The sequence below is a fragment of the Massilia sp. YIM B02763 genome (genome assembly GCF_030412015.1).
In the GTDB taxonomy this organism is placed as follows: domain Bacteria; phylum Pseudomonadota; class Gammaproteobacteria; order Burkholderiales; family Burkholderiaceae_D; genus Telluria.
In genome coordinates, this window is record NZ_JASNRD010000007.1 from 170,994 (window position 1) to 211,942 (window position 40,949).

The 40,949-nt window shown below is 65.0% G+C and carries 42 protein-coding genes, 2 tRNA genes and 1 pseudogene (1 of these 45 only partly in view); 13 read left to right on the top strand and 32 right to left on the bottom strand.

Features of this window, described 5'->3' with window-relative positions; translation table 11 throughout:
* The 6 genes in view from QPK32_RS12035 to QPK32_RS12060 are tightly spaced (at most 44 nt apart) and all read right to left on the bottom strand, a layout consistent with a single transcriptional unit that may run on beyond the window.
* Positions 1–220, bottom strand: the 5' portion of a protein-coding gene (locus QPK32_RS12035) for an MAPEG family protein (RefSeq protein WP_290413052.1). It extends 164 nt beyond the left edge of the window; the window shows 220 of its 384 coding nt (coding positions 1–220); the start codon lies at positions 218–220; the stop codon falls past the left edge of the window.
* Positions 221–264: 44 nt separating this feature from the next.
* Positions 265–1,095 carry a Rossmann-like and DUF2520 domain-containing protein gene (locus tag QPK32_RS12040; protein WP_290413053.1) on the bottom strand — a complete coding sequence of 277 codons (831 nt, stop codon included), beginning with the start codon at positions 1,093–1,095 and terminating at the stop codon, positions 265–267.
* Positions 1,095–1,673: a DUF924 family protein gene (locus QPK32_RS12045; protein ID WP_290413054.1), complete on the bottom strand. Its 579-nt coding sequence runs from the start codon at positions 1,671–1,673 to the stop codon at positions 1,095–1,097. Before QPK32_RS12045 ends, QPK32_RS12040 begins: the two co-directional genes overlap by 1 nt.
* A 13-nt stretch (positions 1,674–1,686) precedes the next feature.
* Positions 1,687–2,445, bottom strand: coding sequence for an MgtC/SapB family protein (locus QPK32_RS12050; RefSeq protein ID WP_290413055.1), 759 nt, complete (start codon positions 2,443–2,445; stop codon positions 1,687–1,689).
* Entirely contained in the window at positions 2,442–2,702 is a 261-nt protein-coding gene (locus tag QPK32_RS12055; protein ID WP_290413056.1) for a hypothetical protein, read from the bottom strand. Before QPK32_RS12055 ends, QPK32_RS12050 begins: the two co-directional genes overlap by 4 nt.
* A 1-nt stretch (position 2,703) precedes the next feature.
* The gene (locus tag QPK32_RS12060) at positions 2,704–4,521 is read right to left on the bottom strand and encodes an aminopeptidase P family protein (protein ID WP_290413057.1); all 1,818 of its coding nucleotides are present in this window, start codon (positions 4,519–4,521) and stop codon (positions 2,704–2,706) included.
* Positions 4,522–4,692: 171 nt separating this feature from the next.
* On the opposite strand from QPK32_RS12060, the gene QPK32_RS12065 reads away from it, so the two are divergent.
* Positions 4,693–5,292: a hypoxanthine-guanine phosphoribosyltransferase gene (locus tag QPK32_RS12065; RefSeq protein WP_290413058.1), complete on the top strand. Its 600-nt coding sequence runs from the start codon at positions 4,693–4,695 to the stop codon at positions 5,290–5,292.
* A 130-nt stretch (positions 5,293–5,422) separates the two neighbouring features.
* Here QPK32_RS12065 and QPK32_RS12070 read toward each other — a convergent pair whose 3' ends face one another.
* Positions 5,423–6,376, bottom strand: a complete 954-nt coding sequence (locus QPK32_RS12070; protein WP_290413059.1) for a nitronate monooxygenase family protein — start codon at positions 6,374–6,376, stop codon at positions 5,423–5,425.
* A gap of 135 nt (positions 6,377–6,511) precedes the next feature.
* On the opposite strand from QPK32_RS12070, the gene QPK32_RS12075 reads away from it, so the two are divergent.
* Complete coding sequence (locus QPK32_RS12075) at positions 6,512–7,519, top strand: alpha/beta hydrolase (protein WP_290413060.1); 1,008 nt, start codon at positions 6,512–6,514, stop codon at positions 7,517–7,519.
* Here the strand turns inward: QPK32_RS12075 and QPK32_RS12080 are convergent.
* A complete protein-coding gene (locus QPK32_RS12080; protein WP_290413061.1) occupies positions 7,501–7,710 on the bottom strand; it encodes a DUF1289 domain-containing protein in 210 nt (69 codons plus the stop codon). The genes QPK32_RS12075 and QPK32_RS12080 overlap by 19 nt on opposite strands.
* A gap of 162 nt (positions 7,711–7,872) precedes the next feature.
* On the opposite strand from QPK32_RS12080, the gene QPK32_RS12085 reads away from it, so the two are divergent.
* Positions 7,873–9,048, top strand: coding sequence for a PHB depolymerase family esterase (locus QPK32_RS12085; RefSeq protein WP_290413062.1), 1,176 nt, complete (start codon positions 7,873–7,875; stop codon positions 9,046–9,048).
* Between the two features lie 4 nt (positions 9,049–9,052).
* Here the strand turns inward: QPK32_RS12085 and QPK32_RS12090 are convergent, their stop codons facing one another.
* A complete protein-coding gene (locus QPK32_RS12090; RefSeq protein WP_290413063.1) occupies positions 9,053–9,259 on the bottom strand; it encodes a cysteine-rich CWC family protein in 207 nt (68 codons plus the stop codon).
* 177 nt (positions 9,260–9,436) lie between these two features.
* Here QPK32_RS12090 and argB point away from each other — a divergent pair, with 177 nt between their 5' ends.
* From argB to pabB, 6 genes are all read left to right on the top strand, one after another.
* On the top strand, positions 9,437–10,366 hold the full coding sequence (argB, locus tag QPK32_RS12095; protein WP_290413064.1) for an acetylglutamate kinase: 930 nt from the start codon (positions 9,437–9,439) through the stop codon (positions 10,364–10,366).
* A 40-nt stretch (positions 10,367–10,406) separates the two neighbouring features.
* Positions 10,407–10,481: transfer RNA gene (locus QPK32_RS12100), tRNA-Thr, on the top strand.
* A 3-nt stretch (positions 10,482–10,484) separates the two neighbouring features.
* A tRNA-Asp gene (locus tag QPK32_RS12105) sits at positions 10,485–10,561 on the top strand.
* A 448-nt stretch (positions 10,562–11,009) separates the two neighbouring features.
* Positions 11,010–11,732, top strand: coding sequence for an HAD-IA family hydrolase (locus QPK32_RS12110; RefSeq protein ID WP_290413065.1), 723 nt, complete (start codon positions 11,010–11,012; stop codon positions 11,730–11,732).
* A gap of 41 nt (positions 11,733–11,773) precedes the next feature.
* Positions 11,774–12,352, top strand: coding sequence for a nucleoid occlusion factor SlmA (gene slmA, locus QPK32_RS12115; protein ID WP_290413066.1), 579 nt, complete (start codon positions 11,774–11,776; stop codon positions 12,350–12,352).
* 16 nt (positions 12,353–12,368) lie between these two features.
* Complete coding sequence (gene pabB / locus QPK32_RS12120; RefSeq protein ID WP_290413067.1) at positions 12,369–14,246, top strand: aminodeoxychorismate synthase component I; 1,878 nt, start codon at positions 12,369–12,371, stop codon at positions 14,244–14,246.
* Between the two features lie 76 nt (positions 14,247–14,322).
* Here pabB and QPK32_RS12125 read toward each other — a convergent pair whose 3' ends face one another.
* The 4 genes from QPK32_RS12125 to QPK32_RS12140 form a co-directional block, all read right to left on the bottom strand.
* Complete coding sequence (locus QPK32_RS12125; protein WP_290413068.1) at positions 14,323–14,940, bottom strand: OmpW family protein; 618 nt, start codon at positions 14,938–14,940, stop codon at positions 14,323–14,325.
* A gap of 256 nt (positions 14,941–15,196) precedes the next feature.
* Entirely contained in the window at positions 15,197–15,802 is a 606-nt protein-coding gene (locus tag QPK32_RS12130) for a glutathione peroxidase (protein ID WP_290413069.1), read from the bottom strand.
* Positions 15,803–15,888: 86 nt separating this feature from the next.
* The gene (locus tag QPK32_RS12135) at positions 15,889–16,740 is read right to left on the bottom strand and encodes a PPK2 family polyphosphate kinase (protein ID WP_290413070.1); all 852 of its coding nucleotides are present in this window, start codon (positions 16,738–16,740) and stop codon (positions 15,889–15,891) included.
* Positions 16,737–17,165, bottom strand: a complete 429-nt coding sequence (locus QPK32_RS12140) for a CoA-binding protein (RefSeq protein WP_290413071.1) — start codon at positions 17,163–17,165, stop codon at positions 16,737–16,739. The genes QPK32_RS12135 and QPK32_RS12140 overlap by 4 nt, the downstream gene beginning before the upstream one ends.
* A gap of 126 nt (positions 17,166–17,291) precedes the next feature.
* Here QPK32_RS12140 and QPK32_RS12145 point away from each other — a divergent pair, with 126 nt between their 5' ends.
* On the top strand, positions 17,292–17,918 hold the full coding sequence (locus QPK32_RS12145) for a peptidoglycan recognition family protein (RefSeq protein ID WP_290413072.1): 627 nt from the start codon (positions 17,292–17,294) through the stop codon (positions 17,916–17,918).
* Positions 17,919–18,078: 160 nt separating this feature from the next.
* Here QPK32_RS12145 and QPK32_RS12150 read toward each other — a convergent pair whose 3' ends face one another.
* The 13 genes from QPK32_RS12150 to mnmG all read right to left on the bottom strand — a co-directional run bounded on the left by QPK32_RS12150 (position 18,079) and on the right by mnmG (position 29,993).
* On the bottom strand, positions 18,079–18,504 hold the full coding sequence (locus QPK32_RS12150) for a F0F1 ATP synthase subunit epsilon (protein WP_290413073.1): 426 nt from the start codon (positions 18,502–18,504) through the stop codon (positions 18,079–18,081).
* Positions 18,505–18,528: 24 nt separating this feature from the next.
* Positions 18,529–19,935: a F0F1 ATP synthase subunit beta gene (atpD, locus tag QPK32_RS12155; protein WP_290413074.1), complete on the bottom strand. Its 1,407-nt coding sequence runs from the start codon at positions 19,933–19,935 to the stop codon at positions 18,529–18,531.
* A gap of 63 nt (positions 19,936–19,998) precedes the next feature.
* Entirely contained in the window at positions 19,999–20,880 is an 882-nt protein-coding gene (gene atpG / locus QPK32_RS12160; RefSeq protein WP_290413075.1) for a F0F1 ATP synthase subunit gamma, read from the bottom strand.
* Positions 20,881–20,944: 64 nt separating this feature from the next.
* Positions 20,945–22,480 (bottom strand): F0F1 ATP synthase subunit alpha, encoded by a 1,536-nt coding sequence (atpA, locus tag QPK32_RS12165; RefSeq protein ID WP_290413076.1) that lies wholly within the window; start codon positions 22,478–22,480, stop codon positions 20,945–20,947.
* Between the two features lie 68 nt (positions 22,481–22,548).
* The gene (locus QPK32_RS12170; RefSeq protein ID WP_290413077.1) at positions 22,549–23,082 is read right to left on the bottom strand and encodes a F0F1 ATP synthase subunit delta; all 534 of its coding nucleotides are present in this window, start codon (positions 23,080–23,082) and stop codon (positions 22,549–22,551) included.
* Between the two features lie 2 nt (positions 23,083–23,084).
* Positions 23,085–23,555 (bottom strand): F0F1 ATP synthase subunit B, encoded by a 471-nt coding sequence (locus QPK32_RS12175; protein ID WP_290413095.1) that lies wholly within the window; start codon positions 23,553–23,555, stop codon positions 23,085–23,087.
* Positions 23,556–23,635: 80 nt separating this feature from the next.
* Positions 23,636–23,878, bottom strand: a complete 243-nt coding sequence (gene atpE / locus QPK32_RS12180; protein ID WP_141836424.1) for a F0F1 ATP synthase subunit C — start codon at positions 23,876–23,878, stop codon at positions 23,636–23,638.
* 88 nt (positions 23,879–23,966) lie between these two features.
* Positions 23,967–24,800, bottom strand: a complete 834-nt coding sequence (atpB, locus tag QPK32_RS12185) for a F0F1 ATP synthase subunit A (RefSeq protein ID WP_290413078.1) — start codon at positions 24,798–24,800, stop codon at positions 23,967–23,969.
* 2 nt (positions 24,801–24,802) lie between these two features.
* Complete coding sequence (locus QPK32_RS12190; RefSeq protein WP_290413079.1) at positions 24,803–25,141, bottom strand: ATP synthase subunit I; 339 nt, start codon at positions 25,139–25,141, stop codon at positions 24,803–24,805.
* A 430-nt stretch (positions 25,142–25,571) separates the two neighbouring features.
* Entirely contained in the window at positions 25,572–26,450 is an 879-nt protein-coding gene (locus QPK32_RS12195; RefSeq protein ID WP_290413080.1) for a ParB/RepB/Spo0J family partition protein, read from the bottom strand.
* 18 nt (positions 26,451–26,468) lie between these two features.
* On the bottom strand, positions 26,469–27,239 hold the full coding sequence (locus QPK32_RS12200; protein ID WP_290413081.1) for a ParA family protein: 771 nt from the start codon (positions 27,237–27,239) through the stop codon (positions 26,469–26,471).
* Between the two features lie 145 nt (positions 27,240–27,384).
* Entirely contained in the window at positions 27,385–28,038 is a 654-nt protein-coding gene (gene rsmG, locus QPK32_RS12205) for a 16S rRNA (guanine(527)-N(7))-methyltransferase RsmG (RefSeq protein ID WP_290413082.1), read from the bottom strand.
* Entirely contained in the window at positions 28,035–29,993 is a 1,959-nt protein-coding gene (gene mnmG / locus QPK32_RS12210; RefSeq protein ID WP_290413083.1) for a tRNA uridine-5-carboxymethylaminomethyl(34) synthesis enzyme MnmG, read from the bottom strand. Before mnmG ends, rsmG begins: the two co-directional genes overlap by 4 nt.
* Before the next feature lie 164 nt (positions 29,994–30,157).
* Here mnmG and QPK32_RS12215 point away from each other — a divergent pair, with 164 nt between their 5' ends.
* The gene (locus QPK32_RS12215) at positions 30,158–31,210 is read left to right on the top strand and encodes a DUF1176 domain-containing protein (RefSeq protein WP_290413084.1); all 1,053 of its coding nucleotides are present in this window, start codon (positions 30,158–30,160) and stop codon (positions 31,208–31,210) included.
* On the opposite strand, the gene QPK32_RS12220 is transcribed toward QPK32_RS12215, so the two are convergent.
* The 5 genes and pseudogenes from QPK32_RS12220 to QPK32_RS12235 form a co-directional block, all read right to left on the bottom strand.
* Entirely contained in the window at positions 31,189–32,004 is an 816-nt protein-coding gene (locus tag QPK32_RS12220) for a TSUP family transporter (protein WP_290413085.1), read from the bottom strand. The two genes, QPK32_RS12215 and QPK32_RS12220, sit on opposite strands and share 22 nt — an antisense overlap.
* A 76-nt stretch (positions 32,005–32,080) precedes the next feature.
* A complete protein-coding gene (locus tag QPK32_RS12225; RefSeq protein WP_290413086.1) occupies positions 32,081–32,914 on the bottom strand; it encodes an alpha/beta fold hydrolase in 834 nt (277 codons plus the stop codon).
* Positions 32,915–32,996: 82 nt separating this feature from the next.
* Positions 32,997–33,602, bottom strand: coding sequence for a GMC family oxidoreductase (locus QPK32_RS26670; protein ID WP_374046735.1), 606 nt, complete (start codon positions 33,600–33,602; stop codon positions 32,997–32,999).
* A gap of 152 nt (positions 33,603–33,754) precedes the next feature.
* A pseudogene (locus QPK32_RS26675) lies at positions 33,755–34,386 on the bottom strand (GMC family oxidoreductase N-terminal domain-containing protein); the annotation flags it as partial.
* 674 nt (positions 34,387–35,060) lie between these two features.
* On the bottom strand, positions 35,061–35,591 hold the full coding sequence (locus QPK32_RS12235) for a hypothetical protein (protein WP_290413087.1): 531 nt from the start codon (positions 35,589–35,591) through the stop codon (positions 35,061–35,063).
* A 129-nt stretch (positions 35,592–35,720) separates the two neighbouring features.
* Between QPK32_RS12235 and QPK32_RS12240 the strand changes: the two genes are divergently transcribed.
* The gene (locus QPK32_RS12240; protein ID WP_290413088.1) at positions 35,721–36,491 is read left to right on the top strand and encodes a 5'-methylthioadenosine/adenosylhomocysteine nucleosidase; all 771 of its coding nucleotides are present in this window, start codon (positions 35,721–35,723) and stop codon (positions 36,489–36,491) included.
* A gap of 67 nt (positions 36,492–36,558) precedes the next feature.
* Here the strand turns inward: QPK32_RS12240 and putA are convergent, their stop codons facing one another.
* Positions 36,559–40,218 (bottom strand): trifunctional transcriptional regulator/proline dehydrogenase/L-glutamate gamma-semialdehyde dehydrogenase, encoded by a 3,660-nt coding sequence (gene putA / locus QPK32_RS12245; protein ID WP_290413089.1) that lies wholly within the window; start codon positions 40,216–40,218, stop codon positions 36,559–36,561.
* 212 nt (positions 40,219–40,430) lie between these two features.
* On the opposite strand from putA, the gene QPK32_RS12250 reads away from it, so the two are divergent.
* Positions 40,431–40,886 (top strand): Lrp/AsnC ligand binding domain-containing protein, encoded by a 456-nt coding sequence (locus tag QPK32_RS12250; protein ID WP_036171419.1) that lies wholly within the window; start codon positions 40,431–40,433, stop codon positions 40,884–40,886.
* Positions 40,887–40,949 lie beyond the last annotated feature (63 nt).

The following is a 40,949-nucleotide window of genomic DNA, read 5'->3' on the forward strand; positions in this document are numbered from 1 at the left end:
ACGCATCGCCAAGGAAGTGGCCGCACAGCCACAGGGGCGCCAGCACCAGCGGCAATTGTTCGAGCGTGTTCGCCTGTACCCGCTGGGCGCTCTGGAACGGCAGCGGTCCCTCCATCGACGGTGCCGGCACCTTGTACTTGACGCGGGCCCACCCCGCCATCACGCCAGTCCAGAAATAGACCCCGAGGACGGCCAGGGTGGCCCAAGCGGTTAGTTGCATTCTCTCTCCAATCCATTCCGTTCGTGCGCGGATGCGCGGTTCACTCAAGCGCGGTCGTGCTTGCGCCGCGCCAGGTCCCAGGTTGCCGTCGCCAGCGCGTCGTACAAGTTGCCGGTCGGCGCATCCCAGGCGCCGACGGCCGCCTGCTGGCGCGCCACGGTCGCCGCGTCGCCCCGCGCGATGGGACCGGACAGCGCCGTCTCCGGCCCCAGCCGGAACACGTTCGCCAGCGATTCGCCCGCCAGCGGACGCGCCAGTTCCATGGCCACGTCGCGCGGGATGCCGGCCGCCTGGTAGGCGCGCAGCGCGGCGTCCAGCACTGTCACCAGGTAGTTCGACGCGAACACGGAGGCCGCGTGGTAGACGGTCTTGGCGGCCGCGTCGATGCGCACCGGGCGCGCGCCGATCGCCGCGAAGGCCGGCAGCAGCAGCGCCAGGGCCGCCGCGTCCCCTTCGACGCCGCAGAAGGTGCCGTCGAAGTGCGCGGCCACGGTGGCCGGGTCGGCAAAGCTGCGCACCGGATGCACGCTGGCGACGTGGGCGCCGGCCGCGCGCATGGCCGCGAGTTCGCTCGACGCCTTGGCGCCGCTGCAGTGGAACACGACGGCGCCCTGCAGCGGCACGCTGGCCGCCAGCGTGGCGGCGACCTCGCCGATGCGGTCGTCCGCCACGGCCAGCATCCACACGGCGGCCGGCCGCAGCGCGCCGGCCCCGTCGACGGCCTGCCCGGCGCCGATGAAGGCGGCGGCGGCGCGCGCGCTGTCGATGCCGCGGGTGAGCACGTCCTGCACGGCGAACACCCCGCGCGCCGCGAACAGGCGTCCCAGCGCGCGGCCCACGTGGCCGGCGCCGACGATGTTCAATGGCGCCGCCATCAGAAACGCGACCCCGGCTGGCGCAGGAATACGTCTTCTTCCGGCGTCGACGCCCTGCCGAGGATGGCATTGCGGTGCGGGAAGCGGCCGAAGCGCGCGATCACGCCACGGTGGCGGTGCGCGTAGTCGAGCGTCTCGTCGAAGCCCGGGTGTTCGGCCGCCAGCACCGAGAACAGCCCGACGGCGCGCTCCTGCATAGTGGCGTCTTCCGCATGCTCGAACGGCATGTAGGCGAAGGAACGCTGCCACGGCCCCAGCGCCTTGTCGTGGCCGCCGTCGACGAGTTGCCGCGCGGCGGCCAGCGCCAGCGCGTCGCCCGCGAACGCGCGCGGGGTGTTGCGCCAGGCGTTGCGGGTGAACTGGTCGAGCACGAGGATCCGTGCCAGCACGCCGTGCGGCCCTTGTTCGTCCCAGTCGCGCAGGCCGCCGGCCAATGCCGCGTCGATGACGGCGCCGAAGCGCTCGCGCACGATGGCGTCGAACGCGTCCTTCTTGACGAACCATTCGCGGCGCGGCTGGCCGAAGGTGGCGCTGCCGGGCGCGCCGAACCAGAAGTCGAGTACGTCCTGGGCGTTCATTGTCTTTCCCGTATCAGTTACGCGCGTGCGACAGCTCGAAGCCGTCCACGCCCTTCAAGTCCGACAGCTCGCCGGCCAGCGTGGACAGCGGCGCGCCGCCGGCCCCCGCCAGCGCGACGAAGCGCCATTCCTGCACGTTGCCGCTGCTGCCGATGGTGAGCGAGGAAGCGGCGATCTCGTAGCCGCGTTCGACCGCGGCGCGGCGCAGCTCGTCCTCGCTGGGCCGCACGCCCGGCTTGAAGCGCAGCGTGACGGCCACCGCGTGGCGCGACGGCAGCTTGCTGACGGCCCGGTTCAAATAGATCATGATCATCGTGGAAAAGAACGCGAGGCCCATCGCCGCCATGTAGAAGCCCACGCCCACCATGATGCCGATGACGGACGACGCCCAGATCGACGCCGCCGTCGTCAAGCCGCTGATGGTGAAGCCCGAGCGCATGATGACGCCGGCGCCGAGGAAGCCGATGCCCGTCACCACGCCCTGGATCACGCGGGTCGGATCGGTCAGCGCCACCGCCGCGCCATGGCCGCCGTACCAGGAACCCGGATAGCCCGAGATCACGGTCAGCGCGCACGAGGCCATGCACACGAGGCCATAGGTGCGCATCCCGGCCGCGCGGCCGTGGTAGGAGCGCTCGTAGCCGACCATCAGGCCGAGCAGCAGCGCGCCCGCCAGGTGCAGCAGGATCAGGCCGTTGGTGGCCAGCTCCGGCTGCGACCAGTAGGCGTCGAACAGCTCGGCCCAGGTCGGCACCACCGCGCGTGGGTTCAAGTCTTTTTCCTGACCAGCTGTTTCTCGAACGCGATGTCGTTCTTGGTCATGCGTTTTTCCGGCTGCGGCCCGAGGCCGTCGACGAAGGTCACGAAGTCGTCCAGTTCGAGCGGCGCGCACAGCGGCGGCGCGCCCGGTTTCTCGGACAGGAAGAAGTGGCCGGCGCCGGTGCGCGCCATCGAATACGTGGTGATGCCGGTACGCCGCTTGAGCCGCTCGACGGCGGCGCTGGCCCGGGTGGAACGTGCGCCCGCCATGTCAGATCTCCCTGGTGCGCAGTTCGAGCCAGTCGCGCGCGGTGCCGTCGACGAGCGGCAGCAGGCGCGCGCGCACCTCGCGGTGGTAGGCGTTCAGCCACGCGACCTCGTCGCCGCGCATCAGCGACAAATCGATGCAGCGGGTGTCGATCGGGCACAGCGTCAGCGTCTCGAAGCCGAGGAATTCGCCGAACTCGGTCGTGTCGACGACCCGCGCCAGGATCAGGTTCTCGATGCGGATGCCCCAGTGGCCGGGGCGGTAGATGCCCGGTTCGTTCGACGTGATCATGCCCGGTTCGATCGCCGTGTGCGGTTCCGGCAGCGCCGCCGGGGAAATCACCTGCGGACCTTCGTGCACGTTCAGGAAATAGCCGACGCCGTGGCCGGTGCCGTGGCCGTAGTCGATGCCGGCGGCCCAGATCGGTGCGCGCGCCAGCGCGTCCAGCATCGGTCCCTTGGTACCGCGCGGGAAGCGCGCCACGGACAGGTTGATCATGCCCTTCAATACCAGCGTGAAGTCGCGCTTGTGCGCGGCGGTCGGCTCGCCCACCGGCACCACGCGCGTGATATCGGTGGTGCCGCCCAGGTACTGGCCGCCGGAATCGATCAGGAGCAGGCCGTCGCCTTCGATGACGGCGTGGGCCTCCTCGGTGGCGCGGTAGTGCATGATGGCGCCGTTGGCGTTGAAGCCGGCGATGGTGCCGAAGCTGGGCGACACGAAGTGCGGGCGGCGCGCCCGCGCGGCCGTGATGTGGGTGTCGATGTCGACTTCGGTCAGCGGCGTGCGGCGCGGGTCGGCCAGGCGCGGCTCCAGCCACGAGAAGAATTCGCACAGCGCGGCGCCGTCCTGTTCCATCGTGGCGCGCACGTGGTCCATCTCGGCATCGAGCTTGCGCGACTTGGCGAAGGTGGTCGGGTTGATCGCCTCGACCACGCGCACGCCGTCCGGCACGGCGGCGCGCATGCCGGCGGTGACGCGGCGCGGGTCGAGCAGCAGCGAACTGCCGGCCGGCAGCGCGGCCAGCGCGGACGCGGCCTGGTCGTAGGCGGCTACGCGCACGCCATCCTGCTCGAGGCGGGTGCGCAGGGCGGCGTCGACCTTGCCGTCGGCGACGAACAGCGTGGCGCGGCCCGGTTCGACCAGCGCGTGCGACACGAACACGGGGTTGTAGCTGACGTCGGCGCCGCGCAGGTTGAACAGGTAGGCGATGTCGTCCAGCGTCGAGATGAAGTGGCGCTCGGCGCCCAGCTTCGCCATCGCGTTGCGGGTGGCGTGCAGCTTGTCGGCGCGGGTGGCGACGGCGAACGGCGCCGCGTGCTCGAACACGGCGTCCGCCGGCAGGCCGGGACGGTCGCTCCAGACGTCGTCGAGGAGGTCGATATCCGTGCGCAGCGCGATGCCGCGCGCCTGCAGCGCATCGCCCAGCAGGCGCGCCACGGCCAGGCCCAGCACGCGGGCATCGATGGCGACGGTCTGTCCCGCTTCGAGCGCGTTGGCCAGCCAGTCGATGTGCAGCAGGCTGGCGGCGGCCGGGATCTTCATCAGCTGGATGTCCGTGCCGGCCAGCTCCTGCTCGGCCTGGGTGTAATAGCGGCCGTCGGTCCAGACGCCGGCGAAGTCCTTCGTCGCGATGAAGGTGCCGACCGAGCCGGTGAAGCCCGACAGCCACTCGCGGCCTTTCCAGCGGCCGGGCAGGTATTCGGACAGGTGCGGATCGGCGGACGGCACGATGAAGGCGTCGACCTGGTGGCGCGCCATGGCGGCGCGCAGCCGGGCGAGGCGTTCGGCGCGCAGGGCGTTGGTATCGAGTGCTGGCATGGTACGGGCTCGGCTTGTTCGTTTCTCAAGCCCCTATCATACTCCGCGCCGATACCCCGTGCGCCGGGCGCGGCCACAGCCGTGATACGTCGACCGGCATTCTGGCGGATAATCGCGCCAGGGACCGTTTCGACCCAGCATTTTTCGACCAAGTTTTTTACCAAGATCGCCATGCAAGACTTTCACTACACCCGCGCCCGCGAACTGATGACCCACGCCGAGGAAATCGTCAGCGCCGACGAGGTCCAGGCCGCCGTCACCAAGGTCGCCGCGGTGCTCAACGAGCGCTTCGACAACGATGAGACCGGCGCATTCCCCCTCGTGCTGGGCGTGATGGGCGGCGCCGTCGTCTTCACCGGCAGCCTGCTGCCGCAACTGAGCTTCCCGCTCGAATTCGACTACATCCACGTGACCCGCTACGGCAACCTGGACAAGGGCGGCGAAGTGGTCTGGAAAGTGGTGCCGCGCCAGAGCGTCGAGGGCCGCATCATCATCGTCGTCGACGACATCCTCGACGAAGGCGAAACGCTGGCCCACGTGAAACAGCGCCTGCTCGACATGGGCGCGGCCGAAGTGATCCTGGCCGTGTTCGCGGACAAGGACCTTGGCAAGGAAAAACCGGTGGCGGCGGACATCGTCGGCCTGACGATCCCGAACCAGTTCGTGGTGGGATTCGGCATGGATGCGCACGGGTACTGGCGCAACCTGCCGGGCTTGTGGGTGATCCGGGACGAGGACAAGCAGGTGGAAGCGGACACGCCAGCACCCTGATCGGACCTGCCCCGTAAGCGACGTCATCCCCGCGCAGGCGGGGATCCATGCCGCGCTTCAGAATTCGACCACGTCGATGTACCGACTTCGGAACGTCGGCATGGGTCCCTGCCTTCGCAGGGACGACGGTTTACAGCGCCAGCCGCTTGCGCGCCGCCTCGTACTGTTCCTTCAAGCGCTCCACCATCTCCGCCACCGTCGGCACGTCGTCCATCAGGCCCACGCCCTGGCCCGCGCCCCAGATGTCGCGCCAGGCCTTGGCGCTGCCGGAACCGAAGCTCATCTTGCTCTTGTCCGACACCGGCAGGTTGTCCGGATCCAGTCCCGCCGCCACGATCGATTTCTTCAGGTAGTTGCCGTGCACGCCCGTAAACAGGTTCGTGTACACGACGTCGGCCGCCGTGGATTCGACGATCGCGTCGCGGTAGGCGTCGCTGACGTTCGCTTCCTTCGTGGCCAGCCAGCGCGAGCCGATGTAGGCGAAGTCGGCGCCCATCGCCTGCGCCGCCAGGATGGCGTCGCCCGTGGCGATCGAGCCGGACAGCGCGATCGGACCGTCGAAGAACTTGCGCACTTCGCCCACCAGCGCGAACGGCGACAGCGCGCCCGCATGGCCGCCGGCGCCGGCCGCCACCAGGATCAGGCCGTCCACGCCCGCCTCCAGCGCCTTTTCGGCGTGGCGGATCGAGACCACGTCGTGCAGCACGATGCCGCCGTAGGCGTGCACGGCATCGAGCATTTCCTGCGGCGGCGCCCGCAGCGAGGAGATGATGATCGGCACCTGGTGCTTCACGCACACCTCGACGTCGTGCGCGAGGCGGTCGTTCGACTGGTGCACGATCTGGTTGACGGCGATCGGCCCCACCCGCTTGCCCGGATTGGCCTGCTGGAAGTCCTTCAACTCGGCCTGCAGGTCGGTCAGCCAGGTGTCGAGCAGCTCGGCCGGGCGCGCATTGAGCGCCGGGAACGAGCCGACGATGCCGGCCTTGCACTGCGCGGCCACCAGCGCGGGGCCGCTGGCGATGAACATCGGCGAGGCGATGACGGGTAAGGAAAGGTCTTGCAGGACGGTGGGCAGCGCCATGGGTGTGCTCGCGGGTTGGTTGATCGGATGCTACCCAGTCGATTATGGCGCAAAAAAGCACGACCGTGCTAGATACCGGGCTCTAAATTCCTTGCCGTTCGGGTAAGCTTGCCGGCTGACGACAGGAGACACTTCATGAGCGACGACCAGCAAGGCGGCGTCAAGCTGCCCCAGCGCCTGCTGCCCATCCCGGCATCCATCAGCCCGCAAGCGCAGGCCGCCCTGCGCCGCATGGTGAATGCGGACGGCGTCCCCGTGAACGCCCTGCACGCGATGCCGGCGCCGGACGACCTGGACGGCTGGCAGCGCGTGAAGGCCGGCGCCGACGCCTGGTATGCCGAGTCGCTGGGCGAGGGCCTGGCCGCCGTGCGCGCCGGCGTGCAGACGATCGCGGCCGGCAGCGCCACCATTTATGTCGCCCACCCCGCGCAGCCGATCTCCGCCGATTGCGCGCTGGTCGACCTGCACGGCGGCGCCCTCGTGTTCGGCGGCGGCGATGCCTGCCGCGCATCGACCCGGCTGCAGGCCGACCAGTACGGCCTGGCGTGCTACGGGGTCGACTACCGCATGCCGCCCGAGCATCCGTATCCGGCGGCGCTGGACGATTGCCTGGCCGCCTACCGCCACGTGCTGGCGCACCATGCGCCGGAACGCATCGCCGTTGCCGGGCGCTCCGCCGGCGGCAACCTGGCGGCGGCCTTGCTGCTGCGCGCCCGCGACGAAGGCTTGCCGCTGCCGGCGGCCGTCGTGCTGCTCTCGCCGGAAGCGGACCTGACGGAATCGGGCGACAGCTTCGCGCTGAACCAGCTGGCCGACGTCGTGCTACCCGGCTCCCTGATGGCGAACAACCTGCTGTACGCGGGCGGCGCCGACCTCGCCCACCCGTATCTGTCGCCGCTGTTCGGCGATTTCGCGCCGGGCTTCCCGCCCACCTTGTTGCAATCCGGCACGCGCGACTTGTTCCTGTCGAATACCGTGCGCATGCACCGCGCCTTGCGCGGCGCCGGCATCGAGGCCGAACTGCACGTGTTCGAAGCGATGCCGCACGGCGGCTTCATGGGCGCGCCGGAAGACGAGGAGCTGGTGCGCGAGGTCGCGCGCTTCCTGCGCACGCGCCTCGGGATTCAGTCGAAACCGAGCTGAGCTTCGCGGCGGCGGATCTCCGCCCAGACGGCGCGCTTGGCGTGGTCGTCGGCCGTGCTCCAGGCGCAGATCTCGTCAATGGTGCGCAGGCAACCTTCGCACAGCCCCGTCTCGGGCGACATCTTGCACAGGCTGATGCAGGGAGAGGGAACCGGGGTTTGTCGTTCCGGAGGCAGGTGTGGGTCATTCATGGCGGGCAGCTTACCCTAGACGGACGGCAAGCGCGCGTTTCGCTTTACATCAAGGTAGACTACGCTCTAGCAATTCGAAACCTTGATCCGTAAGGTTGACGCAAGCTTGGCAACCAAGACTGGGATGCGGCCGATGTCCGGTCTCGCCGAAAAGGAGTCTCGATGAGCATCAGCAGCAAATTCCTCGCGCAGATGCGCGCGGCGACCCGGTCGATGATGCGCCGTGGCCCGTCGGTGGCGCGCAGCGTCATCCGCGAATCGGTCAAGAACGCCACCGCCATGCAAGCCGCGGCCGCCAGGGCAACGCCACCCGCGCCCGCGCCGGCTCCCCCTCCCGTGCCGCCTTCCGCGCCGGCCTCGAACCAGCCGGCCTACGATCCCGTCTCCGACATGCTGGCCACGCTGAGCCGCTTCGGCCAGCCGGGCGGCAATCCGTTCAACGTGCCGCCGCTGTCCAGCGGGGCGGCCGCGATCGGCCTGCCCGGCCATTTCATCGATGCCAGCTACAGCAACGACGCGGGCACGCGCGAGTACAAGCTGTACGTGCCCAGCACCTACGCGGGACAAGCAAGGGGAGAAGCGGCAGGCCGGGCGGCGCCCCTGCTGGTGATGCTGCACGGCTGCAAGCAGAATCCGGACGATTTCGCGCTCGGCACCGGCATGAACCTGGTGGCCGAGGAACAGGGCTGCCTGGTCGCCTATCCGGCGCAGTCGCAGCAGGCCAATCCCTCGCGCTGCTGGAACTGGTTCAATGCCGTCGACCAGCAGCGCGGCCAGGGAGAACCGGCGCTGATCGCCGGCATCACGCGCGACATCATGGCGCGCTACGCCGTCGATCCGGACCAGGTCTACGTGGCGGGCCTGTCGGCCGGCGGCGCGATGGCAGCCATCATGGGCACGCTGTATCCGGACCTGTACGCGGCCGTCGGCGTGCATTCCGGCCTGCCGTTCGCCGCCGCCCACGACCTGCCGACGGCGATGGCGGCGATGAAGGGCGACTTCCGCACGCGTCACACGGAAGGCAAGGCGCTGCCCATCATCGTGTTCCACGGCGACCGCGACACCACCGTGCATCCGGTCAACGGCGACGCGCTGATCGCGGCGCGGCGGCGCGACCCGGCCGACATCGTCGTGGTGGAACCGGGCACGAAGCCGGACGGCCACGCCTTCACGCGCACCGTGCACCGCCTGCCGGACGGCGCCGTCCACGCCGAGCACTGGGTCGTGCATGGCTCGGGCCACGCCTGGTCGGGCGGCGACGCGCGCGGCAGCTATACGGACGGCAAGGGCCCCGATGCCAGCCGCGAAATGATGCGCTTCTTCCGCACCGCGCGCTGACGCCCTACGCAGGTGTCCGAGGCGCCGTCCCGCCCTGAAGCGCGATATGCTGTTCCAGGCAGGCCGGGCACCAGCAGCCGGAACGCTGGCCCGGCTCCGGCAAGGGGACGACGGCCGGCAACCGGGTGCACCAGCACGGTTCGCCGCCGGCCCCGTCCGGATCGGCCATTCCGCAGCCGAACGTTGCGCCACAACGCGCGCAAGTACTCATGCGGACGTCCTCGGGCCGCCAGCGGCGCGCCGCCGATGGGCGAAAAATGGGAGGGTTGTATCCATATGTAATCCACCTTAACGTCGGCGGCCGGAAAATACAACATGGAACATCCCATAAAACCCCAGCCGGCGCCGTGTTGCCGTAAAATCTCGCAAATTCTTTTTTTGACCCCCAATGAACGCTATGCTGACCAATCTGAAGGGCGACGACCAGAACAATGACCTGACTGCGGTCTCGCCGCAGATCAAGGCGCAGATCCTGGCCGAGGCGCTCCCCTACATCCGTAATTTCCACGGTAAAACCATCGTCATCAAATACGGCGGCAACGCGATGACCGACGAGCGCCTGAAGCACGGCTTCGCGCGCGACGTCATCCTGTTGAAACTGGTCGGCATGAATCCGGTGGTGGTGCACGGCGGCGGTCCGCAGATCGACAACGCGCTCAAGAAGATCGGCAAGCAAGGCACCTTCGTGCAGGGCATGCGCATCACCGACGAAGAGACCATGGAAGTGGTCGAGTGGGTGCTGGGCGGCGAAGTCCAGCAGGACATCGTCATGCTGATCAACCACTACGGCGGCCAGGCCGTGGGCCTGACCGGCAAGGACGGCGGCCTGATCCGCGCGCGCAAGATGGCGATGCCGGACAAGGACAAGCCGGGCGAGTTCCTCGACATCGGCTTCGTCGGCGAAATCGAGGCGATCAATCCGGCCGTGGTGAAAGCCCTGCAGGACGACGCCTTCATCCCGATCATCTCGCCGATCGGCTTCGGCCAGGACGGCCAGGCCTACAACATCAACGCCGACGTCGTCGCCGGCAAGATCGCGGAAATCCTGAAGGCCGAGAAGCTGATCATGATGACCAATATCGCCGGCGTGCAGGACAAGCAGGGCAACCTGGTCACCGACCTGTCGGCACGCGAGATCGACGAGATGTTCGCGGACGGCACGATTTCGGGCGGCATGCTGCCGAAAATCTCGTCGGCGCTGGACGCCGCCAAGTCGGGCGTCAATACCGTGCACATCATCGACGGCCGCATCGAGCATTCTTTGTTGCTTGAAGTCTTGACCGAACAGGCCTTTGGCACTATGATCCGGTCTCACTGAAATTTTGCAGCGGCATAAGTCTCTGTAAAGTTGACTTGATGCCCTTGTAGCTCAGTGGTAGAGCACTCCCTTGGTAAGGGAGAGGCCACGTGTTCAATCCACGTCAAGGGCACCACCTGGAGCGGTAGTTCAGTTGGTTAGAATACCGGCCTGTCACGCCGGGGGTCGCGGGTTCGAGCCCCGTCCGCTCCGCCAGGATTCAAATAAAGAAGGCCCGACTCGTTCGGGCCTTTTTTATTGTTAGGTACAGGAGGATCTCCCCTGCGGGAGATCCGGTTTCGGGCTCGAAGGGAATCGCTTGCAAGCGATTCCGCGGCCCGCNGATTCAAATAAAGAAGGCCCGACTCGTTCGGGCCTTTTTTATTGTTAGGTACAGGAGGATCTCCCCTGCGGGAGATCCGGTTTCGGGCTCGAAGGGAATCGCTTGCAAGCGATTCCGCGGCCCGCGGAACGTGGGCGAGCCCCGTCCGCTCCGCCAGGATTTATTAAAGAATGCTCCCTTCGGGGGGCATTTTTTATTTCTGCTTCCGCTACAATTTCCCGTCGTCCCTGCGCAGGCAGGGACCCAATTTTTTTGCCACGCAACGTGAACTTGGGCCCCTGCCTTCGCAGGGGCGACGGTGCATGTCGCGTCACTCTCACCGTGCCCACACTCCCCTCCCCCGTCTGGCTGTTCGATCTGGACAACACCCTGCACGACGCCTCGCACGCGATCTTCCCCGCGATCAGCGCCAACATGAACACGTATATCGCGCGCGTCCTGGGCGACGGCACCACGCCCGCCACGCGCGAGGCGGTGGACGCGGCGCGCATCGGCTACTGGAAGCGCTACGGCGCCACGCTGCTGGGCATGATCCGCCACCACCATGTCGATCCTGCGGATTTTTTGCGCGAGACCCACGACATCGGCGCGCTGCAGGACCTGGTACGCTTCGAGCGCGGCCTGGCGAAGCTGCTGCGCCGGCTGCCCGGGCAAAAGATCCTGCTGACGAATGCGCCGACGGCGTATTCGACGGGCGTCGTGCGCCAGATCGGCCTGCAGCGCCACTTTGCCCACCACATCGCCATCGAGGACATGCGCGTGCACGGCCAGCTGCGTCCCAAGCCCTCGAAACTGATGCTGCGCCGGCTGCTGCGCAAGCATGGCCTGGCGCCGCGGCGCTGCATCCTGGTCGAGGACACGCTGGTCAACCTGCGCCACGCCAAGCAATTGGGGCTGCGTACCGCCTGGGTCACGCAATATCTACGCTATAGCGCTCCGATCGGCAAGGCACCGTTGCCTAAAATCATCAAACGTCCCGCCTACGTCGATGTCAAAGTAAAATCGGTACTTCGACTGCCGGCACGCATGAACCGGCTGCGATGACACGATAAACAGTCCAACACTACTGAAAGACACATAACGACATGGCAAGCACCAAGCCGGGCCAGCGCAAGCTGCAGATCCTCCAGGCGCTGGCGGCGATGCTCGAGCACCCGAAGGGAGAGAAGATCACGACGGCGGCGCTGGCTGCGAAGCTGTCGGTTTCCGAGGCCGCGCTGTACCGCCATTTCGCCAGCAAGGCCCAGATGTTCGAGGGCCTCATCGACTTCATCGAATCGAGCGTGTTCGGCGTGATCAACCAGATCGCGGAACGCGAGGAAGACGGCGTCGCGCAGGCGCACGCGATGCTGCAGATGCTGCTGGCCTTCTCCGCCAACAATCCCGGCATGACGCGCGTCCTGATCGGCGATGCCCTCGTCGGCGAGGACGAGCGCCTGCAGCTGCGCATGAACCAGTTCTACGACAAGGTCGAGATGGCGTTCAAGCAGGCCTTGCGCCTGGCCGTCACCCAAGGCCACGGCCGCGAGGAAGACGTGGCCGCGCGCGCCGCCATGCTGGTGTCCTACGTGACGGGGCGCTGGCACCGCTTCGCCAAGAGCGGCTTCAAGCAGCAGCCGGGCGCGGACAGCCCCGTGCAGCTGGCGTTGCTGCTCGCAGCCTGATGCCGGCCTGACTCCCATGGACCTCGCTCCCGGCGCGCAGCCCGTCTTCGCCCTGCTCGACGACGCCAGTCCGGAAGGACAGCGCCAGGCGCGTTCGCGCCTGTACGACGGCCACGCGGGCACGCTCGCGTGCGCGCGCATCGAGGACTGGCCGAAGCTGCTGGCCGGCCTGCAGGAAGCGCTGCGGCGCGGCCTGTACGCGGTGCCGGTGCTGACCTACGAACTGGGAGAACAGTTGCTGGGCGTGGCCGCGCACCCGCTCGAGGGCCAGGCGCCGCTGGCCCAGGTGCTGCTGTTCGAACGCGTGTCCATGCTCGACGGCGAACAGGTGCACGACTGGCTGGCGCGGCGCGCGCGGGACGACGGTCACGCCGGCGATGCGGGGCCGGCCGGCATCGCCGCCGTGCAGGCCAACGTCGACGAGGCGACTTTTACGCGCGCGATCGAACGCATCCGCGACTACATCGCCGCCGGCGACACCTACCAGGTCAACTACACCTACCGCCTGCGCTTCGACGCCTTCGGTTCGCCGTGCGCGCTGTATGCGCGCCTGCGCGCACGCCAGCCGGTCCCCTACGGCGCGTTGATCGGCCTGTCGGACGGCCGCACGGTGCTGTCGCTGTCGCCGGAACTGTTCATGCGCCACGATGCGGGACGCCTGCTGGCGCGCCCCATGAAGGGCACGGCCCCGGCGGCCGACGACCCCGCGCTGGACGGGGTGCGTGCGCAGCAGCTGGCCGCGGATCCGAAGAACCGCGCCGAGAACCTGATGATCGTCGACCTGCTGCGCAACGACCTGGGCCGCGTCGCCCGCACCGGCAGCGTCGGCGTGCCCGCGCTGTTCGAGGTGAAGCGCTATGGCAGCGTGCTGCAGATGACGTCCACCGTGCAGGCGCAGCTGCGCCAGGACGCGTCCTTGAACGACATCTTCGAGGCGCTGTACCCGTGCGGCTCGATCACGGGCGCGCCCAAGCGCCGCACGATGGAAATCATCCACGAACTGGAACCGGCCGCGCGTGGCGTCTACACGGGCGCCATCGGCTGGATCGATCCGCCGGCCGCGGGCGCCGCCGTGGGCGACTTCTGCCTCTCCGTGCCGATCCGCACGCTGGTGCTGCAGCCGGAACAGGCGGGCGTGCGGCGCGGGGAACTGGGCGTGGGCGCCGGCATCGTCCACGACAGCGTGGCCGCCGCCGAATACGCCGAGTGCCGCCTGAAGGCGCGCTTCCTGACGGGCCTGGCGAGCGGGTTCGAACTGTTCGAGACCATGTTCGCCACCCGCGAGGAAGGCTGCCGCCACCTGGAACGCCACCTGGCGCGCCTGCGCGCGTCGAGCGACTACTTCGGCTATCCGTTCGGCGAGGACGTCGTGCGTGCCGGCGTGATCGCCGCCTGCGCCGTGCTGCCGCCCGGGGTGCCGTGCCGCCTGCGCCTGGCCCTGCTGGCCAACGGCGAGGTCGTCGTGCAGACGGGCGCCCTGGCGCCGCTGGCCGGAGATGGCGAGCCGGTACGCCTGCTGCTGGCGGACGAGCCGGTGCGCTCGAGCGACCTGTTCCTGCGTCACAAGACCAGCGTGCGCGCGCGCTACGACGCCGGCTGGCGCGCCGCCGAGGCGCAAGGCGCGTTCGACACGCTGTTCTTCAACGAGCGCGGCGAACTCACGGAAGGCGGGCGCACCAATGTGTTCGTACGCGTGGCCGGGCGCTGGGTCACGCCGCCGCTGTCGTCCGGCGTGCTGCCCGGCGTGATGCGCGCGCTGCTGCTGGACGATCCGGACTGGAACGCGGTCGAGGTGCCGATCACGCGCGAGACGCTGGAACGCGCGCAGGAGATCGTCGTGTGCAATGCGCTGCGCGGTCCGCTCAGGGCCGTCCTGGCGGGGAACCCGGCATAAAAAAACCGGCGCGAGGCCGGTCGTAAAGCCGGCGGGGGCCGGCGCGCTTTTGGAGAAAGCGGCAATCGTTGCGGTATCAGAAGCGGTAGCCGACGCCCACGCCGAACAGCACGGGATCGACCTTCACGCGGCTGGCCTTGGCGCCGCCGATCATCACGTCGCTGCGGATCTGGGCCTTCTTGACGTCGACGTTGAGCGACCACTTGTCGTCGATCCTGAAGTCGACGCCGGCCTGGACGGCGCCGCCCACGCTGTCGTGTTCGAGGCTGCCGGCGCCATTGAGCAGGTGCACCTTGGACAGCAGCGTGTAGTTGATGCCGGCGCCGACGTACGGATCGATGGTGGCGCCCGGCAGGAAGTGGTACTGCAGCGTCAGCGTCGGCGGCAGGTGCTTGAAGGTGCCGATGCTGGCGCCGTCCAGCGTGACCGTATGCTTCTGCGGATAGGTCAGGATCAGTTCGGCAGCCCAGTGCGGGGTGAAGAAGTACGAGATGTCGACTTCCGGAATCCACTTGTCTTCGACGTGGATGCGGTCGCTGGCGCCGACGCCGCCGACCGGATCGGACTTGTCGGCCGGATCGATGTGCACCGCGCGCGCTCGCACCAGCCACGGCGACTCCTGCGCCATGACGGGCGCGGCGACGGCGCCCAGGCCCAGTGCGGCAATCATCAGTTTCAGCATCGACTTGTTCATGGTGTTACCTTTCTTCGCGTTGTGTTGTTCAGCGAAGGGAAGTTTATTGATCGTCATCAACAAAATCGTTGATGTGCATCAAAATCGACCAGAACCATAAAAACGTCGTCCCTGCGCAGGCAGGGACCCAATGTGTGCATCCGAAGTCGGTCGGTTGATCAGACCAGCTCCGGCGCAGAAATTGGGTCCCTGCCTTCGCAGGGACGACGTTGTTTAAGTGCGCGCTTATTTCAAGTGCGCGTTCATCGATGCGCGTTTACGACCCCAGCGCCTTCTCGATCTTGCCCACCAGCGCCGGATCCTCCGGCGTCACCTTGCTCGGGAAGTAGTCCGTGACCTTGCCGTCGCGCCCGATCAGGTATTTGTTGAAATTCCACTTGGGCTGGTTGCCCGTCGCCTTGATCAGTTCCGTGTACAGCGGATTCGCCTTGTCGCCGGAGACCACGGTGCTGGCGAACATGGGGAACTTCACGCCGTAGGTGTTGTAGCAGAGGTCGGCGATCTTCTTGGCGTCGGCATCTTCCTGCTTGAAGTCGTTCGACGGGAAGCCCAGCACCACCAGGCCACGCGGCGCGTATTTCGAATACAGTTTTTCCAGTCCCTCGTACTGCTTGGTGTAGCCGCAGTAGCTGGCCGTGTTCACCACCAGCACCACCTTCCCGGCGTACTGGCACAGGTCCTGCGGCGCCTCGTCCTGCAGGCGCTTGAAGGTATGGTGCAGCACGGCGGGGCAGCTGGCGGATGCGGTCGGCGCCGCGGCTGCCGGCTGGGCCGGGGCGCTCGATTGCGCCTGCGCGGGCACGGTGGCGAAGGCGGCAACGGCGGCGCCGGCGGAAAACAGCAGGGCGAGGGTCTTGGACATGGAAGCGCTCGAGCGAGGTTGAAAGAACTGCATTCTATGCCAAGACGTGGGCATGTAGTGCGGGCGCCCCGCGCCCGCGCGAACGCTCAATCGATGCGCACCTTGGCCAGGTCGGCCTTCGGTTCCGGCCACTCCAGCTGCATGCCCTGCATCGTCTCCAGCATCAGGTGCGCGATGATCAGGTTGCGGTGGGTCTTGGAATCGGCCGGCACCACGTACCAGGGCGCGTGGTCGCGGTCCGTCGCGTTGATCGCATCGGCATAGGCCTCCCGGTAGTCGTCCCATTGTTCGCGCGCGACGAGGTCGGCCTGATCGAACTTCCAGTGCTTTTCCGGATCGTCCAGGCGCTCCTGCAGGCGCTGCTTCTGTTCGTCCTTCGACAGGTGCAGGAACACCTTCACGATCGTCGTGCCGGACTCGGACAGCAGGCGCTCGAAGTCGCGGATCTGGGCGTAGCGGCGTTCGCATTCGTCGGCATCGATTCCCCCCATCACGCGCGGCACCAGCACGTCCTCGTAGTGGCTGCGGTTGAAGATCGCGATCTCTCCCTTGCCCGGCACGTGCGGGTGGATGCGCCACAGGAAATCGTGGGCCTGCTCGCGCGCCGTCGGCGCCGTGAACGCGGTCGACGACAGGCCCATCGGATTGATCTGCGAGAACAGCGCGCTGACGGTGCCGTCCTTGCCCGAGGTGTCCATGCCCTGCAGCACCAGCAGCAGCTTCTTCTGGCGCGCGGCGTACAGCTTTTCCTGGAGCTTGGCGACCTGGGCGGTCAGCTCGGCAGTAAGCGCCCGCTCGCGCTCCTTGACCTCGGCCTTGCCGTTGCCATTGCCGTTTCCCTTGCCTTTGACGTTCTTGCGCAGCGGCGTTTCGCCGGCGGACTTGTCGTCCAGCTTCAGGTCCTTGGGCGCGCGAAAACGTTCGAGGACCGTCTTCATGCGCGGTCCGCCATCTTGCGATGCTCGATCAGCATGCAGTGGTTCATGACGACGTCCAGGCCCGCCGCGCGCGCCAGGTCGGCCGCCACCTGGTTCTCGATACCGAGCTGCATCCACAGGGCGCCGGCGCGCACGTCGATCGCATCCTTGGCGACGGACGGCACCTCTTCCGGCTTGCGGAACACGTCGACGACGTCGATGTGCTGGCCGTCCTGCGCCAGCAGGTCGGCCGCTTCCTGCAGGGTGGCGTGGACCTTCTCGCCGAGCAGCTCCTGGCCGGCATAGGCGGGGTTGACGGGCAGGATGCGGTAGCCCTGCCGCTGCAGGTAAGTGGCCACTTCGTGGCTGGCGCGCTCCGGCTTGTCGGACATGCCGACGACGGCGATGTTCTTCGCGGCGCTTAAGATCTGTTCGATGGTTCGCATGGCGGATTCTTGGCGTGGTGTTGTCGTTGTCGCCAGCTTATCAGGTTCACCCGCCCTCCCGGCGCAACCATGCCGCCGCGACCATGCGCACATTGCCCAGCCTGCGAGAATATGGAAAGATGAGGCATGTCCCTGCGCCCCGCCCTCGCCCTCCTCTGCTGCCTGCTGCCGCTCGCGGGCGCCCTGCCCGCCCGGGCGCAAACGCTGGCCGACATCGGACGCGCCATCGTGCCCGTGCAGGACTGGGGCGGCACGCCGGCGGATGCCACGCGGGCCAGGCCGCAGGTGATCACTCACATCACCCTGCACCACCAGGGCGAGCCGTTCGCCCCGGGCACCGATCCGCGCCAGTACCTGCGCAATCTGCAAGCCTGGTCGCGCACGAGCAAAGGCTGGCTCGACATCCCCTATCACTACATCATCGACCTCGACGGCCGCATCTACGCGGGCCGCGACATCGCCTACGCGGGCGACACGAACACGGAATACGACCCCACCGGCCATGCGCTGATCGAAGTGGTGGGGAATTTCGAGGAGGTCGAGCCGAACCGGCGGCAGCTCGACGCAATCGTGGACTTGATGGCGCTATTGGCCGATCGCTACCACGTGGGCCTGGACGCCATCCGCACGCACCGCGACTATTCCAGCCACACCGTCTGCCCCGGCGCGAACCTGTACCGCCATGTGCAGGAAGGGTATTTCCGGCACGGAGTGGCGCTCAGGCTGGCGCGGGAAAGATCGAACCAACACTGACCCGTCGTCCCTGCGAAGGCAGGGATCCAATGTTGCAGGCGTTTCGATAGCGCGCGCAGAACTCGGGTCCCTGCCTTCGCAGGGACGACGTTTGTAGGGGCGCGTCAGACAATAAAAAAGGCAGCCCGCAGGCTGCCTTTCATGACGCTGGACCAGCGTATCAGCGACCGCGCGAGCGCAGTTTCTGAATGGCTGCCAGCTGCGCGATCGCCGCGGCCAGTTCGGCTTGCGCCTTGGCGTAGTCGATCTGCGTATCCTTGTTCAGCATCAGCTCTTCGGCCATGCGCTTGGCTTCCTGGGCTTTCGCTTCGTCCAGGTCGGCACCGCGGATCGCGGTGTCGGCCAGCACGGTCACGCCTTTCGGCTGGACTTCCAGGATGCCGCCGGCGACGAACACGAACTCTTCGTCGCTGCGGCCCGCCACCTTGATGCGCACGGCACCCGGACGGATGCGCGTGATCAGGGGAGTGTGCATCGGGTAGATGCCCAGCTCGCCCGCTTCACCCGGCAACGCGACGAATTCGGCTTCGCCCGAGAAGATCTGCTCTTCGGCGGAGACGACGTCAACGTGAATGGTATGTGCCATGTGTGTCCTTTGAAGAGGGCTGGATTAGCCGGCAGCCAGCTTCTTGCCCTTCTCGATGGCTTCCTCGATGGTGCCGACCATGTAGAACGCCTGCTCCGGCAGGTGGTCCAGTTCGCCCGACGCGATCATCTTGAAGCCCTTGATCGTGTCCTTCAGCGAAACGTACTTGCCCGGTGCGCCGGTGAAGACTTCGGCGACGTGGAACGGCTGCGACAGGAAACGCTGCATCTTGCGAGCGCGTGCGACGACCAGCTTGTCTTCCGGTGCCAGTTCGTCCATGCCCAGAATCGCGATGATGTCGCGCAGTTCCTTGTAGCGCTGCAGGGTGCCCTGCACGGCGCGCGCGGTGGCGTAGTGCTCTTCGCCGACGACCAGCGGGTCCAGCTGGCGCGAGGTCGAGTCCAGCGGGTCGACTGCCGGGTAGATACCCAGCGAGGCGATGTCACGCGACAGAACGACGGTCGAGTCCAGGTGGGCGAAGGTGGTTGCCGGCGACGGGTCGGTCAAGTCGTCCGCAGGGACGTACACGGCCTGGATCGAGGTGATCGAGCCGGTCTTGGTCGAGGTGATGCGCTCCTGCAGGCGGCCCATTTCTTCGGCCAGCGTCGGCTGGTAGCCCACGGCCGACGGCATACGACCCAGCAGTGCCGAGACTTCGGTACCGGCCAGGGTGTAGCGGTAGATGTTATCCACGAAGAACAGGACGTCCTTGCCTTCGTCACGGAACGCTTCGGCCATGGTCAGGCCGGTCAGCGCGACGCGCAGGCGGTTGCCCGGCGGTTCGTTCATCTGGCCGTAGACCATCGCGACCTTCGAGTTGCCCAGGTCGTCCAGGTCGACGACCTTGGCATCGGCCATTTCGTGGTAGAAGTCGTTACCTTCGCGGGTACGCTCGCCCACGCCGGCGAACACGGACAGACCCGAGTGTGCCTTGGCGATGTTGTTGATCAGTTCCATCATGTTGACGGTCTTGCCGACGCCGGCGCCGCCGAACAGGCCGACTTTACCGCCCTTGGCGAACGGGCACACCAGGTCGATCACCTTGATGCCGGTTTCCAGCAGGTCGGTCGACGGCGACAGCTCGTCGTACTGCGGTGCGCTGCGGTGGATCGAGGCGGTGCGCTCGCTGCTGACCGGGCCGCGCTCGTCGATCGGGTTGCCCAGCACGTCCATGATGCGGCCCAGGGTAGCCGGACCGACCGGCACCATGATCGGGTTGCCGGTGTTCTGGATGGTCATGCCGCGACGCAGGCCTTCCGAGCTGCCCAGCGCGATGGTACGGACGATGCCGTCACCCAGCTGCTGCTGCACTTCCAGAGTCAGTTCGGAGCCTTCCATTTTCAGTGCGTCGTACACTTTCGGCATTGCGTTGCGCGGGAATTCCACGTCAACCACGGCGCCGATACACTGAACGATTTTGCCATCAGCCATGTTCGTTCCTTCAGATATAGTTTTAATTTCGTTGCAAGAGATCGTTTGCTGCTCGATGCCCGATCAGCCGCTGATTGCAGCGGCGCCGGAAACGATCTCGGAGAGTTCTTTCGTAATCGCTGCCTGGCGGGTCTTGTTGTAGACCAGCTTCAGCTCGCCGATGACGCTGCCCGCGTTGTCGCTCGCGGCCTTCATCGCCACCATGCGCGCCGATTGCTCGGACGCCAGGTTCTCGGCCACGCCCTGGTAGATCAGCGCTTCGACGTAGCGCATCAGCAGCTCGTCGATGACGACCTGCGCGTCCGGCTCGTAGATGTAGTCCCACGAGTGGCCGCCGGCGTCCGCTTCCAGTGCCTTGGCCGGCAGCGGGAGCAGCTGCTCGACCACCGGTTCCTGGCGCATGGTGTTGATGAACTTGGTGTAGCACAGGTACACCGCGTCCAGCTGGCCGTCCTGGTAGGCGTCGAGCATGACCTTGATCGGGCCGATCAGCTTTTCCAGGTGCGGCGTATCGCCGATTTGCGTCACGCTGGACACGACCTTCACGCCGATGCGGTTCAGGAAGCCCAGACCTTTATTACCGATTGCAACGACTTCAATGCGTTTGCCCGCGGCTTCCGCCTCGCGGGTCTTCTGCGTCACCTGGCGCAGCACGTTGGTGTTCATGCCGCCGCACAGACCCTTGTCGGTCGTGACGACGATGAAGCCGACGGCTTTCGCCTCGACGTCCTTGGCTTGCGCCATGAACGCGTGGGTGTACTCCGGGTTCGCAGTAGCGAGGTTGGCCGTGATGTTACGGATCTTCTCGCTGTAGGGACGGGCGGCGCGCATCCGGTCCTGCGCCTTGCGCATCTTGGACGCGGCGACCATTTCCATCGCCTTGGTGATCTTCTTCGTATTTTCTACGCTCTTGATCTTGCCACGTATCTCTTTGCCTGCTGCCATGAGCCCTTACTCCTTGTGCGGACGGGGATCCCTCCCCGTCCTGCGGTCCATTGGAACGCGCGTCTTAGAACGACTTCTTGAAGTCGCCGATGGCAGCAGCCAGTGCCGCTTCGCCATCCTTGTCCAGTGCCTTGGCCTGTTCGATCTTCGACAGCAGGGCACCGTGGCTGGTCTTCAGGAAGCCGTGCAGGCCGGCTTCGAAGTCCAGCACGCGCTTGACGTCGATGTCGTCCAGGTAGCCCTTGTTCACTGCGAACAGCGACGCGGCCATCAGCGAGATCGGCAGCGGTGCGAACTGCTTCTGCTTCAGCAGTTCGGTCACGCGCGCGCCGCGGTCCAGCTGCTTGCGGGTCGATTCGTCCAGGTCCGAGGCGAACTGCGCGAACGCGGCCAGTTCACGGTACTGTGCCAGGTCGGTACGGATACCGCCGGACAGGTTCTTGATGACCTTGGTCTGGGCTGCGCCACCGACGCGCGACACCGAGATACCCGCGTTGATCGCCGGACGGATACCGGCGTTGAACAGCGAGGTCTCCAGGAAGATCTGGCCGTCGGTAATCGAGATGACGTTGGTCGGCACGAAGGCCGAGACGTCGCCCGCTTGCGTTTCGATGATCGGCAGTGCGGTCAGCGAGCCGGTCTTGCCGGTCACGGCGCCATTGGTGAACTTCTCGACGTAGTCGGCGTTCACGCGCGCTGCGCGTTCCAGCAGGCGGCTGTGCAGGTAGAACACGTCGCCCGGGTAGGCTTCGCGGCCCGGCGGACGGCGCAGCAGCAGCGAGATCTGGCGGTAGGCGACTGCCTGCTTCGACAGGTCGTCGTACACGATCAGCGCGTCTTCGCCGCGGTCGCGGAAGTATTCGCCCATCGCGCAGCCCGAGTAGGCCGAGATGTACTGCATGGCGGCCGATTCCGACGCCGAAGCGGCGACAACAATCGTGTATTCCATCGCGCCGTGCTCTTCCAGCGAGCGCACGATGTTCTTGATGGTCGATGCCTTCTGGCCGATTGCCACGTACACGCAGGTGACGTCCTGGCCCTTCTGGTTGATGATCGCATCCACCGCGACGGCCGACTTGCCGGTCTGGCGGTCGCCGATGATCAGTTCGCGCTGGCCGCGGCCGATCGGCACCATGGCGTCGATCGACTTGATGCCGGTCTGCATCGGCTGCGACACGGATTCGCGCGCGATGACGCCCGGGGCGATCTTTTCGATCGGGGCGGTCAGCGAGGCGGTGATCGGACCCTTGCCGTCGATCGGCTGGCCCAGCGCGTTGACGACGCGGCCACGCAGTTCCGGACCGACCGGCACTTCCAGGATGCGGCCGGTGGTCTTGACGGTGTCGCCTTCCGAGATGTGCTCGTAGGCGCCCAGGATCACGGCGCCGACCGAGTCGCGCTCGAGGTTCATCGCCAGGCCGAAGGTGTTGCCCGGGAATTCCAGCATCTCGCCCTGCATCACGTCCGACAGACCATGGATGCGGCAGATACCGTCGGCGACGGAGATCACCGTGCCTTGGTTACGAACATCAGCCGAACCTTCGAGGCCCTGGATGCGGCTCTTGATCAGTTCGCTGATTTCAGACGAATTAAGTTGCATGATGCTAACTCCTAATAGTTTCTTGATGCGTAGGGCAAGAGCCTGGACGCGGTGACGGTGCGATTCGCTCAGGCGACCAGCGCGTTGTGCATCTGCTGCAGCTTCGCGCGGACCGAGGTATCGAGCACTTCATCGCCGACGACCACGCGCACACCACCGATCAGCGACGGGTCTACTGCGACCGTGGGGTTCAGCTTGCGGCCAAATTTCTTTTCCAGCGTGGCGACCACCTGGGTGAGCTGGTCGGCCGAAATATCGAACGCGCTGTAGATCGTCGCGTCGGCGGCGCCAGCCTGTGCATTCTTGAGCACGTTGAACTGGACGCCGATTTCCGGCAGCAGGGCGATACGGCCATTTTCAGCCAGCATCGCGATAAAGTTGTTCGCCTCAACGCTCAGCGGCGACTTGACCAGGGACGCAATCGTGTCGGCCAGCTGGGCATGCGTGAGGTTCGGATTGCTGGCATAGGCCTGCAGGTCCGGGTTGGCGCCGATCTGGGCCAGTTCCCCGACGATGGCCGACCAGGCGGCCATGTCGCCGCCTTGGGCGACACGGAACAGCGCTTCGGCGTAGGGGCGGGCGACGGTTGCGAGTTCAGCCATGATCAGAGCTCGGTCGACAGACGGTTCAGCAGGTCGGCGTGGGCCGCTGCGTTCACTTCGCGCTGCAGGATCTGCTCGGCGCCGGCGACGGCGAGGGCAGCCACCTGGCCGCGCAGTTCTTCGCGCGCGCGGGTCACTTGCTGTTCGGCGTCGGCCTTGGCGCCTTCGATGATGCGGGCGGCTTCGACGGCAGCCTGTTGCTTGGCTTCGTCGATGATGGCCTGGGCACGCTTCTCGGCGTCGGCGATGCGCTTGACGCTTTCTTCACGGGTGGCAGCCAGGTCGGCGGCGATGCGCTTTTCAGCGGCGGCGGCTTCGGCCTTGCCACGGTCGGCGGCGGCCAGGCCATTCGCGATCCTCTCGGCGCGCTCGTCGAGCGCTTTCATCACCGGCGGCCACACGAATTTCATCGTGACGAACACCAGGATGAAGAAGACCACGAACTGAACAATCAAGGTTGCGTTCAGATTCACGGTAGATTCCTTCTCACAAAAACGGATGCCGAACCGGGGGAGGTTCGGCTCTTTCAAGTCCCTCGTCGTGGGAATCTTTATTAGCTGGTGAACGGCTTGCCGAACACGAACAGCATGGCGATACCGACACCGATCAGGAATGCCGCGTCGATCAGGCCAGCCAGCAGGAACATCTTGGTCTGCAGGGTGTTCATCAGTTCAGGCTGACGTGCCGAGGCTTCCAGGTATTTACCGCCCATGATAGCGATACCGATACATGCGCCGATAGCGCCCAGGCCGATGATCAGACCGCAAGCCAGTGCAACGAAAGAAACGTCAGTCATGAGATTTACTCCAAAAGTTAAATTTAAAAACTATAAAAATTACTACTTCTTTACTACCACTATCTTGTACGTCTTGCGATCGCGTGGGTCAGTGGCTCTCGTGGGCCTGACCGATATACACCAGCGTCAGCATCATGAAGATGAATGCCTGCAGGAGGACGATCAGGATGTGGAAGATTGCCCAGATCGAACCAGCAATCACGTGGCCAACGACGCCGAACGGGGTTGCCATGGCGCCGAGCAGCGCAATCAACAGGAACAGCAGCTCGCCGGCGTACATGTTGCCGAACAGTCGCATGCCGAGCGACACGGTACGAGCTGCGTATTCGATCAGGTTCAACAGGAAGTTGAACGGCGCCAGCCAGATGCCGAACGGCGCTGCGAACAGTTCATGGATCCAGCCGCCGATACCCTTGATTTTCACGTTGTAGTACAGGACCACGGCCAGCACGCCCAGCGCCATGCCCAGCGGACCGTTCAGGTCGGCAGTCGGGACGATGCGGAAGTGCGGCTCGCCCAGGCCCAGTGCGCGGAAGATGCCGGCGAACATGTCGACCGGCAGGAAGTCCAGGCAGTTCATCAGGAATACCCAGATGAACACGGTCAATGCCAGCGGGGCGATGAAGCTGCGGTCGCCGTGGATGATCGACTTCGACTGGTCTTCGACCATTTCGACGACGGCTTCGATGGCGCCCTGGAAGCGGCCCGGCACGCCCGAGGTGGCGCGGCGGGTGCCCAGCCACAGCACGAAGGTGCCGACCACGCCCATCAGGATCGACCAGAATACGGTGTCATAGTTGATGACGCTGAAGTCGACGATGAAACCCTGGTGGATGTTCGTCAGGTGACCCAGGTGGTGGGTGATGTACTCGCCCGCGGTCGGTGCATGCGCCGCCGCGTTTTCTACCGTTGGACTCGTCATTGTCAGTGCCTAAATAATAAGATGATGTAACTTTTCAGCGCCACGATGAACCCGCCCAGCAGGGCCAGCCAGTTCAGATCGTGATACGCCCGCACCGTTGCGAACAACAGCGCCAGCGTCAGAGCAATCTTTACAAATTCCCAGATGAAAAATGTGGCAGGGTTTGCACCGCCCATTTTTTGTGAACTGGCGAACAGGCGAAAAGCCATGATGCCATTGGGCACGACACAACACATCCCGCCAAGTACCGCCGAAAACATCGCGGACCATCCCCCCAGCAGTCCGGCGATCAGGCCGGCCACAAGTGTTGCCAGGATTTGCAGGGAGACCAAGCGCAGCATTGTTGTTGTTCTTTCGCGCCAGCCGTGATGGAACCGAGTTACGGTGTGGTAATTACATGAATCAGCGGGATTATAAAGCGTTATCGAACGCGTAGTCAAACCCTTCACGAGTTATAAGTCCTTGATTGCGATGTAAAAACGACAAAGTAAAAATCGCGGAATTTGTTAAATTTCCTACAAAACGACGTAGCGTCGTGGCTGATGTTGCGTCTTTACGGCAGTTTCCGGCCATTCGCGTGCAGCGGGCCTGTCATGTTAAGGATAAGCGGGGGTGATGACGGGGTCATGTCATCCGCATGAGAGATTGCGTCCGGGCGAGTGCACGGACGCGTTGCGGTGATGCGGGCGATGTGGACAAGCGCGGTCTTGTCCACACGATGTCGGCGGGACGCAAGGTGGGCATCCTATGCCCACCTTGCGGATCACGAACTCAGGCGCGCAGCCGGGCGAGCACGCTGTCGAGGATGTCGAGGTCGGCGAAGTCGATGATCATCTGTCCCCTGCCCTTCGGTCCCATCTTGAAGACGACGGGGGTGGCCAGCTTGTCCGACAGTTCTTCCTCCAGGCGCACGATGTCGCCCGACTTTTCCTTCTGGCGAGCGGCCGCCGCCGGCGCCTGCTGTTCTTCCAGCGCGCGCGCGACGAGCTTCTCCGTTTCGCGCACGGACAGGCGCTTGGCGATCACCTGGTTCGCCAGGGCGATCTGGCCGGCGCCGTCGACGGCCAGCAGCGCGCGCGCATGGCCCATGTCGATGTCGCCCGCCATCAGCATCGTCTGGACCGGCTGGGCCAGGTTCACGAGGCGCAGCAGGTTCGACACGGCGCTGCGCGAACGGCCGACGGCGTGCGCGGCCTGCTCGTGGGTGAAATCGAATTCCGCGATCAGGCGCGCGATGCCCTGCGCTTCTTCCAGCGGATTCAGGTCTTCGCGCTGGATGTTCTCGATCAGCGCCATCGCGGCCGCGTTCTGGTCGTCGACTTCGCGCACCAGCACGGGAATCTCGTCCAGGCCGGCCAGCTGGGCCGCGCGGAAACGGCGTTCGCCGGCGATGATCTCGTAGCGCACGGTGCCCGCGCCCGCGACCGGACGCACCAGCACCGGCTGCATGATGCCCTGGCTCTTGATGGAGGATGCCAGTTCGGCCAGCGAACCGTCGTCCATGCGCGTGCGCGGCTGGTACTTGCCGGCCTGGACCTGGTCGACCTTCAGCGTCGACGGCGTGCCGCCGGGGGCGGAGGTGTCCGGCGCGTCGGCGCCGAGCAGCGCGTCCAGGCCGCGCCCGAGTCCTTTCAGTTTTTTGGTTGCCATGGTGTTCGAATCGGTGATTTATAAAGTCTTGATGCGCTCGACCATCTCGGCGCCGAAGGCGATGTACGCCTGCGCGCCCTTCGACGAAGGATCGAACACGACGCCGGGAATGCCGTAGGACGGCGCTTCGGCCAGGCGCACGTTGCGCGGAATGATGGTCTTGAACACCTTGTCGCCGAAATGCTGCTCGAGCTGGCCGGACACCTGCTGCGACAGTGTCATGCGCGGATCGAACATCACGCGCAGGAGGCCGATGATCTTGAGGTCGTGGTTCAGGTTGGCGTGCACCTTCTTGATCGTGTTGACCAGGTCGGACAGGCCTTCGAGCGCATAGTATTCGCACTGCATCGGTATGATCACGCCGTGCGCGCACACCAGCCCGTTCAGGGTCAGGAGCGACAGCGCCGGCGGGCAGTCGATCAGGATGAAGTCGTAGTCGGCGTCGACCTTGGCCAGCGCGTCCTTCAGGCGGCGCTCGCGGTTTTCCAGTTCGACCATCTCGACTTCGGCGCCGGCCAGCTCGCGGTTGGCGGGCAGCACGTCGAACCGCCCCGCTTCGCTGCGCAGGCGCGCCGTGGCGACGTCGGCCTCGCCCAGCAGCACCTGGTAGATCGAGGATGCGAGGCCGGCCTTGTTGATGCCGGCGCCCATCGTCGCATTGCCCTGCGGGTCCAGGTCGACCAGCAGCACGCGCTGGTCCAGCTTGGCCAGGCCGGCCGACAGGTTGACGCTGGTGGTGGTCTTGCCGACGCCACCCTTCTGGTTTGCTACGCAAAAAATTTTCGCCATGCGGGATCTTCTTGGTTGCGGCACAATCGGTAATAATCAGTCATACCGTTCATATCGTTAAAATGATTTATACGATATGAACGGTATAAACTGTTTATACGGTTTATATGGTATTCACATGGTTAAGAGATATGGTGACGTATGGTCATGCCGCTGGCTCGATGAATACCAGGTGGCGTTCCGCTCCCAGCCTGGGCACCTGCAGGGGCTCCACTCCGCTGACCTTCCATTCGCCCGGCAGGCGCTGCTGCTCGTCCCTGGGCGCCGTGCCTTTCAAGGCGATGTAGCGCCCGCCCTCGGCCAGCAGGTGCGAAGACCAGTTGACGAAATCGGACAGGTCGGCAAACGCCCGCGAGGTGATGACGTCGAAACGCGCGCTTTCGGCGATCTGCAATTGCTCGACCCGCGCCGTGTACACGGTCACGTTCGCGAGGGCCAGCTGGGCTTTCACCTGCGTAAGGAAAGCCGTTTTCTTGTGGACCGTGTCGATCATCGACACATTCATGTCGGGCCGCACGATCGCCAGCACGATGCCGGGCAGACCGCCGCCCGATCCCACGTCCAGCACGTTGCGCGCCCCGGCGAAGGCCGGCACGGCCGCCAGCGAATCGAGCAGGTGGTGGGTCACCATCTGCATCGGGTCGCGCAGCGAAGTCAGGTTGTAGACGCTGTTCCACTTGAACATGAGGCCCAGGTAGTCCATCAATTGTTCCTGCTGGGCCGGCGTCACCGCCAGTCCCATCTCGGCGATGCCGTCGGCCAGTACCTGCGCCAGTGCGGCGCGGTCGAAATTCTTCATGCAGCGGATTCCTCGTTCGATGCGCCGTTCAACTCGTTATTTGGCGCATTGGTAAAACCCTTGGCGCCGCGCTTCTTGAGGTGCACCAGCAGCAGGGAAATGGCGGCCGGCGTCACGCCGGAGATGCGCGAGGCCTGGCCCAGCGTCTCCGGACGCTGTTTATCCAGCTTCTGGCGCACTTCGATCGACAGGGCCGCGATCTCCAGGTAGTTGAGGTTTTCCGGCAGCTTCAGGTTCTCGTAGTGGTCGTGACGCTCCACCTCGCGCGCCTGGCGGTCGATATAGCCCGAATATTTCAGCTGGATCTCGACCTGTTCCTTCACGGCCGGATCGGTCACGCCGGGACCGCCCAGCGCCTGTCCTTCGACGCCCGTCAGCGTGACCAGCTTGTCGTAGTCGACGCCCGGCCGGCGCAGCAGGTCCGCCAGGTTGTACTCCCGTTCGATAGCCTGGCCGATCACGCGTTCCGATTCGGCGGCCGCCAGGATGCGCGGGTTGACCCAGGTCGAACGCAGGCGTTCCAGCTCTTGCGCCACGGCTTCGCGCTTGCGCTCGAATGCTTCCCACTGGGCGTCGCCGACGACGCCCAGCTTGCGGCCGATTTCCGTCAGGCGCATGTCGGCATTGTCTTCGCGCAGCGACAGGCGATACTCCGCACGGCTCGTAAACATGCGGTAGGGTTCGGCGACGCCCTGCGTCGTCAGGTCGTCGACCAGCACGCCGAGGTAGGCTTCCGAGCGGCCCGGTGTCCAGGCTTCCTTGCCCTGGGTTTGCAAGGCCGCATTGATACCGGCCAGCATGCCCTGGGCCGCCGCTTCTTCGTAGCCGGTGGTGCCGTTGATCTGGCCAGCAAAGAACAGGCCGCCGATCGCCTTCGTTTCCAGCGAAGCCTTCAGGCCGCGCGGGTCGAAATAATCGTATTCGATCGCATAGCCGGGACGCAGGATGAAGGCGTTTTCCAGGCCGCGCATCGAGCGCACCATGGCCAGCTGCACGTCGAACGGCAGGCTCGTCGAGATCCCGTTCGGGTAGAACTCGTTGGTCGTCAGGCCTTCCGGTTCCAGGAAAATCTGGTGCGATTCCTTCGACGAGAAACGGTGGATCTTGTCTTCGATCGACGGGCAGTAGCGTGGGCCGACGCCTTCGATCACGCCCGTGTACATCGGGCTGCGGTCGAGACCGTTACGGATGATGTCGTGGGTCTGCGCATTCGTGTGCGTGACCCAGCACGGCACCTGCTTCGGGTGCATCGCGGCGTTGCCCATATAGGAAAACACGGGGACCGGATCGAGGTCGCCGGGCTGCTCGGCCATGACGGAAAAATCGATGCTGCGGCCGTCGATACGCGGGGGCGTGCCCGTCTTGAGGCGGCCCTGCGGCAGCTTGAGTTCCTTCAGGCGGCTCGACAGCGAGATCGCGGGCGGATCGCCGGCGCGCCCTGCCGCGTAGTTCTGCAGGCCCACGTGGATCTTCCCGTCGAGGAAGGTACCCGCCGTCAGCACGACGGCGCGGGCGCGGAAGCGCAGACCGACCTGGGTCACGGCGCCGACGACGCGGTCGCCTTCGACCATCAGGTCGTCGACGGCCTGCTGGAACAGCCACAGGTTCGGCTGGTTTTCCAGGCGCGAACGGATCGCGTGCTTGTACAGCACGCGGTCGGCCTGGGCGCGGGTGGCACGCACGGCCGGGCCCTTGGAGGAATTCAGGATGCGGAACTGGATACCGGCTTCGTCGGTGGCAATGGCCATTGCGCCGCCCATGGCGTCGACTTCCTTGACCAGGTGGCCCTTGCCGATGCCGCCGATGGACGGATTGCAGGACATCGCGCCCAGGGTTTCGATATTGTGCGTAAGCAAGAGCGTCTTCTGGCCCATGCGCGCAGACGCGAGTGCCGCTTCGGTGCCGGCATGGCCGCCGCCAACGACGATCACGTCGAATTCTGTCGGATAAAGCATGATGGAATGTGGAGCGAGGAGGAGTTAAGGGTGGATTATAGATTCTTTTTTCCGTGCGGCTCGGAAGTGGTCCCGAAAACGACAGATTTTGTTTCACGTGAAACCAAGGCTTGGGGTGAGACATGCTAGGCTGCCACCGTCGATAACTCGTCATTTCCGCAAACATGAAGTCACGCGTCTCTTCCGTCATCCTTTTCGGTATCTGCTCTCTCGCCCATGCCTATCCGCGCTCCGACCTTCCCTCGATCCGTTTCGACCATAAGGACTGGGAGCTTGTGTGTGACAACACCCGCACCTGTCGCGCCGCGGGCTACAGCGCGGAAGGCGAAGACAACCGGATCAGCATCCTCCTGACCCGACGCGCTGGTCCGAATGAACTCGTGACTGTCGAGGTGCAGCCAGCCACCTTCGACGACGGCAATGGCACAGCTACGCCACCCGCCACCTTGACGATGGCGATCGATGGACGCGGCCTTGGCCCCGTGCGCCTGGATTCGGACACTGGCATCGGCAAACTGTCCGCAGACCAGGTCCGTGACCTGCTTCCAGCACTGCTCAAGGACACGGCGATCACATGGTCGGGCGCCGGCCATACATGGAAGCTCTCGACGGCCGGCAGTACGGCGGTCTTGTTGAAAATGGACGAGTTCCAGGGTCGCGTCTCGACCCCCGGTGCGTTGGCGAGAAAAGGCAGCAATCCCGAGGGTGGTGTCTTGCCTCCCCTTCCGAAACCGGTCATCGACGCGGCGCGCGTTCCACCCGGCGACCCGTCCGTGACGTTGGCGGCTCCGCAGATGCGCAACTTGCTCAGCGAGCTTCGCGCCGTCAGCGGCGACGATTGTGGCCAGTTGGCAGCGTACGGAAAGGACGGGAATACGCTTTCCCTGTCCCGGCTGACTGCTGGAAAACTTTTAGTGGAGTACACATGTGCGCAAGGTGCTTATAACACCGCCAATGGGTTCTGGGTCGTCAATGCGACCGCACCATATACGCCGGTACTGGTTACGGACTTCGGTTCAGAATATACCGACGGCATCGTCACCGCTGCCCAGCGAGGACGTGGTATCGCGGACTGCATGTCATTCGAAGAGTGGGTATGGGACGGAAGGACGTTCACGCAATCGCGCAGTGTCTCCACGGGAATGTGCCGCGCGATCGCGCGCGGCGGCACTTGGGATTTGCCGACGATCGTTACTCAAGTGCGCAAGAAAAAATAAGGCTGCGCTGTTTCACGTGAAACAATCACCACCCAAGATGGGACGGTATCCCACGCCGTCTTTACGATCAGCAGCGACACGACGACCAGGAACAGCTTGCGCACGAAGCCGCTGCCGTGCTTCAGCGCCAGCCTCGTACCGATCAATGAACCCGCGATCTGGCACACGGCCATCGTCAGGCCCAGTTGCCAGATCAGGTGGCCGCTGGCGCCGAACAGGATGAGGCCCGCAATATTACACGCGACGTTGACGACCTTGGCCGCTGCCGACGCGCTGAGGAAATCGAAGCCGAAGAAGCGGACGAACAGGAACAGCAGGAAGCTGCCGGTACCCGGACCGAAGAAGCCGTCATAGAAACCGATGGCGCCGCCGAAGCCCAGCGCCAGCCAGCGCTCCTTGGCACCGCTGTGCAGGGGTGCATGGATGGCACCCAGGTCTTTCTTCTTGAACGTGTAGACGGCAACGGCGACGAGGACCACGGGCAGCAGGCTGCGCACGAAGTCGGCCGGCACGCGCGTCACGGTCCAGGCGCCGAGGAAGGCGAATGCGAAGGCGGCGATAGCCGCCGGCGCCGCCGTGCTCCACGCCACCTGCACGCGGCGCGCATATTTGACGGCCGCGACCGAGGTGCCGAATACGGACGCCAGTTTATTGGTACCGATCAGCGTGGCCGGCACTTCCTTCGGATAGACCGCAAAGATCGCGGGAATCTGGATCAACCCTCCACCACCCACGACAGCATCGACGAGACCGGCAGCAAAGGCCGCGATGGCCAGGATGGTGATATCAAGCATGGAAGCGGCAGCGAAACGAGCGAAACCGGTATTGTACGGTACGCAAGAATTTGCTTCACCGCCGTGCTGATTCCCTTCAGACCGTCACCCGCGCCTCGCCGATGAACTCGAGCAGCAGCGCATTCACCTTCTCGTGCGCCGTCAATTGCAGCCAGTGGTCGGCGCCGCGGATCCTTTCGAAGCGGAACTCGTCCTCGACGTAGTGCGCGGAATCGCGCATCTGCTTCTCTCCCATCGCCGGATCGCGGTCGCTCCAGATGCCCATCACCGGCACCTTGATGCGCGGATAGGATTGCGGCAGGCTCATGCCGAGATTCGCGCGGTAGTAATTCAGCGCCGCCGTCAGGCGGCCCGGCGCTGACAGTTCGCGCTTCCAGTGGTCGGCCTGGCCCGGCTCGTCGGTGAACTGGCGCATCATGAACCAGTCGCTTGCCCGCAGCGTGTGTTCGGCGATGCCGGGCAGGATGAACCCCAGCACATAGCTCATGCGGAGGTGCTGGAACAGGCCCGAGCGGGCGATGGCCGCCGGGTGGCCGACGGACAGGGCGACGAGGCGGTGCACGCGCTGCGGCGCCAGCGTCGCGATCTGCCAGCCGATGAGACTGCCCCAATCGTGGCCGACGATGAACACCTTGTCGATCTGCAACGCGTCGAGCAGGCCCAGCACATCGCTGCGCAGTTTATCGAGCGTGTAATCGAAGATGCCGCCCGGGGCATCGGTGCGGCCGTAGCCGCGCAGGTCCGGAGCAAGGACACGGTAGCCGGCGGCGGCGAGCACGCCCACCTGCTTGCGCCAGACCTGGTGCGTGTCGGGGAAACCGTGCAGCAGCAGCACGGTCGGCCCCTGCCCCGTAGTCGTGACGTGCATGCGGATGCCGTTCACGTCCAGCATGAGGGATTCGTCGATCACACCGTCTCCTTTGGTCGAGGCCTCGTTGGTCGGCCCATTCTACCTGCGTCGCCGCGGCAGCCACGCACCCGAGCGGCGGCGCTCAACCGGGCGCGAAGCCCCCGTCCTCGATCGCCTGCGCCGTCTTTTCCGCGATCATCAGGGTGGGCGAATTCGTGTTCCCGGATGGTATGAAGGGCATGATCGACGCATCCACGACGCGCAGGCGGCGCACACCCCTGACCTTCAGGACGCCGTCGACGACGGCCAGCGGATCGTCGCTCCGGCCCATGCGGCAAGTGCCGACGGGGTGGAAAATCGTCGTGCCGATCAGGCCCGCCGCTTCGGCCAGCTCGTCCTCGGTCTGGAAATCCGGTCCCGGCTTGAACTCCTGCGGCCGGTATGTCGCCAGCGCCGGCGCCGCCACGATACGCCGCGTCAATGCCAGCGCGGCGGCGGCCACGCGGCGGCCTTCCTGCGTGCTCAAGTAGTTCGGCACGATCTTCGGCGGCGCATGGCTGTCGGCGGAGGCGATGCGCACGTGGCCGCGGGCCGTCGGCCGCAGGTTGCAGACGCTTGCCGTAAAAGCGGGAAAGCCGTGCAGCGGATCGCCGAACTTGTCCAGTGACAGGGGCTGCACGTGGTATTGCAGGTTGGGCGTCGCCTGGCCGGGAGCGGGCGAACGCGCGCCGGCGATCCGGTACACCATGCGCAATTGAAGATGGTCCTGCAGGTTTTCTCCGACGCCGGGCGCATCGACGACGGGCGGGATGCCGAGCCCTTGCAGGTACGTAGCCGGGCGATGCCGGACAGTTGCAGGATCTGCGGCGAGCCGATGGCACCCGCCGCCAGCAGGGTTTCGCGCCGCGCCGTCGCCGCGAACATGCGGCCGCCGCCGCCGAAACGCACGCAGCGGCACAGCAAGTCCGGCCCCTCCCCGTCGACGAGCAATCGCTCCACCTGGCAGCCGTCATGATGTCGAGGTTCGGCCGTGCCGATGCCGGCCGCAGGAAGGCCTTGGCCGTGTTCAGCCGGATGCCGCGGCGCTGGTTGACCTCGAAATAGGCGCAGCCGTGATTGTCTCCGCCATTAAAATCCGTCACCGCCGGAATGCCGGTCTCGTGCGCCGCCGCGCGAAAGGCATTGAGGATTTCCCAGGACAGGCGCTGGCGCTCCACGCGCCATTCGCCGCCGCTGCCGTGGGTGGCGCTGGCGCCCAGCCAGTGGTCTTCGCTTTTCCGGAACAGCGGCAACACGTGTTCCCGACGCCAGGAAGCATCGCTGGCGAAGTCGGCCCAACGGTCGTAGTCGTCCTTGCCGCCCGCTTCGATCAGCAGGACGTCGATATCGGGACGCCGGCTCGGGCGATTCGCGAGTACGCAACCGACCGTGCCCGCTCCCACGATGACGTAGTCGTATTCACCGGCGGATTCCATGGTCGTCTCTTCCTGCTCGTCCATACAGCGTCCCAGAGAACAGGTTCCAAAGGACATGCTGGAGGTCTGTGGATAAGCATCTGCATATCCACAGGTACGGATTGTGGGGAACGGACAGTTTTCGTACAGCCCCGATTTTTATTCATTTTTTCCCTCAGGCAAACACAACGGTAGCCCACCGGGTTTCGGCACACGTAAACGTTTGATGTTGTGGAAAAAACCTGGCTTATCCACAGATGAGCAGCACCGTTAACTACTACCACTATTCTGTATACAAGCTTTTGCTTGTAAACCTGGGGTGCCGGCGCGAGCGCGGCCTTGGCGCAAAAAAAAAACGGCTCCGGCAATCCCGTCAGCCATTCCTGCACATCGACGTCGACCACGTTGCAAGACGCCGGAAAATTTTTTCGATTCCGGCAAGACCGTCCAACACGCATGCATAACGACCTCGATCAGGTCCGCGCATGGCTGCATACCCTGCAAAACGGGCCTCCCGGATGCCCAAAACCAGCCGGCATGTGGATAAACCCATGCATATCCACAGGATCGAATGTGCGAAACCGGACCGTTTACAAAACCGCCGTTTTTTGTCCAGTTTCGATCCCAGCCGGATACAGGTTTTTTCCAGCGCGTTTACACGCACGTAAACCCTTGAGCTTGTGGAAAAAATCCCGTTTATCCACAGTTCGTGCGGCGTTTACTATCACTACCAACTTATCTTTCTATCCAAGTTAACTCATAGAGGGATAACCCGATTCCTGTACACAGCGCCGAACACGGCTCGCCTGCTTCGCCGACTCACGGCACAGCCGCTGGCCTGCAAGCGTTGGCCTGTCTGCAGGAAAACGAAACGCGGCTTGCGCTTCCAGAACAGCCACACGACGACGCCTACGGCAGGTAGCGACACATCGCTCGCAACTGACGGACACGCAATCGCCCTGCAAGCGTTTTTTTGGTCTACAGGAAAATGAGGTCGGTGGACGCCACCTCGAGGAATATGCAACGTCCTGCATGCCTCCCAGGATCGTCAACCCGGCAACAAACGCGGGATCCGCCGCTTCGCTGCCAGCCCAAAGGACGCGAAAATCGCAGCGGCTGTGGAAAAACGCCTGCATATCCACAGGACCAAGTGTGCAAAAAACGGTTTTTTTCTTGCCTAACAGTTTTTGTCCAACATCGGTCCAGCATCGATACAATGTTTTTCCAGCACTTCCGGCAACACGTAAACCGTTGACGCTGTAGATAAATTCGTCTTTATCCACAGCTGATTGCGCGTTTACTATCACTACCAGTTTTTATATATACCTACGTTTACTAATACAAAAAGACCGTGAACAAGGTGCATAAACCCGAAAAACGGTCTTCAACGCCTGTCCAGGCCAGGGAAAAACATGCGATTAGGGATCATCAGCGCGTTGCACGAAGAACAGCAGGGGCTCGTGGAAGCCATGGAGAGGCCCTACAAGCTCATGCACGGCATGCGCGAGTACTTTCTCGGACAACTGTGGGAAATCGACGCTGTGTGCGTTTTATCGCGTATAGGCAAGGTTGCTGCGGCAATGACCGCCACCACGCTTGTTGAAAAGTTCGGAGTTACGCACATCCTGTTTACGGGTGTCGCCGGCGCTGGCGCTCCCTCGATTCGTGTCGGCGACATCGTGGTGGCCGAGTCGCTGGTCCAGCACGACATGGATGCACGCCCCTTGTTTCCCCGTTTCGAGGTGCCGTTGACGGGATTGACGCATTTCTCTTCTGACCGCCACATGGGCCTGCAGCTGGCCGATGCGGCCCAGCGTTTCCTGGCCCAGGACTTCGCCGCCGCCATCGATCCCCAGGAAAGGGCCGTATTCGCGCTCAGCGGGCCGCGGCTGCATCGGGGCCTCGTCGCCAGTGCGGATGAGTTCGTTAGCGGCAGGGAGCGTATCCAGGCCCTGGGAGAGGCCTTTCCGGGGCTACTGGCCGTGGAAATGGAAGGCGCGGCCGTCGCGCAAGTCTGTTTCGAGCTGGGGATCCCGTTCGGCGTGATCCGCACGATTTCGGACAATGCCAACGAAAACGCCGCCACCGACTTCATGCGCTTCGTGAAATCGGTGGCATCGCGCTATGCCTTCCACATCGTCCGGCAGTTCTGCCTGGGCATCAACGCCAGTTCGCTGCCGTAAACGACAACGGCGTGCCGCAAGGGCACGCCGTTCCTGTCAGACCGACGACAGCGTCTATGTCAATCGATCAGGCGCTCAGCGTCATCAGGCTCGCATTGCCGCCCGCCGCCGTCGTATTCACGCAGACGGCGCGTTCGGCCACCAGGCGCCACAAGGCGACCGGTTCCTGTTCCCGCGTATCGACGATGCCGACGATGGCGCCCGGACGGCCGGCCAGCTTGCGCTGCACCTCTCCCTTGACACTCGCATCGACGAGGGCCATGGCGATATCGCTGCCGTCGAGTTCCGCTTCGCCGATGAAGCGCACGCGTTCCTTCACCGCCGCCGGCAGGCCGGCCAGCACCTGGTTGCGCGCATCGGCCAGCACCAGGGCGCGGTTGCCGGTCGCGAACACGGCCGCCAGCTGGTTCAGCAGCGCCTTGGTGCCGTCGGCCGCGCACAGCACGGTGCCGCGCGGCGTGAAGGCCAGCTGGTTGCGCTCGCCGGTGGGGCCCGGCAAGTCGATGCGCACGCCTTCCAGCGACGTCTCCTTGTAGCTTTCCGCCAGCGTCGCCACGTCGCCGTGGCCATTGCCGCGTGCCCAGTCCAGCAGCGCGTCCAGGGATGCGTCGCTGCGGCGTTCGTGTTTCAGCAGCGGCTGCGCATGCTGCTGCAGGCGCTTCAGGTACAGCGGACCGCCGGCCTTGGGACCGGTGCCCGACTTCCCTTCCCCGCCGAACGGCTGCACGCCGACGACGGCGCCGACGATGTTGCGGTTCACGTAGATGTTGCCCACGTGGGCACGCGACACGATGAAGTCGATGGTCTCGTCGATGCGCGAATGCACGCCCAGCGTCAAGCCGTAGCCGGTGGCGTTGATGGCGTCGATCACTTGCGGCAGGTCGGCGCGGCGGTAGCGCACGATGTGCAGCACGGGACCGAACACTTCGCGCGTCAGTTCGGACAGGGAACCGATCTCCAGCACGGTCGGCGGCACGAAGGTGCCCTGCGCCTGCAGTTCCGCCGGCAGGGCCAGCGAGAAGTGCTGCTTGGCATTGGCCTTCATGCGCTCGATGTGGCCCAGCAGGTTCCGCTGCGCTTCCGCATCGATGACGGGGCCGATGTCGGTCGCCAGGCGGTCCGGGACGCCCACGCGCAATTCCTGCATCGCGCCCTTGAGCATCTTGATGGTCTTGTCGGCAATGTCTTCCTGCAGGAACAGCACGCGCAGCGCCGAGCAGCGCTGGCCGGCGCTGTCGAATGCCGAGCTCAGCACGTCCTGGACGACCTGTTCCGGCAACGCCGAGGAATCGACGATCAGCGCATTCTGGCCGCCCGTCTCGGCGATCAGGGGGATGTCGCAGCCTTCGCGCGCTGCACGTTCGGCCAGCGTACGGTTGATCAATTGCGCCACTTCCGTCGAACCCGTGAAGATCACGGCTTTTACGCGCGCATCCTGCGTCAGGGCGGCGCCGACGGTCTCTCCGCGGCCCGGCAGCAATTGCAGCGCGCCGGCCGGCACCCCTGCTTCGTGGAACAGCTGGACGGCGCGGTGCGCGATCAACGGCGTCTGTTCGGCCGGTTTGGCGAGCACGGTATTGCCGGCCGCCAGCGCGGCGGCGACCTGGCCCGTGAAGATGGCCAGCGGGAAGTTCCAGGGGCTGATGCAGGTCACGGGACCCAGGGCCTTGGCCGGTGCCGTGGCGCGGATCTCGGCCGCGTAGTAGCGCAGGAAGTCGACGGCTTCGCGGATCTCGGCGATCGCGTTCGGCAGCGATTTGCCCGCTTCGCGCACGGCCAGGGCCATCAGCTCCATCATGTGCGTTTCGAACAGCTCGCCGGTGCGCTCGAGCAGGGCGGCGCGCTGCGCATTGCCCACGCCTTCCCAGGCCGGCAGCGCGGCCACAGCCGCCTGCAGCGCCGTGTCGACGTCGTTCGTCGTCGCTTCCGTCACCTGGCCCACGATGTCGGCCGATTGGGCCGGGTTGATCACCGGGTTGGCTACATGAGCCGCAACGGCCGCTTCGAGCGGGCCGGCGACCAGCGGCGCGGCCAGGTAGTGGCGCGGCTTGGCCAGCTCGGTGCCCAGGGTCGCCAGCATGTCCTCGTTGGCCAGGTCGATGCCGGCGGAGTTGCGGCGGCCGTCCGGGAACAGCGCCTGCGGCAGCGCGATGCGCGTGTGCGGCAGGCACCTGGCGGCGCGCGCCTGTTCGAACGGATCGGCCAGCAGCGCATCGATGGGGACGCTCTCGTCGACGATCTGGTTCACGAACGAGCTGTTCGCGCCGTTTTCCAGCAGGCGGCGCACCAGGTAGGCCAGCAGCGTCTCGTGCGAACCGACAGGCGCATAGATACGGCAGGCTTTATCGAGGTTGTCCTTGCCCACGACCTGGTCGTACAGCGTCTCTCCCATGCCGTGCAGGCACTGGAATTCGTAGTTGGACACGCCGTCCGCCTTGGCCCAGGTATAGATCACGGACAAGGTGTGCGCATTGTGCGTGGCGAACTGGGCGTAGATGACGTCGGTCGCGCCCAGCAGCTTGCGCGCGCAGGTGAGATACGAGACGTCCGTGTACACCTTGCGCGTATAGACCGGATAGCCGGGCAGGCCGTCGACCTGGGCGCGCTTGATCTCCGCATCCCAGTAGGCGCCCTTGACCAGGCGCACCATGAACTTGCGGCCGCTGCGGCGCGCCAGGTCGACCACGTAGTCGATCACGAACGGACAGCGCTTTTGATACCCCTGCACGACGAGGCCGATGCCTTCGAAGCCGGACAGGGCCGGGTCGAACGCCAGCGCTTCCAGCATGTCGAGCGAGATCTCGAGGCGGTCGGCTTCCTCGGCGTCGATATTGATGCCGATGTTGTATTGCTTGGCCAGCAGGACGAGGCTGCGCACGCGCGGCAGCAATTCGCCCATCACGCGCGCGTACTGCGCGCGGCTGTAGCGCGGATGCAGCGCCGACAGCTTGATCGAGATGCCCGGACCGTCCTTGATGCCGCGGCCATTGGATGCCTTGCCGATCGCGTGGATCGCCGCTTCATAGGAGGCATAGTAATTGCTTGCATCCAACTCCGTGAGTGCGGCTTCGCCCAGCATGTCATACGAGTAACGGTAGCCGCGGGTTTCGTTCTCGCGGCTGTTCTTCAATGCTTCGTCGATGGTCTGGCCGGTGACGAACTGGTTGCCGAGCATGCGCATGGCCAGGTCGACGCCCTTGCGGATCAGCGGCTCGCCGCCCTTGGCGATCAGGCGCGTCAATGCGGCGCCCAGGCCGGTTTCGCTGCTGGACGACACCAGCTTGCCCGTGACGAGCAGGCCCCAGGTGGCGGCGTTGACGAACAGGGACGGAGATTCTCCCAGGTGTTTCTTCCAGTCGCCCTTGCTGATCTTGTCGGCAATCAGGCGGTCGGCGGTGTCGGTGTCCGGGATGCGCAGCAGCGCTTCGGCGAGGCACATCAGTGCGACGCCCTCCTCGGACGATAGCGAGAATTCGTGCATCAGCGCGTCGACGCCCGACGAGCGCGTGCGTTTTTGGCGCACGGCTGCCACAAGGCGGTGCGCCAGCGCGTGCGCGTCGGCATGCGGACGTGCGCCCTGCTCCAGCAGCCATTCGACGGCGGCCGTCTCGTCGCGGCGGTAGGCGGCGGTGATGGCGGCGCGCAAGGGCGTTTGATCGCGGCGGGTCTCGGCCTGCAGGGCGTCGAAGGGAACGAAGGTGATGGCCGGGGTGGCGGCAATGTTCATGGAGATATGGTGTAAGCGATAAGGAAATGGGCGCCCGCACAGCAAAACGCGCCGGTCCCCAGTGCCAGGGCCGACGCGATTGGTGTTGCGGATCAATGATTCGATTGTAGAAGGAAATCTTCTTTATTAATTCTGTTTTTAGAGAAGACTAGAAAAAGATAGTTTTTGGTGAGAGAATTTCACCAAATAATATTTATAGTGGAGAACGTAGGATGCTGGACAAGATCAGCAAGAAAATTTTGGCCGAGCTGCAGAGCGACGGGCGTATCAGCAACGTCGAGCTGGCGGCACGGGTCAACCTGTCCCCGGCGGCCTGCCTGGAACGGGTCCGCAAGCTGCACGAGTCCGGTTATATCATGGGCTACACGGCCCAGTTGAACCCGCAGCTGCTGGACGTGTCCCTGCTGGTCTTCATCGAGGTGGTGCTGGACCGCACGACGCCGGAAGTGTTCGACGCCTTCAAGCAGAGCGTCCAGCTGATCCCGGAAGTGCTCGAGTGCCACATGGTGGCGGGCGGCTTCGACTACCTCGTCAAGGCGCGCGTCAAGGACATGGCGGCCTACCGCGAATTCCTCGGCAAGACGCTGCTGCAGAAAGGCGTGCGCGAGACGCACACGTATGCGGTGATGGAAGAGGTCAAGAACACGACCAAGCTGCCTATCAAGTAAGTTTCACGACAACCTCAAACGACGTCGCCCCTGCGCAGGTGAACTGACCCAGAGAAGTTAGAC

Excerpts from the sequence above, each read along its gene's own strand:
- QPK32_RS12040 (WP_290413053.1), bottom strand. The coding sequence starts at position 1,095 with ATGGCGGCGCCATTGAACATCGTCGGCGCCGGCCACGTGGGCCGCGCG.
- QPK32_RS12045 (WP_290413054.1), bottom strand. The coding sequence starts at position 1,673 with ATGAACGCCCAGGACGTACTCGACTTCTGGTTCGGCGCGCCCGGCAGC.
- QPK32_RS12055 (WP_290413056.1), bottom strand. The coding sequence starts at position 2,702 with ATGGCGGGCGCACGTTCCACCCGGGCCAGCGCCGCCGTCGAGCGGCTC.
- QPK32_RS12060 (WP_290413057.1), bottom strand. The coding sequence starts at position 4,521 with ATGCCAGCACTCGATACCAACGCCCTGCGCGCCGAACGCCTCGCCCGG.
- QPK32_RS12065 (WP_290413058.1), top strand. The coding sequence starts at position 4,693 with ATGCAAGACTTTCACTACACCCGCGCCCGCGAACTGATGACCCACGCC.
- QPK32_RS12070 (WP_290413059.1), bottom strand. The coding sequence starts at position 6,376 with ATGGCGCTGCCCACCGTCCTGCAAGACCTTTCCTTACCCGTCATCGCC.
- QPK32_RS12075 (WP_290413060.1), top strand. The coding sequence starts at position 6,512 with ATGAGCGACGACCAGCAAGGCGGCGTCAAGCTGCCCCAGCGCCTGCTG.
- QPK32_RS12080 (WP_290413061.1), bottom strand. The coding sequence starts at position 7,710 with ATGAATGACCCACACCTGCCTCCGGAACGACAAACCCCGGTTCCCTCT.
- QPK32_RS12085 (WP_290413062.1), top strand. The coding sequence starts at position 7,873 with ATGAGCATCAGCAGCAAATTCCTCGCGCAGATGCGCGCGGCGACCCGG.
- QPK32_RS12090 (WP_290413063.1), bottom strand. The coding sequence starts at position 9,259 with ATGAGTACTTGCGCGCGTTGTGGCGCAACGTTCGGCTGCGGAATGGCC.
- argB (WP_290413064.1), top strand. The coding sequence starts at position 9,437 with ATGAACGCTATGCTGACCAATCTGAAGGGCGACGACCAGAACAATGAC.
- slmA (WP_290413066.1), top strand. The coding sequence starts at position 11,774 with ATGGCAAGCACCAAGCCGGGCCAGCGCAAGCTGCAGATCCTCCAGGCG.
- pabB (WP_290413067.1), top strand. The coding sequence starts at position 12,369 with ATGGACCTCGCTCCCGGCGCGCAGCCCGTCTTCGCCCTGCTCGACGAC.
- QPK32_RS12125 (WP_290413068.1), bottom strand. The coding sequence starts at position 14,940 with ATGAACAAGTCGATGCTGAAACTGATGATTGCCGCACTGGGCCTGGGC.
- QPK32_RS12130 (WP_290413069.1), bottom strand. The coding sequence starts at position 15,802 with ATGTCCAAGACCCTCGCCCTGCTGTTTTCCGCCGGCGCCGCCGTTGCC.
- QPK32_RS12135 (WP_290413070.1), bottom strand. The coding sequence starts at position 16,740 with ATGAAGACGGTCCTCGAACGTTTTCGCGCGCCCAAGGACCTGAAGCTG.
- QPK32_RS12140 (WP_290413071.1), bottom strand. The coding sequence starts at position 17,165 with ATGCGAACCATCGAACAGATCTTAAGCGCCGCGAAGAACATCGCCGTC.
- QPK32_RS12145 (WP_290413072.1), top strand. The coding sequence starts at position 17,292 with ATGTCCCTGCGCCCCGCCCTCGCCCTCCTCTGCTGCCTGCTGCCGCTC.
- QPK32_RS12150 (WP_290413073.1), bottom strand. The coding sequence starts at position 18,504 with ATGGCACATACCATTCACGTTGACGTCGTCTCCGCCGAAGAGCAGATC.
- atpD (WP_290413074.1), bottom strand. The coding sequence starts at position 19,935 with ATGGCTGATGGCAAAATCGTTCAGTGTATCGGCGCCGTGGTTGACGTG.
- atpG (WP_290413075.1), bottom strand. The coding sequence starts at position 20,880 with ATGGCAGCAGGCAAAGAGATACGTGGCAAGATCAAGAGCGTAGAAAAT.
- atpA (WP_290413076.1), bottom strand. The coding sequence starts at position 22,480 with ATGCAACTTAATTCGTCTGAAATCAGCGAACTGATCAAGAGCCGCATC.
- QPK32_RS12170 (WP_290413077.1), bottom strand. The coding sequence starts at position 23,082 with ATGGCTGAACTCGCAACCGTCGCCCGCCCCTACGCCGAAGCGCTGTTC.
- atpE (WP_141836424.1), bottom strand. The coding sequence starts at position 23,878 with ATGACTGACGTTTCTTTCGTTGCACTGGCTTGCGGTCTGATCATCGGC.
- atpB (WP_290413078.1), bottom strand. The coding sequence starts at position 24,800 with ATGACGAGTCCAACGGTAGAAAACGCGGCGGCGCATGCACCGACCGCG.
- QPK32_RS12190 (WP_290413079.1), bottom strand. The coding sequence starts at position 25,141 with ATGCTGCGCTTGGTCTCCCTGCAAATCCTGGCAACACTTGTGGCCGGC.
- QPK32_RS12195 (WP_290413080.1), bottom strand. The coding sequence starts at position 26,450 with ATGGCAACCAAAAAACTGAAAGGACTCGGGCGCGGCCTGGACGCGCTG.
- QPK32_RS12200 (WP_290413081.1), bottom strand. The coding sequence starts at position 27,239 with ATGGCGAAAATTTTTTGCGTAGCAAACCAGAAGGGTGGCGTCGGCAAG.
- rsmG (WP_290413082.1), bottom strand. The coding sequence starts at position 28,038 with ATGAAGAATTTCGACCGCGCCGCACTGGCGCAGGTACTGGCCGACGGC.
- mnmG (WP_290413083.1), bottom strand. The coding sequence starts at position 29,993 with ATGCTTTATCCGACAGAATTCGACGTGATCGTCGTTGGCGGCGGCCAT.
- QPK32_RS12215 (WP_290413084.1), top strand. The coding sequence starts at position 30,158 with ATGAAGTCACGCGTCTCTTCCGTCATCCTTTTCGGTATCTGCTCTCTC.
- QPK32_RS12220 (WP_290413085.1), bottom strand. The coding sequence starts at position 32,004 with ATGCTTGATATCACCATCCTGGCCATCGCGGCCTTTGCTGCCGGTCTC.
- QPK32_RS26670 (WP_374046735.1), bottom strand. The coding sequence starts at position 33,602 with ATGGTGTACCGGATCGCCGGCGCGCGTTCGCCCGCTCCCGGCCAGGCG.
- QPK32_RS12240 (WP_290413088.1), top strand. The coding sequence starts at position 35,721 with ATGCGATTAGGGATCATCAGCGCGTTGCACGAAGAACAGCAGGGGCTC.
- putA (WP_290413089.1), bottom strand. The coding sequence starts at position 40,218 with ATGAACATTGCCGCCACCCCGGCCATCACCTTCGTTCCCTTCGACGCC.
- QPK32_RS12250 (WP_036171419.1), top strand. The coding sequence starts at position 40,431 with ATGCTGGACAAGATCAGCAAGAAAATTTTGGCCGAGCTGCAGAGCGAC.